This window comes from Halorubrum sp. JWXQ-INN 858, assembly GCF_009806985.1.
Taxonomy (GTDB): domain Archaea; phylum Halobacteriota; class Halobacteria; order Halobacteriales; family Haloferacaceae; genus Halorubrum.
Genome location: NZ_WUAX01000006.1, coordinates 60,184 through 115,593 on the forward strand (window position 1 = coordinate 60,184; position 55,410 = coordinate 115,593).

Sequence of the window (55,410 nt, forward strand, 5' to 3'; positions counted from 1 at the left end):
GCGGTCACCGTTCCACACGGCTCGAACCTGCTGGATGTTCTCCACCTGTACATCGGGGCGGGTTTCGTACTCTGCGAGGATGAAGTCCGAGCGGTGGGTCTTCAGGTTGAAGCCCTTACTCAGTCGGAGTTGATCGTGCTTGGAATCGTGCTTGATACCCTTCTGCTTCCACGTTACGGTGGAGCGCGGGTGTTCGTCGCCGTGTTTGCGGTAGCCGGGTGGGTTGGCGTCCTCATCTCCGCGTTGGCGTGCTTTGTACCAACTAGTGAACGACTCAGCAAGCTCTTCGAGAACTCGCTGACTTGACTGAGAATGAAGGTCACTGTATCGTTCGTGTTCCTTGAGTTCGGATTTGAGTTCGCCGTCGTCGGGGATTTCCCCGTCGTCGTCCCACCGGCCCTGCGTGTAGTACCGGGCGACGTTCCACAGTTTCGATGCAGAGAACCCGCACTGGTCGAGGTCGCCACTCACCTGTTGGTGGTTGACGATTTTCGCTCGATACGTGCGGGTTGTCTCCAGCATCGGACTGTGTTCATAACTAGTTATGTGAATGTCTATATTAAAATCAACGACTGGGCGTGGAATATCCGGCAGCCCCATCGAGTGTGGTTGGTGGAGGAGTTGTCGGCTGTATCCCCGCCCTGAAGAGCGGGGTTTTAGCCTTGAATCTTCCATAAGCAGAAGGCGGCGCTTCGCCCGCCCCTTATAAGGGATCGGCGACGCGCTGCGGTCGCTTCTCGACCGCTGCCGGCGTTCGCTCCGCCCCGTCGTCCACCGGTCATCGCCACCACCGACCGTCCCCTTTTAGGTGGCCGCCCGCCCGGATCGGTGTATGAACGACGACAACGACGCGCCCGACGGTCCGGGGCTCGCCGCGGTGCTCTCGGCGGTGATCCTCTCGTTCGTCCTGGTCACGGGGGCCGGGCTGTTCGTGGCCGACATCAACTCGACGCAGGCGGTGCTCATCGGCGGGGTGTCGTCGGTCGTCGCCGCCATCGCGGCGACGCGGAGCGGTCGCCGGGCGGCTCGGTCCTGATCCCCGCCGAGACGCCGGTCGGCGGATTTTATAAGTACTCGTGCCCGAGGGTCGGTAATGCGATTCAGTCACGACCGTCGGGGACAGTCGGTCGTGATCGGGACGGTGATCCTGTTCGGGTTCCTGATCGTGGCGCTGGCGGTGTATCAGGCGCAGATCGTCCCACAGGACAACGCGCAGGTCGAGTTCGAGCACAGCCAATCCGTCGAGGGGGACTTCGTCGACCTCCGGAACGCGGTGTTGAGTGCCGGCCGATCCGGCGACGACCGCTCGACGTCGATACCGCTCGGGACGCGATACCCTCAACGGACGTTCTTCGTGAATCCACCGCCCGCCACGGGTCAGTTGTCGACGAGCGATCCCGGAGGGTTGCGGATCGAGAACGCGAGGGTCGATGCCGAAGGGAACGTCGCCGCGTACTGGACCGACCGGATCGACGAGGACGACGCCATCGCGTTCGACACGCGTTCGATCCGTTACGCGCCCGATTACACCGAATTCCGGAACCCGCCCGATCTCGTCTACGAACACTCCTTCGTCGTCGCCGAGTTCGACGACGCGGCGCTCGGACGCACCGGCCAGACTGCCGTGGATACGGATCGGAACCGGATCCGACTGACGGCGCTCGACGGGGACCTCAGGGAATCCGGCGTCGAGCGTGGGAGCGTCGACCCCGAGGTGCTCTCGCAGAACCGACGGTCGGTGACTCTCGAATCGGACGACGGCGGGCCGATCGTCCTCCGCCTTCCGACGGACGTCTCGATGGACCGTGCCGACGACCTCGTCACCGCGTGGGAGCGCCAGCTCGGAGAGGACGTTCAGGAGGTTACGGTCGCGGGCGGCGAGGTCAGGATCGAACTCGACGGCGACGACAGCTATCGCCTGGAGCTCGGAAAGGTCGGGGTCGGAACCGGCGCGACCGAGCCGGCGGCCGACGACCGCTACATCACCGCCGTCCCCTCACAGCGGGTTGCGGCCGTCGCCGAGGTCCGCGACCGGTACAACAACCCGGTCGAAGGCGTTGCGGTCGACGTCGACGTCGACGGGAGCCCCGTGGAGACGCTCCGCACCGACGACGACGGTCGCGTCGAGTACGTCCCCGACGGACAGCCGACCGTCGAGATGCGGATCAACGAGGGGGACGAAGACTGGGAGGAGCTCCGCTTCGACGCCGGTACCGTCGGAGCCGGCGGCGGTGGTGGGGACAACATCAACCCCGGCGAGAACTCGGACGTCGTCCTGAACGACGTCGGCGTCCGCGGCGGGCAGCGGACGGTCGACCTGCAGTTCCGGAACAACGCCGACGAGGACCGCGAGTTCCGGGAGATGGAGTTCACGCTGTACTACCGCTCACAAGGGGACACGCGGGAGTCGTTCACCGTCCGCGGCCCGGACGATACGGGCCAGGAGCTGACGCTTCGCGGCGGGTTCGTGGAGCTCGACGCGCCGTTCGTGATCCCGGCGGGCGGGACCGCGACGTTCACGATCGAGTTCGACGCGAACGCCCAGAACGACCTGCTCGGGGTGAGCGTCCGTGACGACCTGAACCGACAGGCGCTGTACCTCGCCGGGATCGAGGGATCGATCGACGAAGAGGACGACGACGTAAACGGCGGGAACGGTGGTGATGATGGCGACGCTCCCGCAGAGGCAATATTTGAATCCCTGTCCGCAACAGTAACAGACTCAGGCAGCTCCGGGATCAGAGAAGTCACATTTGATTACCAGCTCCCGGAAACCGCATCTGGCGTGGATTTCACGGTGACTGACGACAGAGGGGAAACAAACACTGAGACCGGATCTGGTGATACCGGCCCGCAGACTCAAGCGGTTAGCATTGATGCCTCTTCAGGTAATAATAGGCCAGTTACGGTAACCGCAGATATCGAGGGTGGCAGCTGTCAGACTGCTACTCTCGACGAGGTTGATTCCAACCCACTATATCCAGACGACTGGGAGCCGTGCTAGTTCGTATTTAATTGTGTGATCCGATCAAATAGTTCCACGATCGACGTAAACCCCTATCGACACACCCATAAGCCCACCTCATGAACAGCTATCCATGACCGCAGTGGGGATCGACGCCATCGAGATCCGATCGGGGAAGCTCAAGCTCGACCTGCCGAACACGTTCGCGCCGCAGAAGGGGGACGACCCGGAGAAGTACACGAAGGGGCTCGGCCTCAACAACTCCTCGTTCCCGGACGTCTACGAGGACATCGTCACGATGGGGGCCAACGCCGCCAAGTCGCTGATGGACCGCAAGGGGCTCGTTCCGGCCGACATCGGCCGGATCGACGTCGCCACGGAGTCGGCGTTCGACCACTCGAAGCCGGTGTCGACGTACATCGCGGGCTGTCTCGAGCAGGTGTACGACGACGACTTCCGGCACGCCAACAAGGGCGAGCGCAAGTTCGCCTGCGTGGCCGGCACGCAGGCGATCGACGACGCCTACAACTGGATCAAGGCGGGGCGCCACCGCGGGCGCGCGGCGCTCGTCGTCGCGACCGACACCGCGCTGTACGCCCGCGGCGACCCCGGCGAGGCGACGCAGGGCGCGGGCGCGGTGGCGATGCTCATCAGCGAGGACCCGTCGATCGTCGAGCTGTCGACCCACCAGGGATACGGCTCGATGGACGAGACCGACTTCCTGAAGCCGAACCAGCAGTTCCCGAGCGTCGACGGGAAGCGGTCGATGCAGGTGTACCTCGCCCGAATGCGTGAGGCGCTGGAGGACTACCAGTCCGTCGCGGGGAAGGTCCACCTCGACGACTTCGCGTACGCGCCGTTCCACACCCCGTTCCCGGGGATGGTTCGGAAGGCCGCCCTGCTCGCGTACCGCCACATCATCCGCGACACGGAGATCGAGGACGATCTCGCCGGCGAGATCGGTCGCCAGCCCCGCGAGGACGACTACGAGGACCGGGAGGCGTACGAGGCGGCGATCCGCGAGCACATGGACGAGCTGAAGACGACCGACGCGTACCAGTCGTGGTACGCCGACGCCGTCGAGCCGACCCTCGGGCTCTCCCGTGAGGTCGGTAACTGGTACACCGGCTCCGTCCACGTCGCCCGCGCGAGCGCGCTCCGCGACGCGATCGCGAAGGACCGCGACTTCGTCGGCGAGACGCTGCTCGTCGGCTCGTACGGCTCCGGCGCACAGGCGGAGATCCACGCGGAGACGGTCCGTGAGGGCTGGCGCGAGGAGATCGAAGGGCTCGATATCGACGCCCAGCTCGACGCTCGCTACGACCTCTCGTGGGAGGAGTACGAGGACGTCCACGACGTCCACGAGTACGACAAGGACGTCGAGCGCGAGATCGAGGAGTTCACCGCGCCGAGCGAGGAGTTCGTCTTCACCGGCTGGGGGCGCATGAACGAGCGGAAGTACGAGTACATCGCGTAGCCCTCGCCACGTTGCGAGCGCGGCTTCCCACCGCCGCCCACCACTGCCCGCCACCACTCACCGCCGCCCACCACTGCCCGCCACCACTCACCGCCGCCCACCACCGCCCGATCGCGTCGCCGTCGACGCGGCGTCCACCGTGAAAACGGCTCGCACGACGCCTCTCCAATACGATGGGTTTAAACGACTTTGGGCAGAATTCTTCCCCAATGGTAACCATCTACGACGTGCCGGCCGACGCCCTCATCGAGGAGCTCGCCGCACGACTCGAGGAGCGGATCGACGAGCCCGACTGGGTCCAGTTCGCCAAGAGCGGCTCCGGCAAGGAGCTCCCGCCGGAACAGGACGACTTCTGGTACGTCCGGTCCGCGAGCCTCCTCCGGAAGGTCGCCCAGAACGAGCCGATCGGCATCGAGCGGCTGGCGACGGAGTACGGCACGAAGAAGCGCGGCTCGAACCGCTACATCGTCCGCCCCGGCGAGCACTCCAGCGGCTCCCGAAAGCTCATCCGCGCGTCGCTGCAGGCGCTCGAGGAGGAGGGACTCGTCTTCACCGCCGCCGGCGAGGGTCGCCGGATCACCGACGACGGCGAGGCGTTCCTCTCGGAGGTCGCCGCCGACGTCCTCGAGGACCTCGACCGCCCCGAACTCGAACGCTACGCGTAACCGCCGACCGACGCCGGCCGTTTTCGTAACCCGTCGCCCCGACAGCGGCCGCGCCGTCCCCGGAACCCCTTTGAGGTGTCCGCACTCATCCTCGGGTATGATCGACGAGACGGTCGCCGAGATCCGGGCGATGCAGACCCACAGTACGTCGGTGGTGGCCGTGAAGGCGACGCGGTCGCTGGCGGAGCTGCTCGACCGCGAGTACATCACCGTCGACGAGTTCGAACGCGACCTCGAACACAACGCGGGCGTGTTACGCCGGTCGAACCCGTCACACGCCGCGCTCCACAATGCGATGCGTGAGGTCGAACGCTCCGTGGTCGGCGAGGTGTCGACGGTCGAGGCGGCCGCACAGCTGCTCGAGGACACGATCGAGCGCGTCGTCGCGGAGGTGGAGTCGTCGAAGGCCGCCGCCGCGGCCAACGCCGCCGAGCGGATCGCCGACGGCGACACGCTGCTCGTTCACGACTACTCGACGACGGTGTTGGAGTCGATCGAGACGGCGGCGAGCGAGGGCAAACACCTGACGGTGTACGTCACCGAGGCACGCCCGCGAACGCTCGGTCGGAAGACCGCGCGTGCGCTCGCGGCGATGGACCGGGTCGACGCTCGTATGGTCGTCGACAGCGCGATGGGATACGCGCTGCGCGGCTGTGACCACGTCCTGTTGGGGATCACCTGCATCACCGGCGGCACGTACTACAACCGCATCGGGACGTTCCCGCTCGTCGTCACCGCACGGGAGCTCGGCGTCCCGGTCACCGTCGTCGGCTCCGGCGCGAAGCGCATCGAGGAGTTCCAGTTCGAAAACGAGTTCCGCGACGCCGTCGAGGTGATGCGTGAACCCGTCGAGAACGTCACTATCGAGAACCCCAGCTACGACGCGACCCCGATCGGAATGATCGACACCGTGATCACCGACGAGGGAATCGAGGAAGCGTAACCGAGGCGGATAACCACGGGGATACCCCACGGTCGACAACTAGGCGGCGGATAACCAGGCGGTCGACAGCCAGGCGGTAGAAAATTAGGCTATCGACGACCATGGGTTCGTCGACCCGGACGACCCGCACGCTTTTGCACCCCCGTCCCCGAGGTCGCGTATGCAACGCGGTCGACGGAAACCGGACTGGCTCAAGTCACGACCGCCGTCCGGGAGCCGGTTCACGGCCATCAAGGAGACGCTTCGTGACCGGGACCTCCACACGGTCTGTGAGGAGGCCAACTGCCCGAACATGGGCGAGTGCTGGTCCGGGCGCGACGGCCCCGGGACGGCGACGTTCATGCTCATGGGCGACCGCTGCTCGCGCGGGTGTAACTTCTGTGACGTCGAGACGGGGGGGATGGAGGCGCTGGACCCGGCGGAGCCCGCAAACGTCGCCGACGCGGTCGCGGAGATCGGCCTCGAGTACGTCGTCCTCACCTCCGTCGACCGCGACGACCTCGCCGACGGCGGCTCCGAACACTTCGCCGAGACGATCCGCGAGATCAAGCGGCGTGACCCCGGGATCCTCGTCGAGACGCTGATCCCCGACTTCGCGGGTGACCCCGACGCCGTCGACCGCATCGTCGACGCCGGCCCGGACGTGATCGCCCACAACGTCGAGACGGTCGAACGGCTCCAGTGGCCCGTCAGGGACCGTCGCGCGAACTACGAGCAGTCGCTCGCCGTCCTGGACCGGATCGACCGCACCGCCGACGTCCACACGAAGACGAGCCTCATGCTCGGGGTCGGCGAGTACGACCACGAGGTGTACCGGACGCTCGGCGACCTCCGCGAGGTCGGCGTCGACGTCGTCACCTTCGGCCAGTACCTCCAGCCGTCGCGGTCCCATCTGGACGTGTTCGACTACGTCCACCCCGACGTGTTCGACGTCTGGCAGCGCGTCGCCGAGGAGGAGTTCGGGTTCCTCTACTGTGCGTCGGGCCCGATGGTACGGTCGTCGTACAAGGCCGGCGAGCTCTTCGTCGAGGCGCTCCTGCGTGACGGCCGCTCCGTGGCGGACGCCAGACGGCACGCGCGGGCCGCGGGCGGGGACTGAGCCGACGGTCGGAACGGATCGGAGGACTCGCTCCAAACGGTTCCCCGACATGTCGACCGAGACGTCCGATCCGCCGGCCGGCGGGAACGGATCGCTCCGCGGCAACGGTCGTTCTGTTCGCCTCCCTACAGCTCCGTGAGACCGAAGGGTTATTTATTATAGCACATACTGTAACGTGATACTCTTACACATGGTCGCATCAAACACGATCGATCGGGGGCGGACGTTACTCCGCGAGCAACCGGTGCTGGCGCTCGCGGGCGTCGCGGGTGCGGTGCTCGTCTTGGACCTCCTCGCCCGGCTCGCCGGCGTCGAGGTCCCGCTGGTCGGCGATCGGACGTTCGGGGGGTCGCTCGGGATGGGCCGGTTCGGTGGCCTGTTGTGGAACGGGATCATCGTCGGCCTCATCTTCGGGCTGGCCGGGATCGGCCTCTCGATGACGTACAGCATCCTCAATTTCGCGAACTTCTCACACGGTGACTTGGTGACGACGGGCGCGTTCACCGGCTGGGGGGCTGCCCTCTTGGTCGCCGGATGGGGCGTCGCCGACGTCGGTCACCTCCTCCTGGTTCGGCCCGGGAGCGGCGCGAACCCCAACGAGATCGGGGCGTCGATCGCCCAAGCGCCGCTGTCGATCCTGATCGGCGCGGCCGTCGCCGCCGTCGCGACCGTCGTCGTGGCCGTGGCGATAGACCGGGCGGTGTACAAGCCGATGCGGGACCGCGGCGGCATCGCCCTGCTCATCGCCAGCATCGGCGTCGCGTTGGCGCTCCGGTACGTGATCCAGTTCGTCTACGGGAGCCGGAACCGCGGCGTGACCTCGACGCAGGACGTCAACGCGACGGTGCTCGGGATCACCATCGATCTGCACGAGGCGACGCTCGTCCTCGTCGCCGCCGGGCTGATGCTCGGGATGCACCTCATGCTCCAACGGACCAAACTCGGGAAGGCGATGCGCGCGATGGCGGACAACAAGGACCTCGCGCTCGTGACGGGCATCCCGACCGAGCGCGTCGTCACGGCGACGTGGGTCCTCGGTGGGGCGCTCGCGGGCGTCGCGGGCTACCTGTACGTGTTAGAGCGCGGGACCATCGAGTTCAACCTCGGCTGGTTCCTCCTGTTGTTCATCTTCGCGGCCGTGATCCTCGGCGGAATCGGGTCGATATACGGTGCGATCGCCGGCGGCTTCGTCATCGGCTTCGTCCACGAGGTGTCGCTGATCTGGGTCCCCTCGGACTTCAACGCCGCCGCGGCGTTCACGATCATGATCCTCGTGTTGTTGTACCGCCCGCAGGGGCTCTTCGGCGGGGTGACGACGGCATGAGCGCCGACGGCTCGAACGACCCGGACGCGGACGCGCCGGGCCCGGACGCCGAGGGGCCGAGCGCGGACGGCCCCGCCGACCTCGCGGCGTACCTCCGCGCGGAGGTCGCGGCCACCGACTTCCGGATCGTCGTCGCGACGATGCTCGCCGTCTACGCCCTATTCGCCGTGTTCACGCTCCTCGCCGGGGGCGGTCTCAACACGCTCGGCTCGACGTGGGTGCGGCTCACGTTCCTCTTTGCCGCCTACGCGATCCTCTCGTTGGCACTGAACCTCCACTGGGGGTACACGGGGCTGTTCAACATCGGGGTCGCGGGGTTCATGGGCGTCGGCGTGTACACGATGGCGGTGCTTTCGACCCCGCCGGACGCCATCTCCGGGATGGGGCTCGGCCTCCCGCTCCCCGTCGGCATCGTCGGCGGCATGCTCGCGGCGGCGCTGGTCGGACTGGTCGCCGCCGTGCCGGCGCTCCGCCTGCGCGCCGACTATCTCGCGATCGTCACCCTCGGCCTCTCGGAGATCATCCGGCTCACGCTCAACTCGGCGACGCTCTCCGGCTGGACGATAGCCACGTTCGGCTTCGGGACCGGCGGCGGCAGCGGGATCGACCTCCCGGCCCGCCCGACCGACGCGCTGCTCGACACGGTCGTCGGGACGGCGCTCGTCGACGTCCTCGACCCGACGATAACCGCGTCGGTGCTCAGACGCTCGCTGTGGGTCCTCGTGATGATCGGCTTCGTGATCGGGATCTACGTGTTGCTCGCGCGGGTCGGCAACTCGCCGTTCGGACGGGTGCTGAAGGCGATCCGGGAGGACGAGCTCGTCGCCCAATCGCTCGGAAAGGACACCCGATGGTTCAAGATCAAGGTGTTCATGCTCGGCTGTGCCCTGATGGGGCTCGGCGGGATCCTCTGGCAGGGCTCGCAAGGCTACGTCAGCCCGGACTCCTTCCGGCCGATCGTCACGTTCTACGTGTTCGTCGCGGTGATCATCGGCGGCTCCGGCTCCAACACCGGCAGCCTCGTGGGCTCGATCCTCTTCGTCGGCCTGCTGTTCGAGGGACCGCGGACGTTCGGCAACATCGTCTCCAACGCGGTGAGCCTTCCGAGCGCGCCCGGAACGTTCGCCGGGGCGGTCGCGCCGCTCGCCTCGCTCGACGTCACCCCGCTGCTGTCGTACCTCGTCGGCAACATCTCCGCGTTCCGCTTCATCCTGCTGGGCGTCGTGTTGATCCTCATCATCCAGAAGCGTCCAGACGGCGTCCTCGGTCACCGGACCGAGACGGCCGCCGCGATCGACCTCGATCGCCCCGCGGCGAACGGGGGTGGGAACGATGAGTGACGCGCCGTTGCAGGTGCGCGACCTCAAGAAGACGTTCGGCGGCATCGTCGCCGTCGACGGCGCGAGCTTCGAGGTCGAGGCCGGCTCGCTGACGGGACTCATCGGTCCGAACGGGGCCGGAAAGTCGACGACGTTCAACTGCATCACGGGCGCGCACACGCCCGACTCCGGCACCGTCGTCTTCCAGGGCGAGGATATCACCGGCCGGAGGCCGGACCAGATCGCCAACCGGGGGCTCGTCCGGACGTTCCAGATCGCCCGCGAGCTGGAGGAGATGACGGTCCTGGAGAACCTGATGTTGGCCCCGAAGGGGCAGCTCGGCGAGCAGCTGTGGCGGTCCGTGACGCCGATCGCTCGCGGGGAGGTGATCGAACAGGAGGCCGAGCTCCGCGAGCGGGTGTGGGAGACGCTCGACTTCTTCGAGATCGACCACATCGCTCACGACGAGGCGGGGACGCTCTCGGGGGGCCAGCGAAAGCTCCTCGAGATGGCCCGGGCGATGATGACCGACCCCGACCTGCTGTTGTTGGATGAACCGCTCGCGGGCGTCAACCCGACGCTCGAGGAGAAGCTGCTGGACCGGATCCACGAGCTCCGCGGTCAGGGGTACACGTTCCTGCTCGTGGAACACGACATGGACGTCATCATGGACAACTGCGAACACGTTATCGTCATGCATCAGGGGTCGGTACTGGCCGAGGGCGAACCCGAAGTCGTCCAGAGCGACGACCGAGTGATCGAAGCGTACCTGGGGGAGATCGACGTATGAGCGGCGACGACACGCCGTCCACGGAGGGCGTCTCCGCGAAACGCGATCCGACCGCGACCGCGCCGGAGAACGCCCTGCTACGGGTTCGCGACCTCGACGCCGGCTACGGCGACTTACAGATCCTCACCGACGTCGTCCTCGACGTCGGCGACGGCGAGTACGTCACCATCGTCGGTCCGAACGGGGCCGGCAAGTCGACGGTGATGAAGACCGTCTTCGGGCTCACGACGTATATGGACGGGACGATCACGTTCCAGGGGTCGGAGATCCATCGGCTCCCGCCGGAGCGGATCATCCACGAGGGGATCAGCTACGTCCCGCAGAACGAGAACGTGTTCGGGTCGCTGACCGTCGAGGAGAACCTCGAGATGGGCGCGTACATCCTCGATGAGGTCCCCGAAGAGCGGATCGAGGCGGTGTACGACCGGTTCCCGGTGCTCCGGGAGCGACGGGACCAGAAGGCCGGCACGATGTCCGGCGGACAGCGGCAGATGGTGGCGATGGGGCGTGCGCTGATGCTCGATCCCGACCTCCTGTTGCTCGACGAGCCGTCGGCCGGACTCGCGCCCGACCTCGTCGACGACATGTTCGACCGGATCGACGCGATCAACGACGACGGGACGGCGGTCCTGATGGTCGAGCAGAACGCGAAGACCGCGCTTCGGCGGTGTGACCGCGGCTACGTGCTGGCTCAGGGCGAGAACAGCTACACGGACACCGGCGACCGGCTGCTGGCCGACGAGCGGGTCCGCCAGCAGTTCCTGGGCGGGTGAGGTCGCGGTCTGGCTTTGAAGCAGCCGTTCAGGTGACGCGGCCGGCTCTGCGAGGAGTTGTCCGTTCGTCGCGGCCGTCTTTTCAAGTGGTCTCGTGAGCGCCGTCGTCGTCGGACGTCCACCGTCTCGGTGGGGTCCGTCGCCACGACACCGCAAAAAACGTGGAAGTGCGTGCGCGTCAGTTCTCGAAGTCGATCGTCCGCTGGACCTCGATGACGCCGTCGATGAACCGGCTCACGTCGTAGGCGACCGCCACCATGTCGCCGTTGTCGTCGAAGTCGACCGACGAGGACGCGCCCTGGTAGTTGACCTCCTCGCCGTCGGCGATCATCTCGACCGCCTCGTCGAGGTTCTCCGGTCCGACCTCGGTGCCGGGTTCGTTCGCGACCTCGCGGATGTTGTCGCGGATCGCGGTGCCGTCCGCCTCGTCGCCGCCCGCGGCGACCGTCGCGAGGGCGATCGCCGCGGCGGCGTCGTAGGCGTGGCTGTTGAACACGCCCGGCTCCGCGTCGAACTCCTCCTCGTACAGGTCGGCGAAGAAGTCGGCCCCGGGGCCCGCCGCGCTCGGCGCGGTCCCCCAGACGTCGTTCATCGAGTTGCCGACCTCGTCGGGGAGGGTGCTGTCGATCAGGCCGTCCGGCACGACGATCTCGCCGTCCCAGTCGTCGGCGTAGTTGCCGTAGTAATCACGGAACAGCGTGATCCCCGACTGCGGGAACCCGACGATCATCAACGCGTCCGGGTCGTCCTCGAGGGCCTCGCCGATCTGTGAGGTGTACGTGGACTGTTCCGGCTCGAAGGAGACGCGGTTGAGGACCTCGCCCCCGAGGTCCTCGAACCCCTCCACGAACGTCTCCTCGAGCGCCTGTCCGTAGTCGTCGTTGAGGAACAGCGTGCCGGCCGTGCTCGCACCGATGTCCTCGTCCGCCACCTGCGCCATCACCGGGCCTTGGAGCGCGTCGCTCGGACACGTCCGGAAGATGTAGCCGTCGTCGTCGAGGTCCGTCACCGCGGGCGCGGTCGACGACGGGGAGATCCCGACCACCTGGTTCGGGATGAACACCTGACGGGTCACCTGGAGGTTGACGTTCGAGGACGTCGGGCCGACGACGGCGGGATAGCCGGCGTCGACGAGGTTCTGTGCCGACGAGATCCCCGCCTGTGGGTCGGTCTCCGTGTCGCCCGTCTGGACGTCGAAGTCGTAGCTGTCACCGAGCTGGCGCTCGACGAGCAGCGCGCCGTCCCGGATCGCCGGGCCGAGGCTGCCGAGGTCGCCGGTTTCCGGGGTGAGGACGCCGTAGCGGATCGTCCCGCCGTAGCCGACGTCGTCGCCCCCGCCGTTACCGTCGTCATCACCACCGTTGCCGTCGTCGCCACCGTTGCCGTCGTCACCGTTGCCGTCGTCGCCGCCGAGACAGCCGGCGACCCCGATCAGTCCCGCAACGCCGGTTCCTTTGATGACCGTTCGGCGATCGATGTTTCGTGCCATACTCTGACAAGCAAGGGTGGATATAAAGGTTTAACGCGAAGTTCGGCTGCACGGTCGTGGTCCTCACGCCGGTGCCGTCCCGATCGGAGAAAACGAATCCGCCCGCCGGCGTCCGTGTCAGTAGCCCTGCGCGTTGCCGTCCTTCCGCGGCTCGGTCGCCGCGGAGAGCACGCCCGCCTCGTTCCGGGCGATCTGTGCGCCGCCGAACACGTTCGGCGACAGGGTCCGGACGTCGTGGTCCCTCCGAACGAGCTTCGCGGCGACGTCGTCGTCGAACTGGGGTTCGAGCGCGAGCGAGCCGTCCTCGCGGTAGCGCCAGCGCGGCTCGTCGAGCGCGCGCTGTAGCGGCATCCCGTAGTCGACGACGTTCGAGATCACCTGTACGTGTCCCTGCGGCTGCATGTAGCCGCCCATTACGCCGAAGGCGGCCCAGTCGTCCTCGGCGAACTCGACGAGCCCCGGGATGAGGGTGTGGAACGGTCGCTTGCCGGGTTCGAGCCGGTTCGGGTGGTCGGGGTCGAGCGAGAACGAGGAGCCGCGGTTCTGGAGCGCGATCCCGGTGTCGCCGGCGACGAGCCCGGAGCCGAACCCGGCGAACCGCGAGTTGATGTACGAGACGACGTTGCCCTCGTCGTCGGCGACGGTGAGCAGGACGGTATCGGCGTCCTCGGCGTTCGCGTCGGGGACGCCGAACGTCACGTCGTGGTTCGCCTCCTCGCCGACCGCCGCGGCGCGCTTCTCGGCCCAGGCGGCCGACGCGAGCGGGGGGTGCTCCTCGTAGTCCGGGTCGGTGATGTAGCGGTGGCCGTCGTGGAAGGCCAGCTTCATGGCCTCGGAGAAGTAGTGGACGCGCTCGGCGGAGTCGTAGTCGTACTCGCCGGCGCCGAGCTCGGCCGCGATGTTGAGCGCCTCCAGCGCGATGAGCCCCTGGTTGTTCGGCGGGAGCTCGTACACCTCCGCGCCGTTGTACGTCGTCGAGACGGGCTCCGGCCACTCGACCTCGAACGCCGCGAGGTCGTCGACGGTCATGAAGCCGCCCTCGGCCTGCACCTCCGTCGCGATGGCGTCGGCGATCTCTCCCTCGTAGACGACGTCAGCACCCTCCTCGGCGATCAGCTCCATCGACCGGCCGAGCTTCGGGAGCGTGACGTACTGGCCGACGCTCGGCGACTCGCCGTCGAAGAGGTACGCGTCGCGGGCGTGGTCGCTCTCGAACAGCTCCTCGCCGTGCTCCCACTGTGCGGCGACGACCTCGCTGACCGGGTACCCCTCGGTCGCGTAGCGGATCGCCGGCCGGAGGAGTCGATCGAGCCCGAACTCGCCGAACCGCTCCGCGGTCGCCTCCCAGCCGCGGGCGGTGCCGGGGACGGTGGCGGCGTGTGCGCCCGTGTCGGGCATCTCGGCGTCGGCGGGGTCGTCGACGTCGCTGTCCTCGTCGTCGGCGATCGCCTCGCGGACGTTCTCGATCGTCGCGTCCGCCGGCGCGCCGCCGCAGGCCCGCATCGCGCCGACGTCGCCGTCGGCCGTCTTGTACAGCGCGAACACGTCGCCGCCGATCCCCGTCGAGGTGGGCTCGACGACGTTGAGCGCCGCCGCGGTCGCGACGGCGGCGTCGAACGCGTTCCCGCCCGCGCGGAGGATCTCGATCCCCGCTTCGCTCGCGAGCGGTTGGCTCGTGGCGACGACGCCCCGCGGTCCGTACACGGTCGACCGGCGAGAGTTGAACCGATCTAAGTCTGGATCCATACGCGTCCGTGGCGTGCGTTCCGGGTAAGTAATTACCCGAAATAGTTTGGTGTTGCCGCTTTCGCGACGACGGCGCGCCCGACGAGCCGGGTCGTCGGTCGAGCGAATCCCCGCTAGTGCGGCCGAAAACGACTTGTGGGCCCGCGCCCAATCGACGGTATGCGCGAGGTGACACTCCGGATCCGACACCACGGCGAGCCCGAAAGCGACCTCAGTGCCCGCTATCCGGAGGTCACCATCCGGTCGGTCTCGTCGATGACGGGACGGACCACGGAGCGGAAACGGATCATGGAGTTCCGGGGGCCGAGCGAGGACATCGAGGCGTTCCTGGCGGATTTCCGCGAGGCGGACGCCGTGCTCGAGGCCGAACCGCTCTCACCGCTTACGGACGGCCACGTCTACGTCGCGGTCGTCATCGACGCCAGCCGGTGGGACAGCATCACGGAGCGGCTCACCGACATGGGGATCCACTACCGGATGGGGACGACCATCAGCGCGGGGATCGAGCGGTGGACGCTGTATCTGGACCGCGACGCCGACCTCTCGGCCGTGATACGGGCGTTGGAGCGCGGCGGCAACGACGTCGAGCTCGCCCGCAACGTGGAGCTATCGGAGATCGACCGCCCGCCACAGCTGGAGCTCACCCGCTTTCTCGACGACCTGACGGACCGCCAGCGCGAGGTGCTCTCGACGGCGATCGGCCTCGGTTACTACGAGCACGGCGGCGGGGTCGGCGTCGAGGACGTCGCCGCGGCGCTCGACCTCGGCTCGACGACGGTGTGGGAGCACCTCTCGCGCGCGGAGGCGAAGGTGATGGCCGGGCTGGCCGACCAGCTCGACTGACGCGGGAGCGCTACTCCTCGTACGGCCAGCGTCCCCCGATCCGCAGCTCCTGGACGTAGCCGTCGTCGATGGCGTCCCGGACCTCCTCGCGCGACCGGTGCGGGATCGTCACGTCGTCGCTCGCGAACCGATACGTCGCCTCCGCGACCAGCGTCGCGACTTCGCGGAGGTCGCGCGGGTCGAGCTTGTCGAGCGTGTCGGCGTGGGTGTGCCCCCAGCCGCGGCCCGACTGCTCGGAGGTCGTCGACGTCATCACCGACGGGATTCCCTCCTGGACGAACGCCCACTGGTCGCCGTGCGGCGAGATCGTGTCGCCGGTCGACAGCTCCGCGGCGAACGCCGCCGCGACCGACTCGAAGACGGCCCCCATCTCCTCGAACCCGTTCGTGCCGACGCGCAGGTTCCGCGAGTTACACGCCCCGTCGAGGTTGACGACGCAGGCGATCTCCTCGTGGGGGATCGTCTCGGCGGCGTGGTACGCGCCCCACAGGCCGACCTCCTCCGACCCGAAGGTGATCAGGTGAACGCGGGTGTCGAGGTCGTCCTCGACCGTCTTCAACAGGCGGCCGACCTCCGCGACGAGCGCGGAGCCCGCGCCGTTGTCGTTCGCGCCGTCGCTGACGTCGTGTGCGTCGACGTGGGCGGTGAGCAGCACGGCCTCGTCGGTGTCGGGTCCGACGTCCGCCACGGCGTTCACGGACGTCGTCGGCTCGTTCCGGCAGTCGACCTCGATCGTCAGCTCGGGAGGATCGCCCGCGCCGGCGTCGGCCTCGTCGGCGAGCCGCGACAGCCGCGCGCCGACTTCCTTGCTGATCCCGACGGCGGGGATCGGCCCCGGCCGATTGTGGTAGCCGATCTCGCCGGTCGGCGGCAGCGCCCCCTCGATGTGGTTCCGGAAGACGAACCCGATCGCCCCGTGCTCGGCGGCGTTGACGTACTTCTCCATCCGGTGGAGCCAGCGGTCGTGCGTCTCCGGCGTCCGCGAGGAGGCCATCGCGATCGCCCCCTCGAGGTCCCCCGCGGCCGCCTCGAACTCCTCGTAGGTGCCGTCGCCGACGTCGACGAGCGGTGCAGTCACGTCCCCCGCCGGGGTGCCCGGCAGCGCGATCACGTCGTGGCTCCCCTCGTGGCGGCGTTCGACGGGGCCCGACACCGACAGCGCGGAGTCACCGCGCCACCAGCCCGGGATCTCGAACTCGTCGAGCCCGGCGTTCCGCAGCCCCGCCTCCTCGTACGCCTCGACGATCCGCTCCGCGCCCCGGCGCTCGCCCGCCGACCCCGCCATCCGGTTCCCGATGTCGGTGAGGTCCGTGAGGATCCGCCACCCGAAGTCACTCGTTCGCGCGTTGCCGACGACGCCGTCCGGTAGCTCGACCATACGTCGGGGTCGGGCGGGGCGGAAAAGGCGTTGTGGGAACCGGCGGTTTCGTGGGCGGCGCTCGCGACCGACTCGGCGATCTCGGGTCCGGCGGTGAGTGATCAGCCGTGGTGGGTTCGAACGAGGGCCACTCAGACGGGGTCGGCCTTCGTCACCTCGATCACGACGTCGTCGGGGTCGACGCCGATCCGCGCGAACTGCGTCCGAACGTGTTCTTTCGCCGCCGTCACGGCCTGGTCCCGGGTGTCGAAGCCGCGCGCCATCGGTTCCTCGAAGGCGACGCGGATCTCCGTGTCGTCGACGACCAGCGCCGAGCCGCCGCTTTCGACCTGGTAGAAGGAGTCACACACCCACACGTACGGGGCGTCCTCGTCGGGCGACCCCTTGTACGTGGGCGGCTCCTCGCCGCGCTCGAACACGGTGCCGGTGAGGTCCGTCCCGCCGCCGCTGCCGCGAACGAGTATCATACCCGTCGTACGGGACAGGCGGGTAAAAGGGTCCCGTGCGTCCCACTGTCGCCCCGGTCCCACCGACGCGGGGAAACCGCTTTCCACCTGGCACTCAGTGGGTCGGGTATGACCTTGGAGGACTTCACCGACTTCTCCGGCGAGGCGGACGGCGACGACTCCGGCGACCCCGCGGAGTTCGGTGACCCCAATGACTCCGGCGACGCCGCTGCCAACGGCGCTGACGCCGCCGACGCCGCGACCGAAAGCGCCCCCGCCGCGTCCGAGTCCGCTCGCGGCGTCGGGGAGGACGTGACCCGTTCCGACGACGCGTTCGCGGACTACGACGTCGAGCCCGCGGGCGACGACGCGGGGCTCGGCGTCGTCTCCGTCTCACAGGGGCTCCGCGTCGCCGAGGACGCGGAGGAGACGTCCCTGAAGTCGTTCGTCACGACGGGCAACCGGGAGGCGGTCCGGCTCGGAAAGTACCTCGTGATCCCGTATCCGGACGGCGAACGGCTGTTCTGCCGGATCACCGGGCTCGAGTACGCCCAGGAGTTCCAGTCGGACGACGCCACGGAGATCCACGCGCGCAGGCAGATGCGCCGGGACGACTTCTCCGAGCGCGACTACAAGTTCATGGCCGAGCTGGAGCCGATGTCGGTCGTCTACGCCGACGGCGACGGACTGAGCCGCCGCATGACCGACCGCGTCCCGAAGCCGGGCGCGCTCGTCGAGGAGGCCGCCGACGCCGAGGAGATCAAGACCGGGCTGAAGATCCCCGGCGAGGGCGTCTTCCTCGGGCACCTCTCGGTCGGCGGCGAGAAGGTCCGGACCGCGGCCCGTCCCCCCACCGTCGACTATCGGGTGAAGGACGACTACGGCGACGGCGACCCCCTGGCGTTCCGGCACACGCTCGTCGCCGGCGGCACCGGGTCGGGGAAGACCCACGCCTCGAAGAACGTCCTCCGGCAGTACCTCGACGCCGACCGGACCTACCCGATGGACGACGGCCGGGAGGCGCGGATGGCCGTGGTGCAGTTCGACCCCCAGGACGAGTACGCACAGATGCACGACGACAACCCCGACCTCGACGCGGGGTTCGCCCGCCGGCTTGACCGCGAGGGGGTCGCCTACGGCGGGCACGAGGACACGGTCGCGCTCGTCCCCAAAGTCGCGGACGCGACGTACCCCGGCGAGGGCCACCGCGCGGAGCGGGTCGAGTTCACGATCCCGTTCTCGCTCGCCCGGGACATGCCGTGGCTCGTCGCCGGGAGCGGGCTCAACGACAACCAGTACCCCGCCCTGTTGACGCTCCTCAACCGCTTCTTCCGCGACTACGGCGACTCCGGGACGTACCGGCAGTTCCTCTCGTACCTCGACGACCCGGCGTTGAAAGCGGAGCTCGACGAGTCGGGACGGGTCCACGAGGCGACCTTCGACGCCGTGAAACGCCGGGTGCGGGGGGTACCGAGCGGCGTGTTCGACGCCGACGCGACGCCGATCACGGAGCTCGACCACACGCTCGTCCGGCCGGGCGGACTGACGGTGATCCCGACGTATCACCTCCCGACGTCCAGACAGAAGGAGATCGTCGTGCTCGCGGTCGCGGCGCTGCTCATCGACGACAAGCTCTCGAACGACCCGGACAGCGACCGGATCAAGGAGACGCCGCTGCTCGTGGGGATGGACGAGGCGCACAACTTCCTCGCGGACGCCGACAACGTACAGGCCCACAAGGTCGTGGAGAAGTTCACGGAAGCGGCCAAACAGGGCCGCAAGGAGCGGCTCGGGCTGTTCCTCATCACGCAGGACCCGCAGGACGTCGCCGAGTCCGTCTTCAAGCAGGTGAACACGAAGGTCGTCCTCAACCTCGGCGACGAGGACGCGATCAAGAGCGTCAACATCCCGACGAACCTCGCGGGGAAGGTGCCGTACATGGAGAAGGGGCAGATGGTCGTCTACTCGCCGGACAACTCCGAACCCGTCGAGCTGATCGGGCTGTCGACCTGTGTGACTCGCCACGACTGACGGGAGCCCGCCACGACTGACGGGAGCCTGCCACGACTGACGGGAGCCTGCCACGACTGACGGGAGCCTGCCACGACCGACCGCGCTGGCTCGTGCCGACACGACCTCGTCCCGGGTCGCCGGGACGCCCGCCTTTTTGTCCGCTCCGTGACAACGGTCGTTCATGACCAAACGGATCCTCGTGGCGATCGACGGGTCGGACGCGGCGGTCGACGCGCTCCGCTTTGCGGCGACCGAGTGGCCCGACGCCGAGCTGACGGCGCTCCACGTGATCAACCCCGCGGACTCGACCTCCGGAGCCGAGGGCGGGTTCCCGGGCGCGATAGACCAGTGGTACGACAGCGCGAAGGCGCGTGCCGATCGGATCCTCGCGACCGCGGCCGACGCGGTCGACCGCGACGTCGCGACGCGGCTGGAGGTCGGCCGCCCAACCCCGACGATCCTGCAGGTCGCCCACGGGGAGGGCGACGACGAGGACCCGGCGGACCCGTTCGACCACGTCGTCCTCGCCAGCCAGGGGCGAACCGGCCTCTCGCGAGTCCTGCTCGGCAGCGTCGCCGAGGGCGTCGTCCGGCGCGCCGAAGTCCCCGTCACGGTCGTTCGCTGAGGGGCCCGAACCCGCCGCGAGTGGCCGCTTGCGCCGACGTAACTGAAGCCGTCGCCCGCGGCAAGACGGACGCCGTCGGCGTCGTTCATGTCGCTGCGGCCCGTAGCGATTTCCGATGGAGTTCACAGACGTCGTCGACGCGCGACGGTCCGTACACGACTACGCCGACGAGGACCTCGACCGGGAGACGATCGAGGCGATCGTCGAGGCGGCGACGACGATGCCGTCCAGTTACAACCTGCAGCCGTGGGAGTTCCTCGTGCTCACCGAGGACGCTGACCGCGAGCGCCTTCGGGAGGTCGCGTACGGGCAGGCCCACGTGACCGACGCGCCCGTCGCCGTCGTCGTGCTCGGGAACCTCGACCCGGCCGCCCACGTCGATCGGGTCCTCGACGACCAGGTCGAGAAGGGGTACCGCGACGAGGCGGGCGCGGCGGCGGCCCGCGAGACGATCGTCGGAATGCGCGAGTATCCAACGGCCGAGCGGCGCGTGTGGGCCGCGAAGTCGACGTCGCTGGCGGCGATGGGGCTCATGCTCGCGGCCCGCGACCGCGGCGTGGCCACCTGTCCGATCGGCGGGTTCGACCCGGAGGCGCTCCACGAGGCGTTCGACGTCCCCGACGGGTACGAGCCGGTCATGCTCGTCACGATGGGGTATCCCGCGGCGGACGCCGCCGACGAGGAGCGCCCCCGGAAGCTCCGTCGCCCCGTCTCGGAGGTCGTCCACTACGGCTCGTTCGATCCCGACGGCGGTGCCGACGGGGCCGACGGCGCGCTCGCCGGGACGGAAGCGACGACCGACGACTGAGGGTTGACGACTGAGGATCGACGACTGAGGATCGACGATTGAGGGTCGACGATCGACGCCCGACGACCCTTTTAAGCGTTGACGCACGTATCCCCCGCCATGCCCTCCGAGAGCGACGCTCCCGGCGACGGTACCGTCGCCGAGCGTTCCGACGAACCCGGCACGGAAGCGGTGGAGTGGGGACTGGTCCGCTACGACCGGCTCCGCTCCGTCCTCGCCGGGGTCGGGGCGATTCTGGTGGTAGCGATCGCCGCCTTCGTGACGCTGTTCGTCGTCCGGTTCTCGGCTGCGATCGTGAGCGCCGCACTCGCCGGCACGCTTCCGACTCCGAGCGGTAGCGTGTGGGTCCTCGTACTGCTGTTGCTCGTCGGCGGTCCGCTCTCGCTCGTGTACGTCCTCATCGGCCTCGACCGATCGACGCCGGAGGGACGGTCGAGCCTTTATAAGGGACTCGACGGGTTCCGGGCGATCCCGCGGGACCTCCGGCCGGGCTGGACGGTGGCCGGGGCGGCCGCGCTCGGGGCGGTCTGGTGGGGCGGCCCCTCCTGGCTCGTCACGAGCCTGTGGCTGTTGTTCCCGATGATCTGGTTCGTTCCGCTGATCGCGGGCTACAGAGGGACCACCGTGCGGGTCGACCCGGTCGACCGCACCGTCGAGCGGGCGGTCGTCTCAAGCGACCGCACCGCCACCGACGACCTCGACGCGGTCGTCCGGACCCGGCGGATCGACCTGCCGTGGACGACCGTCTTCGTGCTCGCGTTCCGGGGCACCGAGTGGTACCGGTCGACGCCGTGGCTGTTCGTTCCGACGGCCCGCGCCGACGAGGTCGAGCGCGTCCTCGCCGCCGCGCTCTCGCGCAGCGACGGTCCCGATCGGGCGGGCGTCCCCCAGCGCGTCGTCCTCGCGCTCGTCGGCGGGAGCGCGCTGTTCGTCGGGCTCGCGCTGGCGCTCGCCGCCGACGAGAGCGCCGGCTGGGCCCTGGCGCTCGTCGCGTCCCCGATCAGCCTCCTCTTTTTCGCGCTGGCCGCCCGCCTCTGAGGAGGGTGTGTCTGACGGTACCATGCACCTCAAATACCGTCGGCACGTAGAGAGGATATGGACTCGAAACGTCTCGACGCCGCTCTGGCGGCGGAGTTCGGCGGCACCCGCGCGGAGCGCCGGGCGGTCGTCCGGGCGGCCCGCGACCTCGCCGACTCGGGGAAGCCGTCGCGCGACCGCGGGCACGCGCTGACCGTCCCCGGCGTGGTGAGTCACCTCTCGGACGCGCCCGACGACGCGTCCCTCGTCGACCGGTGGAACTGGTGGATGGGCGCGCTCGACACCGCCTACGGCGGCTACGACTACTTCACCGTCCGGTTCCTCGAAGGCGACGAGGAGGCGGGACTCCGTCGGTAGCGTCCGATCGACTGTCGAGTGCCAAGCGACGATCGTCAGGCGTCGAGCGCCGATCGTCAGTATCGACTGCGGTCCGAGGCCGCATCGTCCACCGACCCCCGACGCCTTCCTTTACTTTCACTTTCACCCCGCGCATGGCTCGCTTATAGGGTGTCACGCGGCCGATGAGGTGGTATGAGCACGCGAAGCCAGGACGCGCCCCGCTACGCCGCGCCGACGCGCGTCGACGTGACGGAATGCCGCGCCGACCGCATCGCCGACCGCGCCCGCGCGAACCGCGTCGGCGGCAGCGAGGTCCACCTCGAGCGACGGGGCGGTCGCACCTTCCTCGTCACGTCGCCGAGCGACGGTCGACGCTGACGGTCCGGCTCGACTATCGCTGACGGTCCGGCTCGATTGTCGCTGACGGTCAGGCTCGATTGTCGCTGACGGTCAGGCTCGACTGCCGCCAACGGGGCGGAGGGGCGGCCGTTGGGGAGCGTCGACGCGACGCCGCGGCACACGCCGCGTTAGACGACGCGGTTCCGCATCGCGTCGAGGTCGCCCGCCCGCAGCGCCTCGTAGTTCGTCGTCACGATCTCGCGCCACCGCTCCGGTTTGTGCGGCGACGAGCCGGCCATGTGCGGCGTGACGAGCGCGTTCGGCAGGTCCCACAGCTCGGAGTCGGGCGGGAGCGGCTCGGTCGCGAACGTGTCGAGGCCCGCCCCGCGGATCCGTCCGTACTGTAACGCCCTGATAAGGGCCGGCTCGTCACAGAGCTCGCCCCGGCCGATGTTCACGATGACGGTGTCCCGTCCCATCACCCGGAACTCGTCGTCGCCGATCAGGCCCGCGGTCTCGTCGGTCAACGGGCACGCGAGGACGACGTAGTCGCTCCGGCGAAGCAGCGTGTGGTAGTCGTCCGCGGCGATCGCCTCGTCGACGACCGGGGGCATCGAGTCGAGGTCGCGTTTCGTCCCGAGCACGGTGGTTCCGAGCGCCGAACACAGCGTCGCGATCCGGGTCCCGATCGCGCCGACGCCGATCACGCCGACCGTCCGCCCGCGCAACTCCCCGCCCTCGACGCGCCGCCAGCGGTTCGCCTCGGCGTTCGCCATCGCCTCGTCGAGCCGGCGCTCGAACGTGAGCAGGTACCAGAGCACCTGCTCGGCGATCGGCTCGGCGTGGATCCCCGAGGAGTTGGTGACGACGACGCCCGCGTCGGCGAGCCGGTCGAGGTCGAGGTGGTCGACGCCGGCCGAGACGACGTGGAGCCACTCCAGCGACGTCGCCCGGTCGATCAGCTCGTCCGGGAACCGCCCGGTGACGACGATCCGCGCGTCGGCGATGGCCGACCGCGTCTCGTCGGGGGAGCGGGCGACACGAACCGACCCGGCTATCGGCCCGGAGAGCGCGTCCTGCAGCGACGACGCGCGATCGAGGCCGAGGTGGTGGGTCAACAGCACGTCGGGTGCGTCCATACGACTCCCTGTTTCGGGACACGCTTAAAAGGGTCCGTGCCGGACATCGGCACGCCGAAACGCGCTTAATAGGGCTGTGCGGGTTCGGTACGGCGGTACGACGCTACGTCGAGACGACCGCGACGCGAGCGCGGTCGCGCCTCAGGGTTCCAGCCGGTTCGGGTCGCGCGGGAACATGATCGCTTCCTTGATGTTGTCGAGCTCGGCGACCTGCTGGACGAGCCGGTCGATGCCGAGCCCGTAGCCGCCGTGGGGCGGCGTCCCGAAGCTCAGCGCCTCGAGGTAGAACGAGAAGTTCGCCTCCTCGACGCCCTCCTCGGCCATCACCTCGCGCATGACGTCGACGTCGTGCTGGCGCTGGCCGCCCGAGGAGAGCTCCTGACCCTTGTAGATCAGGTCGAACTTCCGCGAGGCGATCCCGTCGCCCTCGACGTCCTGCATGTAGTAGAACTTCTCGTCGGGGTAGCCGACGACGAAGATGGCCGGGTGGCCCTGCTCCTCGAAGTGCTCGCCGAGGAGCTTCTCGCCCTTCGTGTCGAGGTCCGTGGGGTCCTCCGGGAAGTGGCCGTACTCGTCCTCGAGCAGGTCGAGCGCCTCGTCGAACGTGATCCGCGGGAACGCCTCCTCCGGGACCGTCAGGTCGACGTCGAGCTCGTCGAGCTCGCGTTCGGCCCCTTCGGCGACCGCCCGAAGCGCGTAGCGCAGCGACTCCTCCTGGACGTCCATCACGTCGTGGTGGTCGTCGATGTACGCGAGTTCGACGTCGAACATCGCGATCTCCGAGACGTGTCGGGACGTCGCGAAGTCCTCGGCGCGGAACGCCGTGCCGTTCTCGTACACGGCCTCGTAGCCGGCCGCCATCAGGATCTGTTTGTACAGCTGCGGGCTCTGTGAGAGGAACGCGTCGCGGTCGTAGTAGAGGATCGGGAACAGCTCCGCGCCGCCCTCCGCGCCGCCCTTCGAGATGCGCGGCGTCTTGATGTCGACGAACCCCTCGTCGTCGAACCACTCCTCCATCGCGGTCATCAGCTTCGAGCGCAGGGTGAACACCGAGAGGACCTCGGGCTTCCGGAGGTCGAGCGCACGGTTGTCGAGCCGGGTGGAGAGGTCGACGTCGATGTCCTTCGAGATCTCCAGCGGGAGCGGCGAGTCGGCCTCGTCGAGCACCTCGTAGGCGGTCGGCGCGAGCTCGACGCCGCCGGGAGCCTGGTCGCTCTCGAGCGGTTCGCCGACCACTCGGACGACGTCCTCCGCGCTCGCGTCCTGGACGGCCTCGAACAGCTCCGGCTCGCGCTCCTCCTTGAACACGACCTGGATGAGCCCCTCGCGGTCGCGAACGATGAGGAAGACCAGCCCGCCCAGGTCGCGGATCTCGTGTACGTGCCCCGCGATGGCGACCTCGTCGGCGTCCGGTTCGACGTCTACGGTGTGAATACGCTCGATCATAGGAGTAGTGAGTTACCTGCTACTGGCCGGGCGTCCGTCATAGACCTGTCGTCTCGGCGTCGACCGTGGGGTCCGTACGGGGGTCGCGACGCCGTCGAGACGTGGCCGTAGATGGGTTGGGGGAGACGCTAGCGAGGCAGTCGAGAGACGCCGCCGAGACGGTCTGAAAACCGACGAACGCTCGGGGAAACCGGCCCGTTCCGACCGCCTACTGGAACCCGATACGGCCGGAGCCGGTGTCGCGCATCGCGTCCCGTCCGCCGCCCTTGAACTCCCGCTCGACGTCCTCGTAGTACGAGAGGAGGTCCTCGGTGATCGTCGGCCGGACCGACTCCATCGCTCGCCGGAAGTGTTTCATCTCCACCTCGGTCGCGTCGTCGTCGTCGCGGAGCGCCTCGATCGCCGCCTCCCGCGCGATCCCCTCGAGGTCGGAGCCGACGTAGCCATCGGTGATCTCCGCGATCTCCCGCAGGCTGACGTCCGGCGCGAGCGGCGTCTCCGCCGTGTGGATCTCGAGGATCTGTTCGCGGCCGCCCTGGTCGGGCTGGCCGATCATGACGAGCCGGTCGAACCGGCCGGAGCGCAACAGCGCGGGGTCGATCATGTCCGGACGGTTCGTCGCCCCGATCACCATCACGTCGCCCATCTCCTCTAACCCGTCGAGCTCGGTGAGGAGCTGGTTGACGACGCGCTCGGAGACGTTGTTGCCCATCTCCTGCCCGCGGGAGGGCGCGAGGCTGTCGAGCTCGTCGAAGAAGACGATCGTCGGGCTCACCTGCCGCGCCTTCCGGAACGTCTGACGGATCGCCTTCTCGGACTCACCGACCCACTTCGAGAGCAGCTGTGGCCCCCGCACGGAGATGAAGTTGGCGTTCGTCTCGTTGGCGACCGCCTTCGCCATCAGGGTCTTGCCGGTTCCGGGCGGGCCGTAGAGGAGGACGCCCTTCGGTGCGTCGACGCCCATGCGTGCGAACTTCTCGGGCGAGGTGAGCGGCCACTCGACGGACTCTTGGACCTGCTGTTTCGCCTCCTCCAATCCGCCGACGTCGTCCCACGAGATCTTCGGGAGCTCGACGAGCACTTCCCGCATCGCCGAGGGCTCGACCTCGTTGAGCGCGCCGGAGAAGTCGCTCCGTTTCACTATCATCCGGTCGATGAGGCTCGGCGGGATGTCCTCCTCGTCGAGGTCGATCTCGGGGAGGTACCGCCGTAAGGCCTTCATCGCCGCCTCCTTCGTCAGGCTCTCGATGTCCGCGCCGACGAACCCGTGCGTCTCGTCGGCGAGGTGGTCGAGCGAGACGTCGTCGGACAGCGGCATCCCGCGCGTGTGGATCTGGAGGACCTCCTTGCGGCCGACCTCGTCGGGGACGCCGATCTCGATCTCGCGGTCGAACCGGCCCGGACGGCGGAGGGCGGGGTCGACGGAGTCGACGCGGTTCGTCGCCGCGATGACGATCACCTGTCCGCGCGTCTCCAGGCCGTCCATCATCGTGAGCAGCTGGGCCACGACGCGCCGTTCGACCTCGCCGGTGACGTCCTCGCGCTTGGGCGCGATCGAGTCGAGCTCGTCGATGAAGATGATCGACGGCGACTCGTCTTTCGCGTCCTCGAAGATCTCCCGGAGCTGCTGTTCGGACTCGCCGTAGTACTTCGAGATGATCTCCGGGCCCGCGATCGAGAAGAACGACGCCGACGTCTCGTTGGCGACGGCCTTCGCGAGCAGGGTCTTCCCGGTGCCGGGCGGGCCGTGGAGCAACACGCCCTGTGGCGGCTCGATCCCGAGCTTCGAGAAGATCTGCGGGTGCTTCATGGGGAGCTCGACCATCTCCCGGACGCGCTGGATCTCCGACTGCAGGCCGCCGATGTCCTCGTAGGTGATGCCGCCGCCGGTCTTCTCGAACCCGGAGATCGGCTCCTCGCGGAGCTCGACCTCCGTGTCCTCAGTGACGAGACAGACGCCCTCGGGCTCCGTCTCGACGGCGATAAGCGGGATCGCCTGTCCCGGCGAGCGCATGAACGGGTGGTTCGTCGAGCTCATGACGGGGACGATGTCGCGCTCGACGACCGGGCGCTTGAGGATCTGGCGTTTCACCATCCCGGCGGCGTCGGAGCCGAACTGGACGGAGGCCTCCTCGGGCGGGGCCAACACGAGCTTCTCGGCCTTCTCGGCCTCCGCCTTCCGGATGGTGACGCGCTCGCCGATGCCGACGTCGGCGTTCTGTCGCGTGAACCCGTCGATGCGGACCGTGTCCGTGTTCCAGTCCTGTCGGTCCGCGCGCCACACTTTGGCGGCGGTCGTCTCCGCGCCCTCGATCTCGATGATGTCGCCGGGCGATAGCTTCAGGTGTAACAGCGTGTCGGGATCGAGCCGGGCGATACCGCGCCCCGAGTCGTTCGGGTACGCCTTCGCCACTTCGAGTTGGACTTCGTTCATGGTTTCTCGCGGGGATCAGGGATACCTGTACGCGGGGCGGCCATAAGCCTGTTGCCCCGACGAACATCACCGTCCAGTCGGGCGATCTCCGGTCCCGTCGCGGTGCTGTATGTCATCTTGTATCACACTACGGAAGCCGGCTTTAAAACCTCGTCGTCTACGGGGGTCCGTGTCTGACGCGACGTCGACTGCCCCGGAGCTTCGACGAGAGGGATCGCTCCGTTCTTCCGCAGCTCCATGTGCTGTGTTCCCTCGATATACGTGGCTGGTCACCGCCAATCGCCGGCCCGATAAGGGGGCTCTGTCGGGCGGTACGGCTATCCTGTCGTCGATAGCCATCCATAACTTATGGATGTGTCACGTGGCCCCGAGCACGTCGTAACGGGATGGGTACGAGAAAGAATTATAACATACACGGTCATAGTATGTGCTATATTATGACTGGCTACTACGACTACGTGCTCGGGCTCATCCCGGCTGCCCTGATCGGAATCACCGCGCTGTTGAACCTGGTGGGGCTGTCGTTGCTGATCGCGTTGCCCGTGGGCGCGGCCGTCGCGATCGGCCTGATGGGCCACGCGATGTTCGTCAAGGGTCCAGTCAACGCCGCCGCGCCGTCGCCGTCCGCGGGAGCCGGACCGACCCCGCCCGGGACCTCGGAGTGATCCGTCGCAAGGGCCGGAAGGCGTGGTTCCGCTGACGCCCTCCGACACCTCCGCGACCTTTCCCGTCCGCGTCCAGCAGCTTCCGCGCTCCGGTCGTCTCTGCCGTTCTCCCTCCCCTCCCGTTCCGTTCTCCCTCCCCTTCCCCTTCCGTTCCGTTCTCCCTCCCCTTCCGTCCGGCTCTCCGTCCCGTCTCGCTCCGCTCGTCGGCCTGTACCGTTTAATCCTCGCGCCCCGCAGTGAGGGTATGACCGACGCGCTGTTCCTCTCGAGTCCCGACGTCGACGACCTCGCCGACCCCGCCGACTACGTCGCGGCCGTCCGCGACGGCTACCGTCAGGTCGGCGAGGGCGCACCCGCCGAGCCGCGGACGAAGCTCGGCACCCGCGACCCGCCGGGCATGCTCACCACGTACGCCGCGATCCTCCCCGAGACGGGCGCGATGGGCGGGTATACGTACTCGGCCGGCTTCACCGATCGCGACGCGTGGTTCGTGACGCCGCTGTTCGACGCCGACTCCGGGGAGCCGCTCGCGCTGCTCGACGGCGCCTCGATGAACCCCTTCAAGACGGGGGCGGCGGGCGCGGTCGCCGTCGACGCGCTGGCCCGCGCCGACGCGACCGAGATCGCGGTGATCGGCACCGGTCCACAGGCCCGCGGACAGCTCCGTGCGACCGCGACGGTCCGCCCGTTCGAGGCGGTTCGCGTCTTCTCGCCGACCGCCGCGAACCGCGAGTCGTTCGCCGCCGAGTTCGACGAGCGGCTCGACGCCGACGTCACCGCGGTGGCGGACGCGAGCGCGGCGGTCGCCGACGCGGACGTGATCGTGACGGCGACGACGTCGAGCGTGCCCGTGATCGACGACGCCGACGTCGAGCCGGGGACCCACGTCACCGCCATGGGGCAGTATCACCCCGAGAAGAACGAACTTCCGCCCGCGCTCGTCGCGCGGGCGACGTACGTCCCCGACCTGGCCGCACGGGCGACCGTCGACGCCGGGTCGTTCATCGCCGCGATGGAGGCCGGGCTGATCGACGCGGACCACGTCGCCGCCGAGCTCGGCGACGTCGTCGCCGGCACCCACCCCGGGCGCACGAGCGACGACGAGGTGACCGTCTTCGACTCCGGCGGGACGGGGATCGAGACGGTCGCGGCCGCCCACCTGCTGTACGAGCGCGCCGCGGAGCGTGGGCGGGGGACGCCGGTCCCGTTCGCACCGGCGAGCGAGGCGCTGACGGGTCGATAGTCGTCCCGGGCTTCCAGCCGGATTGTCGCCGCCCCCGCGCTCCCGGCCGGATCAGTCGTCGCCCGTGGCCGCGTCGGGGCGGTACTGCTGGCTGATCGCCTTCCACTTCCCGGTCGAGAACCGGTAGTAGTTGACGGCCGCGGGGACGAGCGACTGTCCGAAGTACGACAGGTACAGGCCCCACAGACCGAGCGCGGTCGTCGCGCCGAGGTACGCCACGGGTATCGCGACCCCGAACATCCCGACGGCGCGGCTGTAGAACGGCCAGCGCGTGTCGCCGGTAGCGTCGAGCGCGCCGGCGTACGTCCCGCCGATCCCGCGGGCGATCACGGCGATCGCCGCCGCGCGAACCAGCCCGACCGCGACGTCGACCGTCTCGCCCGTCGGGTCGTCGACGAACAGGACCACGATCGGGTCGGCGAAGACGAAGACGACGGCGGAGCCGATCGCGTACGTCACGACGGAGATCCGCATGATCTCGTGACCGTACGCCTCCGCGCCGGCCTCGTCGCCCTCGCCGAGCGACTGGCCGACCAGGCTGCTCGCGGAGAGGCCGAACCCCCAACCGGGCGTGTTCATCAGCCCCCAGACCTGCCGGCTGATCACGTAGGCGGCGACGACGTGCGAGCCGAACAGCGCGATGATGGCCAACAGCGGGAACCGGGCTCCCGTCCACACCATGCGCCGCCCGACGGCCGGCGTGCTGATCCGAACCATGTCGGCGATCGTCTCGCGGTGGACGTACCGGCCGCGGAAGGAGACGGACACGGGGAACGCACCCACGCCGGGGAGCCGTCCGAGCGCGAGCCCGATCCCGAACGCGAGGGTGACGGCGACGTTCGCGAGCACCGTGCCGATCGCGGCCCCGACGACGCCGAGCCCCAGCCCGAAGATCAACACCACGTTGAGCCCGATGTTGGCGACCGCCCCGCCGCCGCGGATGACCATCGGCGTCCACGAGTCGTCGGCGCCGATCAACACCCGGCCTCCCACGAGGTTGAGCCCGGCGAACGGGATCCCGAGCGCGACGATCTGGAGGTACGCGCCGCCGAGCTCGATCGCTCGCGGGTCGTTCGTCAGCAGGCCGATCAGTTCCGCCGGAAACGCGAAGAGAGCGACCGTGATCGGCAGCGTCGCGGCGACGACGATGAAGGAGCTCGTGCGGACCGCCTGTCCGATCTGGTCGAACGCCTCCGCCCCGTAGCGCTGGGAGATGAGCGCGATCGCCCCCGTGGCGAAGCCGCCGCCGACGGTGAACGCCAACCCCCAGAACGGCCCGGCGAACCCGATCCCGGCGATCGCCGCCGGCCCGACGGCGATGCCGACCATCGCGATGTCGACGGCGCTTTTCGACTTGCGGGCGACGCCGGTGAGGATCCGCGGCCACGCGAGGTCCGTCGTTCGGCGGGCCCGAGTCTCGTCGACTGCCCCGACGCGCGCGAGGAGGAGGGCGATGGCGAGGACGAAGCGGCGGATGGGGTTCGGGAGCCGAGAGAGGATCCCCCACAGCCGGGTATCACGGGACACGTACACTCCCCCTGAACCGGGGTCGCGCATAAAGTCATGGAAAGCGGGGAACGCGGCGCTGACGTCCGCCCGTGGACCCGGTCAGACCCGTTGGCTCGGGTGGCGCGTCGGCTCGCCGTGGACCGCCCGGTAGACGGTCGGAAAGGCGGCGAGCCCGACGACTTGCACGACCCCGCCGCCGAGGAACGCGAGCCCGAGCGATCCGGCCGCGGTCGCGACGGCGGCGACGCCGAACGTCGCCGCGAGGAACAGCGCCGAGAAGTACGCCGCCCGCAGGGGGACGCTCGCGAACTCGCCGAGCCGCGGCCAGCGTCCGACGTCGACGGCGCGGGCGCGGAAGAGGGCCAACGCCAGCGACCCCGCGCCGATCGCGGCGATCCCGGCCAGCGGGACCGCGTCCGGGTAGTGGAACTGAAAGAGCACGACCGGGACGAACGCGGGCGTCGACAGCACGGTCAGCTCGATCCCCCCGAAGAAGTAGCGCTCGACCCAGTAGCCCACCCCGCTCTTCTCGTTCGAGTAGTGGGCCTCGTCGTAGCCGCGGGGTTCCTCGTCCGTCATTGCAGCCGGTATCGGAGTATCGCGGCGATGCCGCCGAGGTTCGAGAGCTGTTCGCCGGGCGCGAACTCCGCGGAGAAGACGACGACGTCGCCGCCCTGTCGCTCGACCGTCCGGATGACCTCGTTGACGTCGATCGACCAGTCGCCCTCGCCCTGCCGCTCCGTCCGCAGGCGGTCGTCGACGACGAGCAGCGTCTCGATCGCGCCGAATTCCGCCGCCTCAGCGACGTCCTCGGGGCCGTACGTCGCCTTCGCGCCGGTGGCGATGTTCTCGGTGAGGTCGTCGATCAGGTTCGCCTCCTTCGAGATCCGCGTCTCCTTTTGGACCTCGTCGACCGCGCCCCGTTTGAGCACCTCGTGAACCCCGCGCTCGCCAGCCGACGAGGTGTCGACCGTCGTCAGGCTCCCCGTCAGGTCCGGAAACGCCTCCGCGATGTAGTCGCGGGCGTCGTTCTTCGTGAAGCCGGGCCCCGCGAGGATCACCGCGTCGGCGTCGAGGTGCGAGAGCGCCTCGCCGAGCTCGGCGAACAGCTCGTCGCGCGGTCGGGAGTACTCGCCCTTGCCCGTCGGCTTCGTGAACGAGGCGTACTCCTCGGTGCCGTACTGCTGGACGGTGTGGATCGACGCCGCCCCTTCCTCGACGGTCGCGATGGCGACGTCGGGGTTCTCGGCGGCCTCCGTCGCCTCCTCGATCCGCTCCGTCTGGTCCGGCTTGAAACGTTTCTCGACGGTGACCTCGTCGTGCTGCTCGACGTTGAGCGTGTGGTGGTTCCCGAGCTGGTCCTCGCGGGAACAGCCGACGATGGTGCCGCCGACACGCAGCCGGTTGGCGAACCGCGCGAACTCCACGGTGTCGACCTCGATGGTGACGAAGAGGTGTTCGCGTTGCCCCCCGGTGTCCCGCATCCGGTCGTCGTCCCGCTGGATGCGACGGGTCGTGTCCCCCGAGACCAGATCGCCCGGTTCGAGGACGTGTGCGAGGTGCCAGAGGTCGTCGACGTTCTCGGGGACGAGGGTGAGCCGTTCCCGGCCCTCCTCGCCGTACCCCCGGTCGGCGATGCGCATGGGCGCTCGTTCGCCCCGCGGGGTATCAACCCTTGGCATCCGCGCTCGGCATCCGCGCTCACCGCGCGCGGCCAGTCCGGCACTCGACGGGCGTCACCGCCGCGGCTCCTCGGTCGACGGTCCCCAGTCGAACCCGGCGCTCCCGGAGGCGTCGTCGCCCTCGTCGGCCACCTCATCAGGCTCCGACTCCGATCGGTCCCGGGCGGCACGGCCCCGCCCCGGAGCGACACGGCCCCGTTCGGCCTTCTGGGCGGCCTCCCGGGCGGCCGCCGCCGCGAGCACGTCCGTCGCCGTGCGCGGCACCGATCGGCCGGTCTGGACCGCCGGCGGTGGCTCGTCGGTCGACGGTCGACCCCGACGCCCCCCGGTCGCCGCCGCGACCGGTTCGTCGCCCGACCCCATCGAGTCGTCGGTGTGCGCCGAGTCGGCGGTGTGCGTCGAGTCGGCGGTGTGCGTCGCCTGCACACGCGTTCGGGTCGGAGCGTCGCCGTCGAGCCGAGCGATCGCGTCGGCAGCGCCGTGTCCGTACAGCGCGTGGACGACCAACCGGGTCGCGAAGACGACGCCGATCCCGACGAGGAGCGGGACGAACGGAGCCGCGAGCGCGTACCCGGTGAGCAGCGTCACGGCCGCGAGGACCCACCCGGCGGCGTAGTCGCCGGAGGCGGCGACCGCGAGAACGCGGCCCGGCCGGAGCCCGTCGCGGAGTCGCCCCGAGCTCGCGAACAGTGCGAGCGCGGCCGGTCGGAGGTACGCGAACGCGACGAGGTAGCCGAGCGCGAGGACGCCGACGAAGCCGCCGAGCACCGCGACGACCGCGTCGGCGGGCGCGATCCCGACGGCTCCGACCCCGACGACCTCGCTTCCGACGACCTCGCTTCCGACGGACCCGCTTCCGACGGTCCCTCCCCCATCGATCCCCTCGGCGACGGGCGAGAGGTCGACCCGTCCGAGCGAGACGAACGCGCCGGCCAACGTCCCCGCCCCGACGAGGACGGCCAGCGGGAGCAGGTAGCACGCGCTGAGCAGGACCGACTTCAGGCCGTCGCGGTAGAGGCCTCCCCACCTCACGAAGGACGGGGCCCCGCCGTGGGGGATCGGCTCGTCCGCGGCGGCGAGCCCTCCCGCGACGACCCGGACGAAGTACCCTCGGAGCACGAGCGGAGGCGCGAACACGACCGGCGCGAGCACGAAAAGCGGCGGGAAGAGGAGCGACACGAGGAGCCAGGCCGGGACGACGGTCCACGTCAGGAGCGTCAACACCGTTCCGACGACGAGGACGCCCGCGGCGTCGTCCGTCCGCGTCGGCGTCGATAGCGCGTCCCGAAGCATACCGACACGTCTCGCGCGGCGGGGATAAATGGTGTCCCGCGCGTCGGGCCGCGGGACGGTGATTCGGCGACCCGGCGGATCGACCGTAACCCGCTCACGATAGCTATTTGGACCGCGCGGACCCACCACCGGCATGCGCATCGGCCTCACCGTCGGCGACGACCTCGGTCGGCTCGCCGACTCGCCTCCGGCGTTCGATTTCGTCGAGCTCGGGATCGGCTCGGGTAGTCTCCCGCCCGAGACGATCGACCCGGACCGGCTCGACCGCGCGCTCGCGGGGCGCGACCTCCTCGTTCATCTCCCGTACAGCCAGCCGTTGACGAGCTACGCGGACGAGATCAACGACGCGATCGTCGCCTATCAGCGTCGGCTCCTGGAGACGGTCGGCGACCTCGGCGCGGAGAAGGCGGTGCTCCACGCCACCTCGGCGGACCGAGACGACGTCGCCTTCCGGGAGGTCGCGGCCGCCCAGCTCCGGCGGGTCGCGGACGCGGGGCGGGAGGCCGGCGTGGAGGTCGTCGTCGAGAACGTCGGCCACCACCACGGCGGGCTCCAGCTCTCCGTGCTCGGCGACCTCGCTCGCGAGACGGGGACGCCGGTCTGTTTCGACGTCGGGCACGCCTACATGGAGGGCGACAACAAGGCGATCCGGCGGTTCCTGCGGAGCAACGGCGACCTCGTCTCACACCTCCACCTCCACGACGTCCGCCGTCGCGGCGACACGCACATCCCCGTTGGGGCCGGCGAGGTCGACTACGAGATGTTGAGCGACGAACTCGTCGGTTTCGAGGGAACCGTCGCCTTGGAGGTGTTCACCGACGACGACGCGCTCCTGCTCGACTCCGCGGCGCGCGTCGCCGACACGCTCGGCGTGGACTTTTAAGGGTCGTCGCCGTCGTCGGTTGGTTTTTTTAAGAGTCGTCGTCGCCGACATCGCTCCCGTCCGATCCGTTGCCGTCCCGTCCGGTGTCGTCCCCATCGTCGCCGTCCCGTCCGGTGTCGTCCCCATCGTCGCCGTCCCGGCCGCCTCCATCGTCGCCGTCCCGGCCGTCTCCATCGTCGTCGCCCCCGGTTCCGTCGATCTGTCGTTTGATCGATTCCAGCTCGGACTCCACGTCGACCTCCGGGGCGTCGTCGCCGTTCGTCGAGTCCTCGTCGACGTCCGCTCCATCGCCGCCGGTCGCGTCCGTCTGACTCGCCGCGTCGTCGGGGTCGGTCACGTCGATATGCACCGCGCCGTCGGCAGCGTTCTCGGAGCGGTCGGCGCGGCTCGACGCCTCCCGTCGACCGTCGCGACCGCGGTCTCGGTGGGCGTCGACCTCGCGTCGGCCTTCCTCGATCCGGGCCTCGATCTCGGCGGTGAGGTCGCGTGCGTCCGCGACGATCGACCGCGACGCGGCGTCCTCCGGGAGGTCGGCCTCGGAGAGCGCGGTCCGGAGCTCGGCGAGCGACCGCGCGAGCCCGGCGCTGGCCTCGTCGCGGACGCCGGCGAGCCGGTCGGCGGTCGCGTCGCCGGCGGCGTCGGCGTCGAGCCCGCGGGTCGGGTCCGCGAGCCGGAGCGATCCCTGGACCAGCTTCAGCGACTTGATCGTCGCCTCCAACAGGGCGATGACCGTCGGGATGGTGTACTGCTCGGTGAACCGCAGAAGTTCCGAGATCCGCGGCGGGCGCGGCGGTCCGCGTCGGTCCCGTTCGTCGCGTCGCAGGTCGCGTCGTAGCTCCGAGAGCACGTCCTCGAGCTCGTCGAGCCGCTCCTCGAGGTCGTCGTCGCGTGATCGGTCACGGGAACTCATACGCCCCCTTTGGCGGTCCGCGGGTAAAAAGCCCGTCAGGGTCGGCGAAACGCCAGCCGAGTCGGGTGGGCGCTCGTCGACCGGCTCAGTCGAACCGTCCGCGCCGGTACTGTACCGGCCACTCGATGTCGGCCCCGAGCTCGTGGGCCGCCTCCAGCGGCCAGTACGGGTGTCGGAGCAGCTCGCGGCCGATCGCGACGAGGTCGGCGCGCCCGTTCCGAACGAGCGCGTCGGCGTGTGCCGGCTCCGTGATCCCGCCGACGGCGGCCACGGGGACGTCCGCGCGCTCGCGGACCGCCTCGGCGCACGGGACCTGATACCCGGGGCCGGTCCCGGGGAGCCGTTGGTCCGGGTGGATCCCCCCGCTGGAGACGTCGATCAGGTCGGCCCCGGCGTCGACGAGCAGCGGCGCGAGCCGCACCGAGTCGTCGACGTCCCACGACGGCCGATCCGGCAGCCAGTCGGTCGCGGAGATCCGGACGAACAGGGGCTTGTCCGCCGGCCAGACGTCGCGCACCGCGGCGACGGCTTCGCGGAGCAGCCGCGTCCGGTTCTCGAAGCTCCCGCCGTACTCGTCGTCGCGGTCGTTCGTGACCGGCGAGAGGAACTGGTGGAACAGGTAGCCGTGTGCGGCGTGCACCTCCGCGACCTCGAAGCCGGCCGCCAGCGCGCGTTCGGCGGCCGCCCGGAACGACTCGGTCACGTCCGCGATCCCGTCGATGTCGAGCCGGCGGGTTGCCGCCTGTCGTTCCTCCGGGTACGGGTCGTCGCTCGCGGAGACGGTCTCCCACCCGTCCTCGTGATCGGGGCCGAGCCCGTGACCGCCGTCGGCGGGGACCGCGTGTGAGCCCTTCCGCCCGGCGTGGGCCAGCTGGATCGCGGGGACGGACCCCTGCGATCGGACGAACTCCGTGATCGGCTCGAGCCGCTCGACGTGCTCGTCGGACCAGATCCCGAGACAGCCCGGCGTGATCCGACCGCGGGGCTCGACGGCGGTCGCCTCCGCCATGACCAGCCCCGCGCCGCCGACCGCGCGCGAACCGAGGTGGACCCGATGCCACTCGTTCGCGAGGCCGTCGTCGGCCGAGTACTGACACATCGGCGAGAGCATCACTCGGTTCGGGATCTCGGTGTCACGGATCGATAGCGGCGTGAAAAGCGACGGCGTCATCGTCCACCCTCCGCGCCGGGGCGAGTAATGGACACCGGTATCCCCGGTTCGTTGCCCGTATCGCGGGTTCGTTCCGATATCGCGGGTTCGTTCCGATATCGCGGGTTCGTTCCGATATCGTGGGTTCGTTCGAGTATTGCGGGTCCGTCGTCGTGTATCACGTGGCTGTGTCCGTGTTTTACCGTGCTTCGCCGCGATCGGGCGGTGGCGTCGTCCCGACGTGACGGGCTCCAGTCGCCGTCCCCCCTCGCGCTCGGTTTAGGCCCACCGAAACCTATATGGCTCCCTGACCCCCACGACCCGGTAATGAGTAGCGGAGACGGACTGGAAGCCGGCCCCGAGGCGTCCGTGAACGACCTCCCCATCGTCGCTGCGAGTCACACCTCGCCCGACCGGACGGTGTTCACCGAGCAGGGTAACACCGAGGCGTGGATCGCGACGGACCTCACCGTCGACCTCGAGCGGTAGGAGCGTCGGGGATCGTGGGTAGGACGCCGAGGGTCCGGGACGGCGATCGATAGCGGTCGCTCGGTTGATCGCGGTCGATCGGTCGGTGATGACGCGAGCAAAAACGTGAGACCGTCATCCGGCTGGGGTCGTCGTTCGATGCCGAACGCCCGCCGGTGTCGTCGATTCCGTGAGGTCCCTGTTGGGGTGCCCTTCGCGAGGGCGACTACTGCTCGTGGACGAGCGTGTCGTCCTCGAGGTAGTGCTCGATGTGGTGGCCGTGCTCCTCGACGGTCTCGAGCGTGTCACGGAGGAGCTCCTCGGTGGCGTAGTCCCCGAGGTTGTTCGCGAGCTGGATGTGCTCGCGGAGCGTCTCCGTGATGTCCCCGAACATCTCCAGGTCGTTCTCGAGAGACGTCCGGATGTCGTAGGCGTCCTTCCCCTCGGGGGTCACGGGAGCGTGCTCCTCGAGGTTCGCACCGCCCGAGAGCGGCACCCCGCCGATCGCCTGGGCGCGCTCGGCGATGTGGTCGGCACCCTCCTCGAGGTCGGCGGCGACCTCGCCCAGGTAGATGTGGATGTCGCGGAACTCCGCGCCCTCGACGAGCCAGTGGTGCTTCTTGATCTGGTGGTACAGCACGTAGGTCGCCGCGAGGTCCGTGTTGAGCGCGTCGACGAGCTGCTCGGCCTTCTCCTCGGGGATGCGGAGCGCCTCGCTCTCGTGGACGTCGCCGTACTGCTGTCGGGCGTGTTTTTGAGTGCTCATAACGGTTCGACGTTCGTTCGCTCACCACTTAAGCGTTGTTACGATCAGAAGATGTATTCTCGTTTCAGAATTTAATATTCGTTATTATGAAAACGATCGGGTATCGCGGCACCGCTCAGCATCCGGGCTCCCGGGCGATAGAGAGGAGAAAAACGGAGAGACGGCGGATCGTCGATCGTGGGTCGTCAGCCGCGGATCGCCGATCGTGGGTCGTTGACCGCGGATCGCCGACGTCGAGACGGTCAGGTCGGGTCGCTTACGCGAGCTTCTCGATGTTCTCGACGACGGCGTCGGCGAACTCGGAGGTCGCGAGCTTCTCGCCGCCCTCGATCTGACGGTGGAGGTCGTAGGTGACGTGTCCGGAGGAGATGGTCTCCTCGACGGCGTCGCGGACGAGGTCGGCGGCGTCCTTCCAGCCGAGGTAGTCGAGCATCTCGCGGCCCGAGAGGATCATCGCGGTGGGGTTCACCTTGTCCTGGCCGGCGTACTTGGGCGCGGAGCCGTGGACGGGCTCGGCGAGACAGCGGCCGTGTCCTCGGTTGATGCCGGGCGCGATCCCGAGCCCGCCGATCTGCGCGCCGGCGGCGTCGGACATGTAGTCGCCGTTGAGGTTCATCGTCGCGATGACGGAGTAGTCCTCCGTCCGGGTGAGCAGCTGCTGGAGCATGTTGTCGGCGATGCGGTCCTTCACGACGAGCGTGCCCTCAGGCTGCTCGCCGTCGTGCTCCTCCCAGAGCGCGTCCTCGGTGATGACGTCGTCGTCGTACTCCTCCTCGACGAGTTCGTAGCCCCAGTCGCGGAACGCGCCCTCGGTGAACTTCATGATGTTCCCCTTGTGGACGAGGGTGACGGAGTCGCGGCCGTTCGCGAGGGCGTAGTCGATCGCCTCGCGGATGAGCCGCTTCGAGCCGAACTCGGAGATGGGCTTGACGCCGATGCCGACGGGGCCGTCGTGAATGACGTCGGCGATCTCCATGTCGTCTTCGAGGAAGTCACGGACCTGCTCGACCTCGTCGGTGCCGGCCTCCCACTCGACGCCGGCGTACACGTCCTCGGTGTTCTCCCGGAACGTGATCATGTCCATCTTCTCCGGTTCCTTGACGGGCGACGGGACGCCGTCGATGTGGTAGGTCGGCCGAACGTTCGCGTACATGTCGAGCGTCTTTCGGAGCGCGACGTTGAGCGAGCGGAACCCGGCACCGACGGGCGTCGTCAGCGGGCCCTTGATCGCGACGCGGTGGGCGCGGATCGCGGAGACGGTGTCCTCGGGGAGGTTCTCGCCGTACTTGTCGCGGGCGGCCTCGCCGGCGTAGACGCGCATCCACGCGATGGAACGGCCGGTCGCCTCGGCGGCCGCGTCGAGCACCTTCTGGGCGGCGGGTCCGACGTCGGTGCCGATACCGTCGCCGTGGATGATCGGGATGATCGGGTTCGACGGGACGTCCAGCTCGCCGGTCTCCTCGTCGGCGACCTGGATCGCCTCGCCCTCCTCCGGAACTTCGACTTTGTCGTAGCTCATGAACGTTCGTGGCTTCTCACACCGACCTAAAGTGCCTGCCGCTTTCCGACCACGGCGAGTCCTGCCGCTTACGCCGAATCACTCACGATCGCTCCGGCTCCACCGTCACGTCGCGCTTCCCGGTCCAGCGATATCGCCGGCCGCCCCAGACGAACGTCCGTCGGGCGAACGCGTACGCCATCAGCGCGGGCATGACGAGGGCTGCAGGACCCGCGAGCAGGAACGTGGGTCGGCGAAGGCCGGCCCAGGCGTACGTCGCCGCCGACAGCACGGTCACGACCGAAAGCGTCGGGAGCGGCGCGACGAGCAGGAGCGCCGACAGCACGACCGCGAGCACGACGTTGCCTGCGGTCGCCCATGGTGCGTGGTACCGCGTGATCCACAGGAACCGGACGAACCGCTCCAGCGACGCCCGAGCCGAGCCCCCCGCCGGGACCCGTCGCGTCCGGTCGACGGCCGTCACGTCGAGGTGGTCGGTCAGCGTGCCGTCGTCGCTGACGCTGCGGCGGAGGTCGGCGAGGAACGCGGCCTCGTCGAGGTCGTCGCGCTCGAAGACGACGGCCCCGCCCCACGCGATCCCGGCGAGCGACACCGCGAGGGTGCCGCCGATCAGGTACGCGGGCTCCAACAGGACCCCGAGCGGGTCGCGCCCGAGGAACACCGGGAGCTCCGTCGTCGGGCCCTGCCGGTCGTAGTCGGCGTTGAGCGCGGCGAGCCAGCCCGGCGGGTGGCGGAAGTCGTCGTCGGTCCAGACGATCCGGTCGGCCGCGGCCGCCTCCATGCCGGCGGCGATGGCGTTGGCCTTCCCGGAACAGCCCGTCGGCTCGCCCGCGAGAACGATCCGGACGCCGTCCGGCGTCTCGTCCCGGCGGTCGGCGACGGGGTCGGCGGCCGTGTCCGCGATCACGAGGAGCTCGTCGTCGGGCCCGAGGTCCGTCGCGACCTCCGTGCAGGCGTCGGTCCAGCGGACGGTCGGGAGCAGCACGGAGGTCGGAGGCACGGCGAAACGGTTCGGGCCCCGGTCGCATAAAAACCGGCGGCGACGGGCGCTTCCCCGAGGCTTAAGACGACCCCCGTCGGGACGGTCCGTATGCGCGTGATAGTCCACGGCGGCGCGGGCGGCGCTCCGGACGAGCCGGAACCGAGACAGGCGGTCCTCGACGAGGCGGCCGCGGCGGGGACGGACGGAACGAGCCCGCTCGACGCCGTCGAGCGGGCGGTGGGGGTGCTCGAGACGAGCCCGCGGTTCAACGCGGGCGTCGGCGGCGCGGTCCAGTCGGACGGCGTCGTCCGCACGGACGCGGGCGTGATGACGTCGGACCGGGCGATCGGCGCGGCCTGCTCGATGCCGGGCGTCGAGCACGCGGTGAGCGTCGCCCGCGTGGTGCATTCGGAGACGCCCCACATCTTCGTCTCGGGCGAGCACGCGGTGTCGCTCGCGGACGAGTTCGGGGTCGACACCGACGTCGACCTCCTGACCGACGAGAAGCGCGAGCGGTACGAGGCGGAGGACCCGCCGCGGGGCGGCCCGCGCGAGCACCTCGCGTGGCTCGAGACGCGGTTCGGCTCCGGCGACGATCAGGCTGGCAAGTCGGACGCGCCCGACCACGACACCGTCGGCGCGGTCGCGTCGGACGGCGAGGCGTTCGCGGCCGCCACCTCGACCGGCGGGCGGTCGTTCGCGCTCGCGGGCCGCGTCGGCGACGTGCCGCAGGTCGGATCGGGCTTCTTCTGCACCGAGGCGGGCGGCGCGAGCGCCACGGGCGCGGGCGAGGACATCGCGCGCGTGACGCTCACGGAGCGGGCCGTCTCGCACCTCGAGGACGGGCTCGACGCGGCGGCGGCCGCGGACCGGGCGATGGCGGAGTTCGAGGAGCTGACGGGGTCGGGCGCGGGCGTCATCGTGCTCGACGCGGACGGCGCGGGGAGCGCGTTCAACACGGAGCTGATGCAGACGAGCGTCGCCGTCGACGAGTGACAGGGTCGCCCTCGGCTGGGCGTTTATAAGCGGTTCGCGGTAGGGTGTTTATCAGCAGATCGCGGTGGGGAGTTTATAAGCGGAATTCGGTGGGTGCTTATAAACGGAGTTCGGTGGATCGTTTATAAGTGGGGCTCGGAGCTGCGTTTATAAACGAAGCGTGGCGGGTGACTCGGTCCGGTGCGGGCGTTGGAGGGCGAACCGGGCGACGCGCTCTCGGCGGCGTCTGAGTGGCCACGGCACCGCGACCGCACCTCACGCCTCCCCAGCCTCGCCCCGCGGCCGCTTATAAGCGGCCGCGAGGCTCCCTCGCGCGCCGTTCGGGCCCAGCGGGCCCGAACGGGTGCGCGCCGACCGCGGGTCGACGGCACACTTCGGACGCGCGGACTCCTGTCGTCGCTGTCGCCGTCGCTGTCGCGGTCACTGTTGCCGTCGCTGTCGCGGTCACTGTTGCCGTCGCCGTCGTGTCACCGTCGTCGGCTCCTGATGAGTACACGCTCGAACGACGGCTCGCGTCGCGGAGCCGAGGATACAAATCGGGGGCCCGCCTTTCGCCGGTATGGTAACCTTCCTCGCCGGCGGCACGGGGACGCCGAAGCTCCTCGAGGGTGCGGCCGGCCCGTTCGAGCCGACCGACGTCACCGTCGTCGCCAACACGGGCGACGACGTCGAGCTCGGCGGCCACCTGGTCTGTCCGGACCTCGACACGGTGCTGTTCGCGGGCGGCGACGTGCTCGACCGCGAGCGCTGGTGGGGGATCGACGGCGACACGACGGCGACGCACGCGGAGCTGATGCGGCTCGCGGACGCGGCCGGCCTCGCGGGCGGCCCCCGCTACCTCGACGCCGACGCGCAGACGGCGGGGCGTGAGATCGCCCGCTGGCGGCGCTTCTCGGGCGTCGCGGAGTTCATGGAGATCGGCGACCGCGACCGCGCGGTCCACCTCACGCGGACGAGCCTGCTTGACGAGGGCGAGACGCTCACCGCGGTCACGCGGACGCTCACCGACGCGTTCGGCCTCGACGTGGCGCTCCTCCCGATGTCGGACGACCCCGTCGCGACGCTGATCCACACGGCGGCCGGCGAGACGATCCACTTCCAGGAGTACTGGGTCGCGCGGCGCGCGGAGCCGACGGTCGCGGACGTCGAGTTCCGCGGCGCGGACGCCGCGACCCCGACCGACGCCGTCCGCGACGCGCTCGCCGACCCCGTCGTGATCGGCCCGTCGAACCCCGTGACGAGCATCGGCCCGCTCCTCGCGGTGCCGGGGATCGAGGCGGCGCTCGCGAGGACGCCGGTCGTCGCCGTCTCCCCGTTCGTCGGCGACGAGGTGTTCTCGGGGCCCGCCGCGGCGCTGATGGCCGGCGTCGGCCACGAGCCCTCGACCGCGGGCGTCGCCGACGCGTACCCGTTCGCGGACGCGTTCGTCCTCGACGACGCGGACCCGACCGCCCTCGACCGGCACGTCGAGCGGACCGACACGCGGATCGACGACGCGGACGACGCCGAACGCGTCGCCCGCGCCTGCAAACGGGCGCTGGAGGCGGTCGCGTGAGCCCGCGACCGTCCTCCCGGGACGCGTCGTCACCTCGAGACGCGTCGTCACCCCACGACGCGTCGTCGGGCGAAGCCACGGCATCCCACCGCGGACCGTGGCCGGCGGACGGGCCGTTCCTCGTCGCCGCCAGCCTCAGCGGCGAGGCGAACGCGGCGTGGGCGCGGGCGGCGAGCACGCACGTCGACGTCGCGGTCCTCGGCGGGATCGCGCTCGACCCGGCCAGCCGCGCGGCCGCGCGGGACCTCGTCGCCCGCGAGCGGTCGGAGTTCCTCCCCGCCTCGCCGCCGGCGTTCATCGACCGCCAGCTCCAGGCGCTCGCGGACGCGCCGGTCCGGGCGGGCGTCAACGTCCGGAGCGCCACTCTCGACCCGATCCGGGAGGCCGCCGCGGTGTGTGCCGCACACGACGCGATCTGCGAGGTCAACGCGCACTGCCGGCAGCCCGAGCTGTGTGCGGTCGGCTGCGGTGAGTCGCTGCTGCGGGACGCCGACCGGCTCGCGGACGCGGTCGCCGCCGCGGTCGACGCGGGCGCGACGACGGGCGTGAAGGTCCGCGCGGAGGTGCCCGGCGTCGATCTCGTCGCGGTCGCGGACGCGGTCGCGGCGGCGGGGGCCGACTGGTTCCACGTCGACGCGATGGACTCGGAGCCCGTCGTCGCCGACCTCGCGGCCGCGCGGGCGACCGCCGACTGGGACCTGACGCTCGTCGCCAACAACGGGGTCCGGGACCGGGCGACCGTCGCCGAATACGCCGCCCACGGCGCGGACGCCGTGAGCGTCGGACGGCCGACCGGGGCGACCGCCGATCCCCGAGTCCTCCCGCGGGTCGCCGACGCGGTCGCGGCGTGGCGCGACGGTCGGCCGTCCCCGCCGCCGACCGCGGGTGATCGCGAATGACGGGTGGGTCCGACGACGGAGCCGAGGGAGCCGAGCGAGCAGACGGAGCCGAGCGAGCCGAGGAAGCCGAGGACCGGCCGCAGCCCGCTCGCTCCCCGGTCGACGACGCGACGCTCGCGCTGCTGTTGGAGGTCGCGGGGACGCCGAAGCCGGGCAACGTCGACCGCCGTCGCGACCTCGCGGACCTCCGGTTCGAGTCGTTCCTCGGCGGGGCGGTCGGCGCGCGCGACGGGCTGGCGCGCGCGGCCCGTGGCGGGGCCGTCGGCGACGCGTTCGAGCGGGCGGTCACCGGGATGGCCGACCGCGCGGGGACGAACACGCAGTTCGGGTGCCTGCTCCTCCTGACGCCGCTGGTCCGGGCGACCGCCGCGGGCGACCTCTCTCCGGGCGGCGTCGACCGCGTGGCCCGGGCGACGACCGTCGACGACGCGGTCGCCTTCTACCGGGCGTTCGAACGCGTCGACGTCGCGGTCGGCGACCCGCCCGCCGACGCCGCCGCCCTCGACGTCCGCCGCGGGGGCGACGCCGAGCCCACGCTCCGCGAGCGCGACCTCGACCTTCGGGACGTGCTCGCGCTGTCTGCGAGCCCCTCGGCCGACGCGACGGGAGCGGAGCCGACGGAGGGGAAAGGGGGAGCCGACGGAGCCGCCGCGGCGGACGCGGTCCCGGACCGGAACGCCCAGGAGTGGATCGACGGGTTCCCGCGGACGTTCCGCGCGGCCCGGTGGATCGCCGGCGACGAGGGGCCGGTCGCGGACCGCGCGGCCCGGGCGTTCCTCAGGCAGCTCGCTCGCGAGCCCGACACGCTCGTCGCGACGGCCCGCGGTCCGGACGTCGCCCGCGAGGCCAGCCGCCGGGCCGCGGCCCTCGTCGACGACGGCGGACGCGTCGATCTCGCGGCCGCCGAGGACCTCGCGGAGGCGTTCGTCGCGGAGGGAATAAACCCCGGAACGACCGCCGACCTGACCTGCGCCGCGCTGTACGTCGCGCTGCGCCGCGGCGTGGAGGTGCGGTCGTGAGCGACGACGCCGAGGAGTCGGCGGCGTGGCCCGTCGAGCTGTGCGGCGTCACCGAGTCGGTGGTCGCGACGCTCGGTCCGAACGGGCTGTGGAACGCCGCGGCGCTCGGCCTGCACGCGCCCGCGAATCCGGGGGACCCCGTCACCGCGCGGACGTACGGGCGGACCCGGACCTGGCGGAACTTCGAGGAGCGCGGCGGCGGGGTCGTCCAGTTCACGTCGGACCCCCGCGAGTTCGTCGACGCCGCGTTGACGGTCCGCGAGTCGCCGGAGCGGATCCTGCCGAACGCGGACGCCTGGGTTGAGGTGACCGTCGAGGCGGTCGGCGCGGAGACCGCCGGCGACACCACGATCCGGACGTGGGAGCTGACGCCGGTCGCGGCCGGGACGATCGCCGAGCGCGTCCCGACGATCAACCGCGGCTTCGGGGCGACGATCGACGCCACCGTGGCTGCCTCCCGGCTCGACGTTCCGGGGTTCGAGACGGACGCCCTGCTCGACCGGCTCGGCTACTTCGCGGACGTCGTCGAGCGCTGCGGCGGTCCGCGCGAGCGCGAGGCGTTCGCGCGGATCGACGACGCGACGGGATGGCGCGACCGCGCCGCGAAGCGGCGAAGGGGAGACGAGGAAGGCAACATGAGCAGCGGAACCGGGACGTAGGGGGAGAAGCCGAGAGAGCGCCGGAGAGCGCCGAGAGAGGGTCGGAGACCGGGCTACGCCTCCGCGCTCGCCTCGAGCAGCTCGACGGCCGGTAGCGGCTCGCCGGTGAGCGCGCGGATGTACGCGCCGCCGGCGATGGAGACGTGCGAGAAGTCGGCCTCGTCCAGCCCGTACATCTCGATCGCTCGGGAGGTGTCGCCGCCGCCGACGACCGAAAAGCAGTCGGTGTCGGCGATCGCTTCGAGCACGCCGACGGTCCCGACCGAGAAGCGCTCGTCCTCGAAGACGCCGAGCGCCCCCTTCACGAACACCGCGTCGGACTCGCGGATCAGGGGGTCGTACGCCTCGACGGTCCCGGTGCCGACGTCGAGGTACGCGACCGTCTTCTCGTCGATGTCCGCGACCCGGTGTTCGGCGCGGTCGCCGTCGGCGTCCTCGTAGGCGAGGTCGGTCGCGAGGTGGACCTCGTCGGCACGGGCCGCCAAGATCTCCTCGACGACCTCGTGGTTCGCCGCCCACTGCTCGTCGAACAGGTCCATCCCCTCGAGGTCACGGCCGACGGGGTGTCCCGCCGCGCGCAAGAAGAGCTCCCCGGCGACGCCGCCGAGCAGGAAGCGGTCGACCGTCCCCTCCAACGCGTCCATCACGCCGATCACGTCGGTCGCCTTCGTCCCGCCGACGACCATCGTGACGGGACCGTCGAACTCCTTGCGGGCGATGGCGGTGTTCGCCTCGTACTCCGACTGCATCACGCGGCCGGCGTACGCGGGGAGAACGAGGGGGAAGCCGACCAGCGAGGCGTGCTTCCGATGGGCGGCGGAGTAGGCGTCGTTGACGTACGCGTCGAACAGCGGCGCGAGCGTTCGCACGAACTCCGTGTCGGCCTTCTCCTCGGGCGACGCCTCGGGCAGTTCGTCCCCGCACATCCGGGTGTTCTCCAACAGGAGCACCTCGCCGGCGGCGAGCGCCTCGATGGCCGCGACGGCCTCGTCGCCGTAGGTGTCGGCGACGAAGCCGACGTCGCGTCCGATGTGGTCGGCGAGGATCGCGGCGTGGCCCGACAGCGACGTGAAGTCGCCGCCGCCCGGGCGGCCCTGGTGGGCCAGACACGCGACGCGGTGGCCCGCCTCCGCAAGCTCGCGGACGGTCCGGGCGTGGCGTTCGAAGCGGCGGTTGTCCTGCGGCTCGCCGTCCTCGATCGGCGAGTTGAGGTCGAGTCGTACGAGCACGGTGGCGTCGTCGGGCAGGTCGTCGAGGGTTCTGAAGGTGGACATGGGTGTCGGGTCGGGTCGGCGGTATGTATCTCTGGGGGATCCGCGGTGGGCGGTGGTGGTCGTGGTCGGTGGTCGTCGACCGCGGGGACGCTTACGACTCGTCGGTGACGTACGCCGCCGTGTCGAGCATCCGGTTCGAGAAGCCGTACTCGTTGTCGTACCACGTGAGGACCTTCAGGAGCGTCCCGTCGCCGACGACGTTCGTCGACTGGAGGTCGACGTAGCTGGAGAACGGGAGGCCGACGATGTCGCTGGAGACGACCTCGTCGTCGGTGTAGCCCAGAACGCCCGCGAGCGGCCCCGAGTCGGCGGCGTCACGGAACGCGTCGTTGACGGCCTCGGCGGTGACGGGCTCGTCGAGCGCGACGACGAACTCCGTGATCGAGCCGTTCGGGACGGGGACGCGGATCGCCATTCCGTCGATCTTCCCCTCGAGCTGGGGGAGGATCTCGGTCGCCGCGCCGGCCGCGCCGGTGGACGTCGGGACGATGTTCTCGGCGGCGGCGCGCCCGCGTCGGGTCTTCGCCTTGGGGCCGTCGATGAGCGTCTGTGAGCCGGTGTACGCGTGGACGGTCGTCAGGGTGCCGGCCTCGATGCCGAACTCCTCGTCGAGCACCTGCGCGACGGGCGTGATGGAGTTCGTCGTACAGGAGGCGTTCGAGACGACGTCCTCGCCGTCGTACTCCTCGTGGTTGACGCCGTACACGAGCTGTTTGACGGGCGCTTCCCCCTTCGGGGGCGCGGAGATGACGACCTTCCCCGCGCCGCCCTCGAGGTGACCGCTCGCCTCCTCCTTCGTACGGAACACGCCGGTACACTCGAGCACGACGTCGACGTCGAGGTCCCCCCATGGGAGGTCCGCGGGGTCCTGGACGTTGAACAGCGACACCGAGGTGTCGCCGATCACGAGCGACTCGTCGTCGAGCTCGACGCCGTCGAGCCGACCCATGACGGTGTCGTACTTCGCGAGGTACGCCATGTCCTCGAAGTCCATCACGTCGTTGATGCCGACGAGCTCGATGCGTGGGTCCTCGAGGACCGCGCGGAACACGTTCCGCCCGATGCGACCGAAGCCGTTCAGGCCGATGCGCACCACGTCGTCGTCCGCCACGTCGTCCGCGGCGCCGAGATACGATTTACTCATATACGAATAAGTGGGGCGCAGCTACTTAAATTCGACCGAGTCGCGCTCGGGCGGGGATGGGGGCGGTCTCGACGCTCGTCGCGCATCCGTGTTTCAGTCGCGCTGGCGTCGGATAACGGCGAATACGTGCGTGGACAGAAGGCTTATCGGGACCACGGTCTTCACGTGGGGTATGGACAGAGACGACCGTGACGATCCGTTCGGGGACTTCTTCGAGGAGATCGAACGGATGATGAACGAGATGGCCGGCGCGAGCGCCGGCGTCGAGGACGCCGGCTTCGGATCGGAGACGCACGTGGACGCGTACACGACCGACGAGCGCGTCCGACTCGTCGCGGACCTCCCCGCCGTCTCGAAGGAGCAGCTCTCCCTCCAGTGTGACGGGGAGTCGATCACCATCTCCGCGGCGTCCGACCGGCGGGAGTACGACGAGACCGTCGACCTCCCCGTCCCGGTCGACGAGCACTCCGGCAGCGCGACGTTCAACAACGGCGTGCTCGAGGTCGAGTTCGACCGCGACGACGACTCCGCCTCCATCGACGTCGTCTAAGGGCCGTCGAGACGCCCGTTCGACGCCTCTCCCGGTGCCCTATTCCTGCGTCGAAACGCGCTCGATCAGCCCCGCGAGCCGGTCGTAGAAACCCGGCTCGTACTTCGTCGCCGCGTCCACCGTCGGGCGGGCGTTCGTCTCGTTGACGAGGAGCCGACCGTCGGTCGCGAGCAGGTCCACCCCGAGGTAGTCGATCCCGAGCGTCGCGGCGGTCCGCTCCGCGAGTTCGCGCGCGTCGTCGTCGAGGTCGACACCGCGTGCGTCCGCGCCGCGGTGGACGTTGTGCTTCCAGCGCCCCGCGGTGAGGGCGCCCGCGGGCAGCTCGCGCCGGACCGCGCCCGCGTACGTCCCGTCGACGACCATCGCGCGGTAGTCGCGCGCGTCCGGGAGGAACTCCTGGATCAGGTACGACTTGTCCCCCGTCGCGCGGTAGTCGTGGGCGAGGTTCAGGTAGTCGACGATCCCGAACAGCGAGTCGAGGTCGGCCGCCTTCGCCACGCCGATCCCCCGCGTCGCGGAGTTGGGCTTGACGACGACCGGAAACGAGAAATCGGCGACCGCGTCGGCGACGACGTCGTCGTCGACCGGGTTCGAGACCATCGTCGTCCGGGGGACGGGGAGGTCCGCCCGGTCGAGCGCGGCGATCACGCCCGCCTTGTTCCGCGAGGTCACCACGGCGTCGCGACCGTTCACCCACGGGATCGACAGCCGCGCGTCGATCGCGCCGCCCTCCATGAGCCGCGAGGGGTAGACGAAGCCGACGTCGAACCGGTCGTCCGTGCCGTCCGCGCCGTGTGCGACCGCACCGTCCGCACCGCCCGTGCCTGTCACGCCGCCGGAGACGCGGATCGCCCGCTCTTTCGCGCGGAGGTGTTCGACCGCGATCCCGCGCTCGGCGAGCGGCGCACGGATCCGGTCGAGGGTCTCCGCGTCGGTCGTCACGGCGAGTCGGAGCATGCCCGTCGTTCCGTTCGGCGACGACTTAAACCCGTCACGGACGGCCGAGCTCCGGGGACGGAGGCCCCTGGAAGCGTGGTTCCACGGTTCGTCGTTCGAAACCTTCTTCAGCCCCGTGGGCACAGAATTCATCGAGTTTTTGGCCAACCTAAACCGGAACCCTTATTACTTTTAGGTCGGCCTAAAATAACCATGGGAGACGATCCGACCAGCCGATCCGCGCCGCTCACGAGCCGCCGTCGGTTTCTCGGGCTCGCGGGGGCGACCGGGAGCGTCGCGGTCGCCGGGTGTACCGGGATCCTCGGTGGCGGGGACGACGGCGATCCGTTCGACGACTACGGTCCGCAGGGCGCGGCGCTCGAGTCCTCGGCGGTCTCCTGGGACGACCTCGGGGACCTCGAAGGGGAACTGACGGTGTACTCCGGGCGCACCCGCGACCAGATCGATCCGCTGTTCGAGGCGATCGAGGACGCGTACGACGACTTCACGATCAACCGCGACTACGACGACAACTCCGCACAGCTCAACAAGATCAACGAGGAGGGCGAAGGGAGCCCCGCCGACGTGTTCTACACGCAGTCGTCCGGGGCGCTCGCGTCGCTCAAGCGGGACGGGCTCGTCCGAACCCTTCCCGAGGACGTCATCGGGGCGGTCGACGACAACTACAGCGACCCTGACGGGACGTGGACCGGCGCGTCCGGGCGCGTCCGTGCGGTTCTGTACAACACCGACCGTTGGGAGGAGGACCTCCCGGACGACGTCTTCGCGTACGCCGAGGAGGAACGGTTCTGCGACGTCATCTCGACCCGGCCGAACTCCGGGACGTTCCGGTCGTTCATCGTCGCGATGATCGAACTGGAGGGCGAGGACGCGGCCCGTGAGTGGATCCGCGCGATGGTCGAGGACCAGAACGCCACGCTGTACTCCGGCGGCTCCCAACAGGCCGAGGAGGTGAACGCGGGCAACCAGGCGGTCGGGCTCGGCAACCAGTACTACGCCGGCCGCATCGTGGAGAACGACCCGGACGCCTCCATCGACATCGCGTTCACCGACAACGACGCGGGCTGTCTGTTCAACGTCTCCGGGGTCGGGATCCTCAAGGCGGCCGACCGGCCGAACCTCGCCGCGGAGTTCACCCGCCACGTCCTCGCCGCCCAGGGCCAGGAGTTCTTCGTCGAGGTCAACGGCGAGTACCCGGTGCTCGACGGCGTCGACTACGTCGGCGACCTCCCGACGCTCGATGAGATCAACCCGCCGGCGTTCGACCTCAACGCCCTCGCCGACGTCGAGCGGGCGGTCGACCTGCTCCGTGACGAAGGGATGACGGTCTGACGCGCCGAACGCCCCGTCCGTCCCGTCCCGGACCGTATCCGCCCCTCACCGCGTCGACCCCCTATCAGAAGCCGTAAATCCCGCGGGGAAGAACCATCGTAGCGACACTCGTGTTCGAGACCGTTCGGCGTGACGACGACGGAGGGCGATCCGCCCTCGGGCTGCTGCTCTTGAGCGGCGTCATCGCGACGCTCGTCACCTCGCCGCTGCTCTGGCTGTTCCTCCGGGCCGGACAGGTCGACCCCGCGCGCGCGGCCTCGCTCGTCTTCTCGGCACGCACCGCCGAGATCCTCGCCAACAGCGTCGGGCTGATGGTCGGCGTGACCGTCCTCTCGGTCGCCATCGGCGTTCCCCTCGCGGTGCTCACGACGGGGACCGACCTCCCGTACGGCCGCTTCTGGACGGTCGTCGCCGCGCTGCCGCTCGTGATCCCGAGCTACATCGGGGCGTTCGCGTTCGTCAGGACGTTCGGGAGCGGCGGCGAGGTGAGCGAGGCCGTCGGCCTCCCCCTTCCGGCGATCGACGGCTTCCCCGGCGCGGTCCTCGTCATCACGCTGTACACGTACCCGTACGTCTACCTGTCGACGCGGGCGGCCCTGCTCTCGCTCGACATGGAGATCGTCGAGGCCGCTCGGAGCCTCAACGTCCCGCCGATCGAGGCGTACCGGCGGGTGGTGATCCCGCAGATCCGCCCCGCGGTCGCCGCGGGCGCGCTGCTCGTCGCGCTGTACGCCGTCTCCGACTTCGGGACGCCCGCGTTCATGCGCGTGAGCGTCTTTACCTACGAGATCTACGTCGAGTACGGCGCGTTCAACGTTCAGTACGCCGCGCTCCTCTCGATGCAGCTGCTCGCGGTCACCGCCGTCATCCTTCTGATCGAGGCGCGGATCGGCGGCGACAGCGACTCGGCCGGCGGGGGTCGGACCGCCCGGATCCGCCTCGGGCGCTGGAAGTGGGTCGCGATGACCGCGATCGGGGGGATCGGCGTCATCACGCTGGTCTTGCCCGTCGCCATCTTCGGCGTCTGGGCGCTCCGCGGCCCGGAGGGGAGCGTCCCGTCGCTCGCCTTCCAGCCCGGCATCGCGTTGAACTCCGTCTACCTCGCGACGATGGCGGCGGCGGTCGCCTGCCTGTTGGCGATCCCCGTCGCGTACCACTCGGCGCGGTACGACTCGCCGCTCTCCCGGCTGTTCGAACGCGCCACGTACGTCGGCTTCGCCGTCCCCGGCGTGGTCATCGGGCTCGCGCTGGTCTTTTTCGGCGCGAACTACGCGCCGTGGATCTACCGCACCGTCCCGCTGTTGGTGTTCGCGTACGTCGTCCGCTTCCTCCCGCAGGTCGTCGGCACGACTCGCTCGGCCGTGTTGCAGGTCGACGACCGGCTCGTCGAGGCCGCCCGCACGCTGAACGCCGGCCCGGTCGAGACGTTCCGGAAGGTGACGCTGCCGCTCATCCTGCCGGGCGTCGTCGCCGGCGGCGTCCTCGTCTTCCTCACCACGATGAAGGAGCTGCCGGCGACGCTCATGCTCCAGCCGATCGGGGTCGACACGCTCGTGACGATCATCTGGGCCGCCCACGAGACGCTCTACTACCAGTACGCGGCGGTGCCGGCGCTCATCCTCGTGGTGATATCCGGCGTCTCGATGGTCGTGCTCCTCAGACAGGAGTCGGGGCTCGGGTGACGCGGCGTGCCGGGCGTGTCGGCGCGTGCCCGTCGCTCACGCCGGGGAGGACGTCATGGCCTGCGGACCCGCAGGGCCCCGTCGTTCGCGACGGTGACGAAGAGGCGGCTCCGTACCTCCCGCCCGTGGACGGCGTCGCCGGCGCGGTCGCCGATCGTCTTCATGAGGCTCGGGGCGGTCTGGCTCACCTTCACGCCCGCCTCGTCGCAGGCGTCGTACACCTGTTGGGGGGCGTCGTAGAGGTCCGTCCCGGAGGCGATCTCGACGCGGACCGGTGCCGACAGCGCCTCCGCGAACGCGATCGTCTCCTTCGCGCGCTCGACGTTGTCGCGCGCGCTCGACTCGACGCTGGAGACGTTCGCGCGTGAGGTGCCGAGCCGGTCGGCGATGTCGGCCTGTCGGAGCCCCTGTTCGCGGAGCGCGAGCACCTCCGCCTGCCTGCGCGTGAGGACGCTCGCGTCGGCGTCGAACCCCGCCCGATCCAACAGCGCCGCGGCGTCGACGTCGGCATCAACCCCCTCGCTCCCGGAGGTTCCGCCGTCGGTGACGTGCCCGTCGTGTGCGACCATACGACCAGAAGGGGACGTGACGTGAAAAGCGACCGGGGCGGTGCGTGACAAGCGACCGGGGCGGTGCGTGACAAGCGACCAGGGCGGTGCGTGACAAACGACCGGGGCGGTGCGTGACAAGCGACCGGGGCGACGAATCCGCCGTCACCGCTCGTCGGCGGCGGAACACGTACGCACACGCCGCCCCCGGGCGGTCGATGCGATCGACCCGATCGGGCGGCTGAAGAACCGTCCCGGTGAGTGGACTGTCCGAACGGGGGAGCCCCCGTTACCTCACTTGCCCCAGAAGTTCTCGCGGCTGCCCAGTCGCTCGCGGTCAGGCCGGGTAGGTCGGCGGCGCTCGTCGTCGGACTCGCCGTCCTCGCCCTCTTCGCCGTCCTCGCCCTCTTCGTCCTCGGGGAGCCGCTCGACGACCCGCTTTGCGGTCGCGTGGTTCGACTTCACCCGATGGATCGCGACGCGGGCGCGAGCCGGCGGGAGCAGCCCGTCGACGAGCACGATGAAGCCGTCCTCGGTCCGCCCCACGCCCGCTCCGCTCTCGTGCATGTCGTCGACCTCGACCACGACCTCCTCGCCGGGCTGGACCGGCTGCTGTTTGAGCTCGTAGATCGGCATGTCGTAGTGGTTACACCACTCGGCACCGCCTTTGTTCCCGTAGTGTTGACACCCCATCCCCTGGATCCGTTCGTCGAAACTGGGGCATTCGTCGGCGAGTGGACAGTCCGCCATGGCCGTCGATAACGGGGGGTCGCTCTAAACGTTTCCGACTGTGACGCCGAAAAACGGGGGCGTCGAGCGGATCAGAGGAATTCCCGGACCTCGGAGTACCACATGTCGTGATGGTCGACCGCGCCCACGCCGTCGGCGACGTCGACGGCCAGCGCGTGCCAGCACCGCGCCGTCGGGTCCTCGGGATCGAGGTTGTACGTCGCGTCCGCACAGTCACACCGTCCGTCCTCGACGACGTATTCGTCCTCGTGACCGACGACGACGGTGAAGTCCCGGTAGCGCTTGACTCGCTCCTCGGCGACCGCCTCGATGGCGCGGGACCCGCGGTCGCCGTGTTCGTCGACGATGGCGGCGGCGATCGGGCCGGTCAGCTCGCCGGTCGCGGAGAGCGCCGCCTCCCAGTCGTCGACCGGTTCCATGCGAGGCCGTTCACGGGCAGCCGCCTAAACGGCGTCGGTCACGTCGACCGATCGGCGACGGCAGTCAGTAGTCCTCCGGGTCGGGCTCGTACCGGTCGCCGTACTCCCGGACGGGGTCGACCGGTCGCCCGTCGTCGGTCTCGGGAGCCACGTAGTCGATGAGCGCCTCGACGTCCGGCTCGCGGACGCGGACGTCGACGAAGACGTCGCCGAGCTCGTCGGGGTTCCCCACCGCGAAGTTGACCACGCCCTCGAAGGCGGCCTGCTTTTTCAGCGAGAACGAGAAGCCGTCCGCCGTGGACCGCCGCCTGAACACGCGCCGGGCGGTGTCGAGGATCTCCTGTTCGTGGAGCACGTCGGAGAACGCGTCGAGCGTGTGCGTCTCGGCGACGAGCCGGCCGTCCTCGTGGACCGGATCGGTCTCCGGGAACACGTTGCGGATCGCGTCGGCGACGCGGTCGGTCACCTCGGTGTCGTTCACCGGGGCCTCGATCCGGACGTCGATGCTGTAGATCACGGGCGATCACCTCCGATCTCCTCGACCTCCTCGACGCCGAGCACCTCGCGGATCCGGGTCCGGAACGCCTCGAGGGTGCCCGTGTTGTCGACCTCGACGTCCGCGCGCTCGAGCGTTTCGCCGAGCCCGAGCGCGATCTCGCGTTCGTCCCGCTCGCGGAGCGCCTCGAGGCTCGCGTCCGAGGCGTCGCGGCCGCGGTCGTCGAGCCGCTCGGCGCGGAGCTCGAACGGGGCGTGGACCGCGACGAGGGTGAAGTCGTCGCCGAACGCCTCCCGGAAGCGCTCCAGTTCGACCGTCGAGCGGAGCCCGTCGACGAGCACTGCGTCGCCGTCGCCGTCCGCGGCCGCCTCGCGGATCAGCGGGAGCGTCCGGGCCGCGATGGCGTCGTCGCCCTCCTCCTCGCGCAGCGTGCCCGCCATCCGTCCGTGGTGCTCCGCCGGATCCAACCCGCGCCGCCGACACTCCTCGCGGACGACGTCGCCCATGACGACGACGGGGACGCCCGCCGCCGCGGCCACGTTCGCCGCCTCCCCCTTGCCGCTGCCGGGAAGCCCGACGGTTCCGTACACGTTCATTACCCGCCCTACCGGTGTGGCGGACT

53 protein-coding genes and 1 pseudogene are annotated in these 55,410 nt (G+C 69.8%); 29 read left to right on the forward strand and 25 right to left on the reverse strand.

What is annotated here, in order from left to right; translation table 11 throughout:
• A pseudogene (locus GRS48_RS03685) lies at window positions 1-522 on the reverse strand (RNA-guided endonuclease TnpB family protein); the annotation flags it as partial.
• 310 nt (window positions 523-832) lie between these two features.
• Here GRS48_RS03685 and GRS48_RS03690 point away from each other — a divergent pair.
• The 10 genes from GRS48_RS03690 (at window position 833) to GRS48_RS03735 (ending at window position 11,355) form a co-directional block, all read left to right on the forward strand.
• Window positions 833-1,036, forward strand: a complete 204-nt coding sequence (locus GRS48_RS03690) for a hypothetical protein (RefSeq protein WP_159483666.1) — start codon at window positions 833-835, stop codon at window positions 1,034-1,036.
• A 57-nt stretch (window positions 1,037-1,093) separates the two neighbouring features.
• Window positions 1,094-3,004 (forward strand): hypothetical protein, encoded by a 1,911-nt coding sequence (locus GRS48_RS03695; RefSeq protein ID WP_159483668.1) that lies wholly within the window; start codon window positions 1,094-1,096, stop codon window positions 3,002-3,004.
• Window positions 3,005-3,098: 94 nt separating this feature from the next.
• Window positions 3,099-4,442, forward strand: a complete 1,344-nt coding sequence (gene hmgB / locus GRS48_RS03700) for a hydroxymethylglutaryl-CoA synthase (RefSeq protein ID WP_159483670.1) — start codon at window positions 3,099-3,101, stop codon at window positions 4,440-4,442.
• A gap of 209 nt (window positions 4,443-4,651) precedes the next feature.
• Window positions 4,652-5,107, forward strand: coding sequence for a 30S ribosomal protein S19e (locus GRS48_RS03705; RefSeq protein ID WP_159483672.1), 456 nt, complete (start codon window positions 4,652-4,654; stop codon window positions 5,105-5,107).
• 97 nt (window positions 5,108-5,204) lie between these two features.
• Window positions 5,205-6,050: a translation initiation factor eIF-2B gene (locus tag GRS48_RS03710; RefSeq protein WP_159483674.1), complete on the forward strand. Its 846-nt coding sequence runs from the start codon at window positions 5,205-5,207 to the stop codon at window positions 6,048-6,050.
• A gap of 160 nt (window positions 6,051-6,210) precedes the next feature.
• Complete coding sequence (gene lipA, locus GRS48_RS03715) at window positions 6,211-7,149, forward strand: lipoyl synthase (protein WP_159483676.1); 939 nt, start codon at window positions 6,211-6,213, stop codon at window positions 7,147-7,149.
• 190 nt (window positions 7,150-7,339) lie between these two features.
• Window positions 7,340-8,473: a branched-chain amino acid ABC transporter permease gene (locus GRS48_RS03720; protein WP_159483678.1), complete on the forward strand. Its 1,134-nt coding sequence runs from the start codon at window positions 7,340-7,342 to the stop codon at window positions 8,471-8,473.
• Window positions 8,470-9,813, forward strand: a complete 1,344-nt coding sequence (locus tag GRS48_RS03725) for a branched-chain amino acid ABC transporter permease (protein ID WP_159483680.1) — start codon at window positions 8,470-8,472, stop codon at window positions 9,811-9,813. The genes GRS48_RS03720 and GRS48_RS03725 overlap by 4 nt, the downstream gene beginning before the upstream one ends.
• Window positions 9,776-10,582, forward strand: coding sequence for an ABC transporter ATP-binding protein (locus GRS48_RS03730; RefSeq protein ID WP_321168302.1), 807 nt, complete (start codon window positions 9,776-9,778; stop codon window positions 10,580-10,582). Before GRS48_RS03725 ends, GRS48_RS03730 begins: the two co-directional genes overlap by 38 nt.
• Window positions 10,579-11,355 carry an ABC transporter ATP-binding protein gene (locus GRS48_RS03735; protein ID WP_159483684.1) on the forward strand — a complete coding sequence of 259 codons (777 nt, stop codon included), beginning with the start codon at window positions 10,579-10,581 and terminating at the stop codon, window positions 11,353-11,355. The genes GRS48_RS03730 and GRS48_RS03735 overlap by 4 nt, the downstream gene beginning before the upstream one ends.
• Before the next feature lie 178 nt (window positions 11,356-11,533).
• Here the strand turns inward: GRS48_RS03735 and GRS48_RS03740 are convergent, their stop codons facing one another.
• Entirely contained in the window at window positions 11,534-12,844 is a 1,311-nt protein-coding gene (locus tag GRS48_RS03740; RefSeq protein WP_159483686.1) for an ABC transporter substrate-binding protein, read from the reverse strand.
• 117 nt (window positions 12,845-12,961) lie between these two features.
• Window positions 12,962-14,590 carry a gamma-glutamyltransferase gene (gene ggt, locus GRS48_RS03745; RefSeq protein ID WP_159483688.1) on the reverse strand — a complete coding sequence of 543 codons (1,629 nt, stop codon included), beginning with the start codon at window positions 14,588-14,590 and terminating at the stop codon, window positions 12,962-12,964.
• Window positions 14,591-14,749: 159 nt separating this feature from the next.
• Between ggt and GRS48_RS03750 the strand changes: the two genes are divergently transcribed.
• A complete protein-coding gene (locus GRS48_RS03750; protein ID WP_159483690.1) occupies window positions 14,750-15,433 on the forward strand; it encodes a helix-turn-helix domain-containing protein in 684 nt (227 codons plus the stop codon).
• Between the two features lie 10 nt (window positions 15,434-15,443).
• Here GRS48_RS03750 and GRS48_RS03755 read toward each other — a convergent pair whose 3' ends face one another.
• Entirely contained in the window at window positions 15,444-16,811 is a 1,368-nt protein-coding gene (locus GRS48_RS03755; protein ID WP_159483692.1) for a M28 family metallopeptidase, read from the reverse strand.
• A 131-nt stretch (window positions 16,812-16,942) separates the two neighbouring features.
• A complete protein-coding gene (locus tag GRS48_RS03760; protein WP_159483694.1) occupies window positions 16,943-17,278 on the reverse strand; it encodes a hypothetical protein in 336 nt (111 codons plus the stop codon).
• Window positions 17,279-17,386: 108 nt separating this feature from the next.
• On the opposite strand from GRS48_RS03760, the gene GRS48_RS03765 reads away from it, so the two are divergent.
• The 6 genes from GRS48_RS03765 to GRS48_RS03790 all read left to right on the forward strand — a co-directional run bounded on the left by GRS48_RS03765 (window position 17,387) and on the right by GRS48_RS03790 (window position 22,458).
• Window positions 17,387-19,288, forward strand: coding sequence for an ATP-binding protein (locus GRS48_RS03765; RefSeq protein ID WP_159483696.1), 1,902 nt, complete (start codon window positions 17,387-17,389; stop codon window positions 19,286-19,288).
• Window positions 19,289-19,451: 163 nt separating this feature from the next.
• Window positions 19,452-19,895: a universal stress protein gene (locus GRS48_RS03770; RefSeq protein WP_159483698.1), complete on the forward strand. Its 444-nt coding sequence runs from the start codon at window positions 19,452-19,454 to the stop codon at window positions 19,893-19,895.
• A 115-nt stretch (window positions 19,896-20,010) separates the two neighbouring features.
• Window positions 20,011-20,703: a nitroreductase family protein gene (locus GRS48_RS03775; RefSeq protein WP_159483700.1), complete on the forward strand. Its 693-nt coding sequence runs from the start codon at window positions 20,011-20,013 to the stop codon at window positions 20,701-20,703.
• A 99-nt stretch (window positions 20,704-20,802) separates the two neighbouring features.
• On the forward strand, window positions 20,803-21,741 hold the full coding sequence (locus GRS48_RS03780; protein WP_159483702.1) for a hypothetical protein: 939 nt from the start codon (window positions 20,803-20,805) through the stop codon (window positions 21,739-21,741).
• Between the two features lie 57 nt (window positions 21,742-21,798).
• A complete protein-coding gene (locus tag GRS48_RS03785; protein ID WP_159483704.1) occupies window positions 21,799-22,098 on the forward strand; it encodes a hypothetical protein in 300 nt (99 codons plus the stop codon).
• A gap of 174 nt (window positions 22,099-22,272) precedes the next feature.
• A complete protein-coding gene (locus GRS48_RS03790; protein ID WP_159483706.1) occupies window positions 22,273-22,458 on the forward strand; it encodes a hypothetical protein in 186 nt (61 codons plus the stop codon).
• Window positions 22,459-22,607: 149 nt separating this feature from the next.
• Here GRS48_RS03790 and GRS48_RS03795 read toward each other — a convergent pair whose 3' ends face one another.
• The 3 genes from GRS48_RS03795 to GRS48_RS03805 all read right to left on the reverse strand — a co-directional run bounded on the left by GRS48_RS03795 (window position 22,608) and on the right by GRS48_RS03805 (window position 27,438).
• Entirely contained in the window at window positions 22,608-23,558 is a 951-nt protein-coding gene (locus tag GRS48_RS03795) for a D-2-hydroxyacid dehydrogenase (RefSeq protein ID WP_159483708.1), read from the reverse strand.
• 141 nt (window positions 23,559-23,699) lie between these two features.
• Window positions 23,700-25,004 (reverse strand): aspartate--tRNA(Asn) ligase, encoded by a 1,305-nt coding sequence (aspS, locus tag GRS48_RS03800; protein ID WP_159483710.1) that lies wholly within the window; start codon window positions 25,002-25,004, stop codon window positions 23,700-23,702.
• Window positions 25,005-25,212: 208 nt separating this feature from the next.
• On the reverse strand, window positions 25,213-27,438 hold the full coding sequence (locus tag GRS48_RS03805) for a CDC48 family AAA ATPase (protein WP_159483712.1): 2,226 nt from the start codon (window positions 27,436-27,438) through the stop codon (window positions 25,213-25,215).
• A gap of 437 nt (window positions 27,439-27,875) precedes the next feature.
• Here GRS48_RS03805 and GRS48_RS03810 point away from each other — a divergent pair, with 437 nt between their 5' ends.
• Together GRS48_RS03810 and GRS48_RS03815 are read left to right on the forward strand one after the other, a co-directional pair.
• Window positions 27,876-28,103, forward strand: coding sequence for a hypothetical protein (locus tag GRS48_RS03810; protein ID WP_159483714.1), 228 nt, complete (start codon window positions 27,876-27,878; stop codon window positions 28,101-28,103).
• Window positions 28,104-28,347: 244 nt separating this feature from the next.
• On the forward strand, window positions 28,348-29,346 hold the full coding sequence (locus GRS48_RS03815) for an ornithine cyclodeaminase family protein (RefSeq protein WP_159483716.1): 999 nt from the start codon (window positions 28,348-28,350) through the stop codon (window positions 29,344-29,346).
• A 51-nt stretch (window positions 29,347-29,397) separates the two neighbouring features.
• On the opposite strand, the gene GRS48_RS03820 is transcribed toward GRS48_RS03815, so the two are convergent.
• The 4 genes from GRS48_RS03820 to GRS48_RS03835 form a co-directional block, all read right to left on the reverse strand.
• Window positions 29,398-30,846: an MATE family efflux transporter gene (locus GRS48_RS03820; RefSeq protein WP_394351188.1), complete on the reverse strand. Its 1,449-nt coding sequence runs from the start codon at window positions 30,844-30,846 to the stop codon at window positions 29,398-29,400.
• 108 nt (window positions 30,847-30,954) lie between these two features.
• Window positions 30,955-31,434: a hypothetical protein gene (locus tag GRS48_RS03825; RefSeq protein WP_235027986.1), complete on the reverse strand. Its 480-nt coding sequence runs from the start codon at window positions 31,432-31,434 to the stop codon at window positions 30,955-30,957.
• Window positions 31,431-32,498 (reverse strand): mRNA surveillance protein pelota, encoded by a 1,068-nt coding sequence (locus tag GRS48_RS03830; RefSeq protein WP_159483721.1) that lies wholly within the window; start codon window positions 32,496-32,498, stop codon window positions 31,431-31,433. The genes GRS48_RS03825 and GRS48_RS03830 overlap by 4 nt, the downstream gene beginning before the upstream one ends.
• Before the next feature lie 93 nt (window positions 32,499-32,591).
• Window positions 32,592-33,830, reverse strand: a complete 1,239-nt coding sequence (locus tag GRS48_RS03835) for a DUF4013 domain-containing protein (RefSeq protein WP_159483723.1) — start codon at window positions 33,828-33,830, stop codon at window positions 32,592-32,594.
• Between the two features lie 133 nt (window positions 33,831-33,963).
• On the opposite strand from GRS48_RS03835, the gene GRS48_RS03840 reads away from it, so the two are divergent.
• Window positions 33,964-34,713 (forward strand): sugar phosphate isomerase/epimerase, encoded by a 750-nt coding sequence (locus tag GRS48_RS03840; RefSeq protein ID WP_159483725.1) that lies wholly within the window; start codon window positions 33,964-33,966, stop codon window positions 34,711-34,713.
• A gap of 28 nt (window positions 34,714-34,741) precedes the next feature.
• Here the strand turns inward: GRS48_RS03840 and GRS48_RS03845 are convergent, their stop codons facing one another.
• Both GRS48_RS03845 and GRS48_RS03850 read right to left on the reverse strand, forming a co-directional pair.
• Window positions 34,742-35,623: a hypothetical protein gene (locus GRS48_RS03845; protein WP_200840197.1), complete on the reverse strand. Its 882-nt coding sequence runs from the start codon at window positions 35,621-35,623 to the stop codon at window positions 34,742-34,744.
• A gap of 85 nt (window positions 35,624-35,708) precedes the next feature.
• The gene (locus GRS48_RS03850) at window positions 35,709-36,794 is read right to left on the reverse strand and encodes an NADH:flavin oxidoreductase/NADH oxidase (RefSeq protein ID WP_159483727.1); all 1,086 of its coding nucleotides are present in this window, start codon (window positions 36,792-36,794) and stop codon (window positions 35,709-35,711) included.
• Window positions 36,795-37,100: 306 nt separating this feature from the next.
• Between GRS48_RS03850 and GRS48_RS15010 the strand changes: the two genes are divergently transcribed.
• Window positions 37,101-37,262, forward strand: coding sequence for a hypothetical protein (locus tag GRS48_RS15010; RefSeq protein ID WP_200840198.1), 162 nt, complete (start codon window positions 37,101-37,103; stop codon window positions 37,260-37,262).
• Window positions 37,263-37,467: 205 nt separating this feature from the next.
• On the opposite strand, the gene dpsA is transcribed toward GRS48_RS15010, so the two are convergent.
• The 3 genes from dpsA to GRS48_RS03865 all read right to left on the reverse strand — a co-directional run bounded on the left by dpsA (window position 37,468) and on the right by GRS48_RS03865 (window position 40,526).
• A complete protein-coding gene (gene dpsA, locus GRS48_RS03855) occupies window positions 37,468-38,007 on the reverse strand; it encodes a DNA starvation/stationary phase protection protein DpsA (protein WP_159483729.1) in 540 nt (179 codons plus the stop codon).
• A gap of 256 nt (window positions 38,008-38,263) precedes the next feature.
• Window positions 38,264-39,526: an isocitrate dehydrogenase (NADP(+)) gene (gene icd, locus GRS48_RS03860; RefSeq protein ID WP_159483731.1), complete on the reverse strand. Its 1,263-nt coding sequence runs from the start codon at window positions 39,524-39,526 to the stop codon at window positions 38,264-38,266.
• Between the two features lie 82 nt (window positions 39,527-39,608).
• The gene (locus GRS48_RS03865) at window positions 39,609-40,526 is read right to left on the reverse strand and encodes a glycosyltransferase (RefSeq protein ID WP_321168280.1); all 918 of its coding nucleotides are present in this window, start codon (window positions 40,524-40,526) and stop codon (window positions 39,609-39,611) included.
• 90 nt (window positions 40,527-40,616) lie between these two features.
• Between GRS48_RS03865 and GRS48_RS03870 the strand changes: the two genes are divergently transcribed.
• The 5 genes from GRS48_RS03870 to GRS48_RS03890 all read left to right on the forward strand — a co-directional run bounded on the left by GRS48_RS03870 (window position 40,617) and on the right by GRS48_RS03890 (window position 45,636).
• A complete protein-coding gene (locus GRS48_RS03870; protein ID WP_159483733.1) occupies window positions 40,617-41,504 on the forward strand; it encodes an isoaspartyl peptidase/L-asparaginase in 888 nt (295 codons plus the stop codon).
• A 559-nt stretch (window positions 41,505-42,063) separates the two neighbouring features.
• Window positions 42,064-43,059: a 2-phospho-L-lactate transferase gene (gene cofD, locus GRS48_RS03875; protein ID WP_159483735.1), complete on the forward strand. Its 996-nt coding sequence runs from the start codon at window positions 42,064-42,066 to the stop codon at window positions 43,057-43,059.
• A complete protein-coding gene (locus tag GRS48_RS03880) occupies window positions 43,056-43,958 on the forward strand; it encodes a tRNA-dihydrouridine synthase (RefSeq protein WP_321168281.1) in 903 nt (300 codons plus the stop codon). Before cofD ends, GRS48_RS03880 begins: the two co-directional genes overlap by 4 nt.
• Window positions 43,955-44,977, forward strand: a complete 1,023-nt coding sequence (locus GRS48_RS03885; protein WP_159483737.1) for a triphosphoribosyl-dephospho-CoA synthase — start codon at window positions 43,955-43,957, stop codon at window positions 44,975-44,977. Before GRS48_RS03880 ends, GRS48_RS03885 begins: the two co-directional genes overlap by 4 nt.
• Window positions 44,974-45,636, forward strand: coding sequence for a DUF447 domain-containing protein (locus GRS48_RS03890; protein WP_321168282.1), 663 nt, complete (start codon window positions 44,974-44,976; stop codon window positions 45,634-45,636). Before GRS48_RS03885 ends, GRS48_RS03890 begins: the two co-directional genes overlap by 4 nt.
• A gap of 53 nt (window positions 45,637-45,689) precedes the next feature.
• On the opposite strand, the gene GRS48_RS03895 is transcribed toward GRS48_RS03890, so the two are convergent.
• Together GRS48_RS03895 and gap are read right to left on the reverse strand one after the other, a co-directional pair.
• Window positions 45,690-46,910: a phosphoglycerate kinase gene (locus GRS48_RS03895; protein ID WP_159483739.1), complete on the reverse strand. Its 1,221-nt coding sequence runs from the start codon at window positions 46,908-46,910 to the stop codon at window positions 45,690-45,692.
• A 91-nt stretch (window positions 46,911-47,001) separates the two neighbouring features.
• Window positions 47,002-48,054, reverse strand: coding sequence for a type I glyceraldehyde-3-phosphate dehydrogenase (gap, locus tag GRS48_RS03900; RefSeq protein WP_159483741.1), 1,053 nt, complete (start codon window positions 48,052-48,054; stop codon window positions 47,002-47,004).
• A 172-nt stretch (window positions 48,055-48,226) separates the two neighbouring features.
• Between gap and GRS48_RS03905 the strand changes: the two genes are divergently transcribed.
• Complete coding sequence (locus tag GRS48_RS03905; RefSeq protein WP_159483743.1) at window positions 48,227-48,604, forward strand: Hsp20/alpha crystallin family protein; 378 nt, start codon at window positions 48,227-48,229, stop codon at window positions 48,602-48,604.
• A 39-nt stretch (window positions 48,605-48,643) separates the two neighbouring features.
• Here the strand turns inward: GRS48_RS03905 and GRS48_RS03910 are convergent, their stop codons facing one another.
• Complete coding sequence (locus GRS48_RS03910; RefSeq protein WP_159483745.1) at window positions 48,644-49,561, reverse strand: RimK family alpha-L-glutamate ligase; 918 nt, start codon at window positions 49,559-49,561, stop codon at window positions 48,644-48,646.
• Window positions 49,562-49,753: 192 nt separating this feature from the next.
• Between GRS48_RS03910 and GRS48_RS03915 the strand changes: the two genes are divergently transcribed.
• Entirely contained in the window at window positions 49,754-50,893 is a 1,140-nt protein-coding gene (locus tag GRS48_RS03915; protein ID WP_159483747.1) for an extracellular solute-binding protein, read from the forward strand.
• A 110-nt stretch (window positions 50,894-51,003) separates the two neighbouring features.
• Window positions 51,004-52,575, forward strand: a complete 1,572-nt coding sequence (locus tag GRS48_RS03920) for an iron ABC transporter permease (protein ID WP_321168283.1) — start codon at window positions 51,004-51,006, stop codon at window positions 52,573-52,575.
• Window positions 52,576-52,628: 53 nt separating this feature from the next.
• Here GRS48_RS03920 and GRS48_RS03925 read toward each other — a convergent pair whose 3' ends face one another.
• The 5 genes from GRS48_RS03925 to GRS48_RS03945 form a co-directional block, all read right to left on the reverse strand.
• Complete coding sequence (locus GRS48_RS03925; RefSeq protein ID WP_159483749.1) at window positions 52,629-53,144, reverse strand: Tfx family DNA-binding protein; 516 nt, start codon at window positions 53,142-53,144, stop codon at window positions 52,629-52,631.
• Window positions 53,145-53,417: 273 nt separating this feature from the next.
• Window positions 53,418-53,873, reverse strand: a complete 456-nt coding sequence (locus GRS48_RS03930) for a TRAM domain-containing protein (RefSeq protein ID WP_159483751.1) — start codon at window positions 53,871-53,873, stop codon at window positions 53,418-53,420.
• Window positions 53,874-53,944: 71 nt separating this feature from the next.
• On the reverse strand, window positions 53,945-54,292 hold the full coding sequence (locus tag GRS48_RS03935) for a hypothetical protein (protein WP_159483753.1): 348 nt from the start codon (window positions 54,290-54,292) through the stop codon (window positions 53,945-53,947).
• A gap of 64 nt (window positions 54,293-54,356) precedes the next feature.
• A complete protein-coding gene (locus GRS48_RS03940) occupies window positions 54,357-54,809 on the reverse strand; it encodes an RNA-binding domain-containing protein (RefSeq protein WP_321168284.1) in 453 nt (150 codons plus the stop codon).
• Window positions 54,806-55,384: an AAA family ATPase gene (locus GRS48_RS03945; protein WP_159483755.1), complete on the reverse strand. Its 579-nt coding sequence runs from the start codon at window positions 55,382-55,384 to the stop codon at window positions 54,806-54,808. The genes GRS48_RS03940 and GRS48_RS03945 overlap by 4 nt, the downstream gene beginning before the upstream one ends.
• Between the last annotated feature and the right edge of the window lie 26 nt (window positions 55,385-55,410).

Excerpts from the sequence above, each read along its gene's own strand:
- GRS48_RS03720 (WP_159483678.1), top strand. The coding sequence starts at position 7,340 with ATGGTCGCATCAAACACGATCGATCGGGGGCGGACGTTACTCCGCGAG.
- GRS48_RS03805 (WP_159483712.1), bottom strand. The coding sequence starts at position 27,438 with ATGAACGAAGTCCAACTCGAAGTGGCGAAGGCGTACCCGAACGACTCG.
- aspS (WP_159483710.1), bottom strand. The coding sequence starts at position 25,004 with ATGATCGAGCGTATTCACACCGTAGACGTCGAACCGGACGCCGACGAG.
- GRS48_RS03930 (WP_159483751.1), bottom strand. The coding sequence starts at position 53,873 with ATGGCGGACTGTCCACTCGCCGACGAATGCCCCAGTTTCGACGAACGG.
- lipA (WP_159483676.1), top strand. The coding sequence starts at position 6,211 with ATGCAACGCGGTCGACGGAAACCGGACTGGCTCAAGTCACGACCGCCG.
- GRS48_RS03755 (WP_159483692.1), bottom strand. The coding sequence starts at position 16,811 with ATGGTCGAGCTACCGGACGGCGTCGTCGGCAACGCGCGAACGAGTGAC.
- GRS48_RS03765 (WP_159483696.1), top strand. The coding sequence starts at position 17,387 with ATGACCTTGGAGGACTTCACCGACTTCTCCGGCGAGGCGGACGGCGAC.
- GRS48_RS03785 (WP_159483704.1), top strand. The coding sequence starts at position 21,799 with ATGGACTCGAAACGTCTCGACGCCGCTCTGGCGGCGGAGTTCGGCGGC.
- GRS48_RS03695 (WP_159483668.1), top strand. The coding sequence starts at position 1,094 with ATGCGATTCAGTCACGACCGTCGGGGACAGTCGGTCGTGATCGGGACG.
- GRS48_RS03850 (WP_159483727.1), bottom strand. The coding sequence starts at position 36,794 with ATGACGCCGTCGCTTTTCACGCCGCTATCGATCCGTGACACCGAGATC.
- GRS48_RS03775 (WP_159483700.1), top strand. The coding sequence starts at position 20,011 with ATGGAGTTCACAGACGTCGTCGACGCGCGACGGTCCGTACACGACTAC.
- GRS48_RS03915 (WP_159483747.1), top strand. The coding sequence starts at position 49,754 with ATGGGAGACGATCCGACCAGCCGATCCGCGCCGCTCACGAGCCGCCGT.
- GRS48_RS03740 (WP_159483686.1), bottom strand. The coding sequence starts at position 12,844 with ATGGCACGAAACATCGATCGCCGAACGGTCATCAAAGGAACCGGCGTT.
- GRS48_RS03910 (WP_159483745.1), bottom strand. The coding sequence starts at position 49,561 with ATGCTCCGACTCGCCGTGACGACCGACGCGGAGACCCTCGACCGGATC.
- icd (WP_159483731.1), bottom strand. The coding sequence starts at position 39,526 with ATGAGCTACGACAAAGTCGAAGTTCCGGAGGAGGGCGAGGCGATCCAG.
- GRS48_RS03905 (WP_159483743.1), top strand. The coding sequence starts at position 48,227 with ATGGACAGAGACGACCGTGACGATCCGTTCGGGGACTTCTTCGAGGAG.
- GRS48_RS03945 (WP_159483755.1), bottom strand. The coding sequence starts at position 55,384 with ATGAACGTGTACGGAACCGTCGGGCTTCCCGGCAGCGGCAAGGGGGAG.
- GRS48_RS03815 (WP_159483716.1), top strand. The coding sequence starts at position 28,348 with ATGACCGACGCGCTGTTCCTCTCGAGTCCCGACGTCGACGACCTCGCC.
- GRS48_RS03830 (WP_159483721.1), bottom strand. The coding sequence starts at position 32,498 with ATGCGCATCGCCGACCGGGGGTACGGCGAGGAGGGCCGGGAACGGCTC.
- GRS48_RS15010 (WP_200840198.1), top strand. The coding sequence starts at position 37,101 with ATGAGTAGCGGAGACGGACTGGAAGCCGGCCCCGAGGCGTCCGTGAAC.
- GRS48_RS03845 (WP_200840197.1), bottom strand. The coding sequence starts at position 35,623 with ATGAGTTCCCGTGACCGATCACGCGACGACGACCTCGAGGAGCGGCTC.
- GRS48_RS03825 (WP_235027986.1), bottom strand. The coding sequence starts at position 31,434 with ATGACGGACGAGGAACCCCGCGGCTACGACGAGGCCCACTACTCGAAC.
- GRS48_RS03810 (WP_159483714.1), top strand. The coding sequence starts at position 27,876 with ATGACTGGCTACTACGACTACGTGCTCGGGCTCATCCCGGCTGCCCTG.
- GRS48_RS03885 (WP_159483737.1), top strand. The coding sequence starts at position 43,955 with ATGACGGGTGGGTCCGACGACGGAGCCGAGGGAGCCGAGCGAGCAGAC.
- GRS48_RS03760 (WP_159483694.1), bottom strand. The coding sequence starts at position 17,278 with ATGATACTCGTTCGCGGCAGCGGCGGCGGGACGGACCTCACCGGCACC.
- GRS48_RS03790 (WP_159483706.1), top strand. The coding sequence starts at position 22,273 with ATGAGCACGCGAAGCCAGGACGCGCCCCGCTACGCCGCGCCGACGCGC.
- GRS48_RS03750 (WP_159483690.1), top strand. The coding sequence starts at position 14,750 with ATGCGCGAGGTGACACTCCGGATCCGACACCACGGCGAGCCCGAAAGC.
- GRS48_RS03795 (WP_159483708.1), bottom strand. The coding sequence starts at position 23,558 with ATGGACGCACCCGACGTGCTGTTGACCCACCACCTCGGCCTCGATCGC.
- dpsA (WP_159483729.1), bottom strand. The coding sequence starts at position 38,007 with ATGAGCACTCAAAAACACGCCCGACAGCAGTACGGCGACGTCCACGAG.
- GRS48_RS03770 (WP_159483698.1), top strand. The coding sequence starts at position 19,452 with ATGACCAAACGGATCCTCGTGGCGATCGACGGGTCGGACGCGGCGGTC.
- hmgB (WP_159483670.1), top strand. The coding sequence starts at position 3,099 with ATGACCGCAGTGGGGATCGACGCCATCGAGATCCGATCGGGGAAGCTC.
- GRS48_RS03925 (WP_159483749.1), bottom strand. The coding sequence starts at position 53,144 with ATGGTCGCACACGACGGGCACGTCACCGACGGCGGAACCTCCGGGAGC.
- GRS48_RS03780 (WP_159483702.1), top strand. The coding sequence starts at position 20,803 with ATGCCCTCCGAGAGCGACGCTCCCGGCGACGGTACCGTCGCCGAGCGT.
- GRS48_RS03870 (WP_159483733.1), top strand. The coding sequence starts at position 40,617 with ATGCGCGTGATAGTCCACGGCGGCGCGGGCGGCGCTCCGGACGAGCCG.
- gap (WP_159483741.1), bottom strand. The coding sequence starts at position 48,054 with ATGAGTAAATCGTATCTCGGCGCCGCGGACGACGTGGCGGACGACGAC.
- GRS48_RS03710 (WP_159483674.1), top strand. The coding sequence starts at position 5,205 with ATGATCGACGAGACGGTCGCCGAGATCCGGGCGATGCAGACCCACAGT.
- GRS48_RS03690 (WP_159483666.1), top strand. The coding sequence starts at position 833 with ATGAACGACGACAACGACGCGCCCGACGGTCCGGGGCTCGCCGCGGTG.
- GRS48_RS03735 (WP_159483684.1), top strand. The coding sequence starts at position 10,579 with ATGAGCGGCGACGACACGCCGTCCACGGAGGGCGTCTCCGCGAAACGC.
- cofD (WP_159483735.1), top strand. The coding sequence starts at position 42,064 with ATGGTAACCTTCCTCGCCGGCGGCACGGGGACGCCGAAGCTCCTCGAG.
- GRS48_RS03840 (WP_159483725.1), top strand. The coding sequence starts at position 33,964 with ATGCGCATCGGCCTCACCGTCGGCGACGACCTCGGTCGGCTCGCCGAC.
- GRS48_RS03895 (WP_159483739.1), bottom strand. The coding sequence starts at position 46,910 with ATGTCCACCTTCAGAACCCTCGACGACCTGCCCGACGACGCCACCGTG.
- GRS48_RS03935 (WP_159483753.1), bottom strand. The coding sequence starts at position 54,292 with ATGGAACCGGTCGACGACTGGGAGGCGGCGCTCTCCGCGACCGGCGAG.
- GRS48_RS03705 (WP_159483672.1), top strand. The coding sequence starts at position 4,652 with ATGGTAACCATCTACGACGTGCCGGCCGACGCCCTCATCGAGGAGCTC.
- ggt (WP_159483688.1), bottom strand. The coding sequence starts at position 14,590 with ATGGATCCAGACTTAGATCGGTTCAACTCTCGCCGGTCGACCGTGTAC.
- GRS48_RS03835 (WP_159483723.1), bottom strand. The coding sequence starts at position 33,830 with ATGCTTCGGGACGCGCTATCGACGCCGACGCGGACGGACGACGCCGCG.
- GRS48_RS03725 (WP_159483680.1), top strand. The coding sequence starts at position 8,470 with ATGAGCGCCGACGGCTCGAACGACCCGGACGCGGACGCGCCGGGCCCG.